Source organism: Bordetella tumulicola (assembly GCF_965138755.1).
Classification (GTDB): domain Bacteria; phylum Pseudomonadota; class Gammaproteobacteria; order Burkholderiales; family Burkholderiaceae_B; genus Bordetella_A; species Bordetella_A tumulicola.
Map to the genome: position 1 here is coordinate 139,947 of NZ_CBCSFP010000010.1, position 56,146 is coordinate 196,092.

Sequence of the window (56,146 nt, forward strand, 5' to 3'; positions counted from 1 at the left end):
ACNGCGCGCCGACACGACGCAACAACCATGCGATGATCAGGACAATCAACGCCAGCACGGCCGTCACCACGACCAGCAAGTTGTCGGTCAGCCAGTTGCCTGTCGTGGAAGCGTCATTGCCGGCAACGGCAGCGTTATCTTGGCGAGCGGCCTCTGTGCCAGCAGTGTTACTGAGGGGGCCGGAGGCATTGGACGCGGTATTAGGGCTGCCTGTGGCAGCCGAGGAACTCGCCCCGACAGATCCGCTGCTGTTGGCACCCGTCGCGCCTGCTGCGCCAGTCGTGCCTGCTGCACCGGCCGTGCCTGCTGCACCGGCCGTGCCTGCTGCACCGGCCGCGCCTGCTGCACCGGCCGCGCCTGCTGCACCGGCCGCGCCTGCTGCACCTGCTGCACCGGTCGTGCCTGCAGCACCTGTAGCGCCTGCTGCACCTGTTGCACCTGTTGCACCTGTGGCGCCTGCTGTACCTGTGGCGCATGCTGCACCTGTGGCGCCTGCTGCACCGGCCGCGCCTGTAGCGGCTCCACCCGCCGCGTCTCCGCTCCCTACTGCCGCGCCATTTTCCCCCTGCTTACCGGTCGCGTTTGCTGCCTGCTTGAGCGCATCGACGTTGCCTTCCAGGGTCTGCACGCGCTGTTGGGTGTCTTGCAAGGCGCGTGAGTCAGAGGTGCTCGCATCCGCCTTTGCATCGGCGGAATCCGATGCGCTGAGGCGCAAGCGATCTTGCGAGGAAGCGGTGCTCGCTCCACCCGTAGAGGGGGCCGCCGTGACTTGCCCAGCGTTCGCGCCGCCCTCGGCACCGACGGCCGCGGCACCCGCAGCGCCTTCTCCGACGCGACCGCGATAGCTGGCGAATGCCTTGTCGTGCTCTAGGAAAATACGACGCGCCTCGGCGGGGTCAATCGCACGCACGGTGGCGGTATCCGGGATTGTCAGCGTTTCACCGGCACGCACCAGATTCATGTTGTTTTGGATAAAGGCTTGGGGATTTGCCCGCCATATCGCCACCAACATTTGATAAACACTAGCGTCGGAGACCCGATTGCCGCGGGCAATACGCAACAGCGTATCTCCCGCGCGAACGTCAATCGATTTCGCCGATGCGGCGTTGTCGACGCGGCCAGATCCCACGCGCGCGGATTGGACCGTGCCGGCCTCCGCACGCTGGGGCACCAAAATGGTAACTTGAACTTGGCGCTGACCAGAGCTGGATTTCAAATTCAGCAGCAGATCAATCGCAGAAGTCGCCAAAGGCTGCGACGACTCGATGCGTATATCTTTGCGCGAGGCTTGCCCGCTGTCTTGCAGGCTGACGCGTGCACTGTCGAGCGGTACCGGTGGCTGCAACCCCGCGCGTTGCCAGGCGGCGCTATCGGCCAACGAGACTTGTAGCGAGGTGCGCTCTTCGGCGCTCAAGTTATCCAGGGGCACCACGACTTGCAGGGGCGCGCCGGGTGCGGACACCACACGTGAATGGCCCACTATCGCCGCGTGAGCGGTGGTCGCCATCGAAGCGCCCAGGGCTAACGCTATGGCCCAATTCAAGGCTTTGAGGTGTCGAGGTTGCGAGAAACGGCGTGAACGCAAATTCATAGTGGAAAATCCTGCTGGACAAATCGGGTTACCGGCCACTGCTGGGCGCAAGTGTAATAGATCGACCCTGATTCATAAATGCATCAGGGCTTCAGCAAGAGCAAAACGCGACAAAGGCACCCGCAGGTGCCTTTGTCATGCCCGACAGGAGCCGGACAAACCTGAAAATGAACCGGGCCAACCATGGACTCAGTTCGACAACGTGATTCAGGCCTCGGACAGTGCGATACGCAACATACGGCGCAACGGCTCGGCCGCGCCCCACAACAATTGATCACCCACGGTGAACGCACCCAGATACTGGGAACCCATGGACAGCTTACGCAGACGACCCACCGGAATATCCAGCGTGCCTGTCACAGCCACCGGCGTGAGCGCGCGTACGGAGTCTTCTTTGGTGTTGGGTACGACCTTGGCCCATTGCGTGCCTTGGGCAATGAGGGCTTCGATTTCGTCGAGCGGTACATCGCGCTTGAGCTTGATGGTCAGGGCCTGGCTATGGCAACGCATGGCGCCAATGCGCACACACAGGCCATCGATGGGTGTAGCGGGCGTGCCGAAGGCCTCTCCGCGGCCGAGAATCTTGTTGGTTTCGGCCTCGGCTTTCCATTCCTCGCGCGACATGCCATCACCCAGGTCCTTGTCGATCCAGGGGATCAGGTTGCCACCCAGCGGCACCCCAAAGTGCGATTGGGGCAAGGCCGGATCTTGCTGAGCAGCCAACACGCCACGATCGATGTCCAGGATGGCCGAAGCGGGATCGTCGAGCAACGGTCCGACGGCCTGGTTCAGCAGGCCGAACTGCGTCAGCAGCTCGCGCATGTGCTGGGCCCCACCACCCGATGCGGCCTGGTAGGTCATGGAGGTCATCCATTCCACCAGGTCGTTGTTAAACAAACCTGCCAGACCCATCAGCATGCAGCTGACGGTGCAATTGCCCCCCACGAAATTGCGCACGCCACGCTTGAGCGCAGCGTCGATCACCGGACGATTGACCGGATCCAGCACGATGATGGCGTCGTCTTTCATACGCAGGGTGCTGGCGGCGTCGATCCAGATGCCATCCCAACCTGCCGCGCGCAGCTTGGGGAAGACCTCGGTGGTGTAATCGCCACCCTGAGCGGTCACGATAATCGGCAGTTTTTTCAGAGCATCGATGTCGTAGGCATTCTGCAACGGGCCCGCACCGTCTGCCCACAAGGGCGCGGCGCCGCCAGCATTGCTGGTAGAAAAGAATACGGGATCGATCAGGGCGAAGTCGTTTTCGTCGCGCATGCGCTGCATGAGAACGGAACCGACCATGCCGCGCCAGCCGACCAGGCCTACTGCTTGCGTCATGTTTTATGCTCTTGGGTTGGAAAATAAAGAAAAAGCTGCTGATTCCGACAATTTATCAGAATAAGCGGGAGGATGTTGCACTGCGGCGATATTAGGGACAGACTGGACGCCAATGGGCTTGCCCGCGCGAAACGACACAGGCTCGCGATGGGGCTGGGGAAGTCAGACCATAAGTGGCCCGGCGATAAACACCGGGCCACGGATCAAGCGATAGACTCGAGATTAAGCCAGAGCTTTCAGGACAGCGTCACCCATTTGCGAGGTCGACACCTTGGTCGTGCCTTCTTCGTATATATCGGCGGTACGCAGGCCGTTAGCCAACACGGCGCGAACGGCGGTCTCGATGCGATCGGCCGGCTGTGCCAGACCCAGCGAATAACGCAGCAACATGGCAGCAGACAAGATAGTCGCCAACGGGTTGGCAATGCCTTGACCCGCGATATCGGGCGCCGACCCGTGGCTGGGCTCGTACAGGCCCTGCCCCGACGCATTCAACGAGGCCGACGGCAGCATGCCAATCGAGCCGGTCAACATGGCGGCTTCGTCCGAGAGGATGTCGCCAAACAGGTTACCGGTCACGATCACGTCGAACTGGCGCGGGTTGCGCACCAACTGCATGGCCGCGTTATCAACGTACATGTGCGACAGTTCGACATCAGGATAGTCGCGTGCGATTTCGATCACGATATCGCGCCAGAACTGCGAGGTCTCGAGCACATTGGCTTTGTCGACACTGCAGAGTTTCTTGCCTCGCTTGCGTGCGGACTCGAAACCTATGCGCGCGATACGACGCACTTCGGAATCGGCGTAGCGCATGGTGTCAAACCCTTCGCGTTCGCCGGCAAAAGTGCCATCCTCGGCGTTGCGCACGCCACGCGGTGTACCAAAATAGATGTCGCCGGTCAGTTCGCGAATAATCAGGAGGTCCAAACCCGACACGATCTCGGGCTTGAGCGACGAAGCGCTGGCCAGCTCGGGATACAGGATGGCAGGACGCAGGTTCGCAAACAGGCCCAAGGCCTTGCGCAGGCCCAGAATCGCCTGCTCGGGACGGAACTCGCGCGGCAGGCTGTCGTACTTCCAGTCGCCTACGGCGCCAAACAATACCGCGTCCGAATGTCGCGCCAAGTCCAGCGTCGCAGGCGGCAGCGGATGCTCGAATTGATCGTAGGCGGCGCCACCGACAGGCTGTTGCTGAATATCCAGCGGCAAATCGAGTGCGCCCAACACACGAACGGCCTGCTCGACAATCTCGGGACCGATGCCGTCGCCGGGCAACACTGCAATCTTATGCGTCATGAAAAAAACCTATCAATAGAATATTTAAGCGACGGGACGGCTTTCCAGCCACGGATGGCGAGCCAGGCGTTCCGCCTCAAACGCGCGAATCTTGTCGGACTGACGCAACGTCAAGCCGATGTCATCAAAACCGTTGATCAAACAATACTTGCGAAAGGGTTCGATATCGAACTGCAGTTCGCGACCGTCGGCGGCAATCACGACCTGACGCTCGAGATCAATGCGCAGTTTGTAGCCCGGAAAAGCCTTGACCTCGTCAAACAATCGCGCGACTTCGAACTCGGACAGGCTGATGGGCAACAGGCCGTTCTTGAAGCTATTGTTGAAGAAAATATCGGCGTATGACGGCGCGATGATCGCGCGAAAGCCATACTGCGTCAGCGCCCAGGGCGCGTGCTCGCGGCTGGAACCACAACCGAAGTTTTTGCGTGCCAACAACACCGATGCGCCTTGATAGCGAGGCTGGTTCAGCACAAAGTCCGGGTTCAACGGACGCTTGCTGTTGTCCATGCCGGGCTCGCCGTGATCCAGATAGCGCAGCTCATCGAACAAGTTCGGACCAAAGCCTGTGCGCTGGATGGACTTGAGGAATTGCTTGGGAATGATGAGGTCGGTGTCAACGTTCTCGCGATCGAGCGGTGCCACCAGGCCTTCGTGAGTCGTAAATGCTTGCATGATCTGGACCTTAGCGGAAGTTGCGGACGTCGACGAAATGGCCTGCTACGGCAGCCGCAGCGGCCATGGCGGGGCTGACCAGATGGGTGCGGCCACCCTGGCCTTGTCGACCTTCGAAGTTGCGGTTCGAGGTTGATGCGCAGCGCTCGCCGGGCTCCAGGCGATCGGCGTTCATTGCCAGACACATCGAGCAGCCTGGTTCGCGCCATTCAAAACCGGCTTCGATAAAGATCTTGTCCAGGCCTTCGCGCTCGGCTTGCTGCTTGACCAGGCCCGAGCCCGGCACGACCATGGCTTGTCGCACATTGGACGCGACGTGCTTGCCACGTGCCACGACGGCGGCTGCACGCAGGTCTTCGATGCGCGAGTTGGTACACGAACCGATAAAGACGCGATCCACACGGATGTCGGTCAACGGCGTGTTGGGCTTCAAGCCCATGTACTGCAACGCCCGCTCCATGCCGCTGCGACGTACATCGTCTTTTTCACGGTCAGGATCAGGAACGCGAGAGTCCACCGGCAAGACCATTTCGGGCGAGGTGCCCCAGGTCACCTGCGGCTTGATTTCTTGGGCATTGATCTCGACCACGCGATCGAACTTCGCGCCCTCGTCGCTGTGCAGCGTGCGCCAGTAAGCCACGGCTTGATCCCACAGGACGCCGTTAGGCGAGAACGGACGACCACGGAAATACTCGACGGTTTTGTCATCGACGGCCACCATGCCCGAACGCGCACCGGCCTCGATCGCCATATTGCACACCGTCATGCGGCCTTCCATCGACAAGTCGCGAATGGTGCTGCCGCCAAACTCGATCGCGTGGCCCGTGCCGCCCGCCGTACCGATGATGCCGATGATGTGCAACACGACATCTTTTGCCGTACAGCCAAAAGGCAGCTTGCCTTCGACCTTGATCAGCATGCTCTTGCTCTTTTTCATGAGCAGCGTCTGGGTGGCCAGCACGTGTTCGACCTCGGACGTACCAATACCGAACGCCAGCGCACCCATGGCACCGTGCGTGCTGGTATGTGAGTCGCCGCACACGACCGTCATGCCCGGCAGGGTTGCCCCCTGCTCCGGTCCGATGACGTGCACGATGCCCTGGCGCAGATCAGACATGCGAAATTCAGTAATGCCGAACTTGTCGCAGTTGGCATCCAGCGTGTCGATCTGCAGTTTGGAGATCGGGTCGTCAATACCCTGATCGCGATTCAGCGTCGGCACGTTGTGATCGGCTACCGCCAGGTTGGCGTTGATGCGCCACGGCTTGCGGTCGGCTATCGCCAGACCTTCGAATGCCTGCGGACTGGTCACCTCGTGCAACAGGTGACGGTCGATGTAGAGCAAACAGGTGCCATCGGATTCCTGGTTCACGACGTGCGCGTTCCAGAGTTTGTCGTAGAGGGTTTGGGCCATGAGTAGACTCGCGGAATATCCGGGCAGACCGGAGGGAAATCAGAATTGATGTCTCATTATGCCCATGCTCTCAACCTAGTACAACGGCAGCAGTTATCCTAGTATTAAAAGCACTACCTTGAGACTGGTCAGCCTCTATTTCGACTTGCCTATGGCTTGCTGGTACAGCGGCAACACCCGTTCCGAAGCCACCTGTAAGTCGGTAATACGGGTCGCCGCCGAGGGGTGAGTAGACAGAAACTCCGGTGGCGAGCTGCCACTGCTGGCCGCCCCCATTTTTTCCCACAGCGTCACGGCGGCCCGTGGGTCATAGCCCGCCCGTGCCGCCAGTTCCACGCCCATCAGGTCCGCCTCGCTCTCGTGGGTACGGCTATTGGGCAGCGTGAACATCACGTCGGTCAGTTTGCCGCTCAAGTCGGCCGACACGCCGGTCGCAATGGACAGTACGGACAGCCCGAGATTGGTGACCATTTGCTGCGACACACGTTCACGGGCATGTTCGCGTAGCGCGTGCGCAATTTCGTGCCCCATGACCGCGGCCAACTCGGCATCTGTCGGTTTGATCTGGGTCAACAACCCGGTATAGACGGCCATTTTTCCGCCGGGCATGCACCACGCATTGACATCGTCGGACGACAACACATGGACTTCCCATTGCCAATTCGTGGCATCAGGACGGAACGTCCCCACCTGCGCGATCAGGCGTTTAGAGATAGCCTGCACGCGCGAGACTTGTGAGGCGTTGCGATCCAGCGCGCCCTGCGCCTTTGCCTGCTGGATGAGGTCGGCATATTGTTGGCCGGCCTCTTGCTCGATCTCTTGGGCGGGCACCATACTGGACATGTATTGCGTACGCTCGACGCCTATGGCGCCCGATTGGGTCGTTTGTACGCCGGCGCAACCTGTCAGGGCCAAAACGCCGGCCACTGCTGCGACGCCCAGCAGTTTGTGCCATATCGTTCGAGTTCTCGCGTTCATGATGTTTCCTCTTGTACACGTTATCGAGCCGACGCGGCATGCCGCCCATCGGATCCTGTCAGCCGCACTGCCCTCGATGGCGCAGCGCATGATCGATCAGCACCAACGCCAGCATGGACTCGACGATGGGCGTCGCACGGATGCCCACGCACGGGTCATGACGCCCCAGAGTTTGCACCGTGACGGGCTCCCCCTCAGCGTTGATCGAACGGCGCTCCACGCGAATACTGGATGTTGGCTTGATGGCGAGCGATACCGTGACGGGCTGTCCGGTGGAAATACCACCCAGTACCCCGCCCGCATTGTTACCAACAAAACCGTCAGGCGTGATTTCATCGCCATGCTCGGAACCGCGCTGCGTCACGCAATCGAAGCCGGCGCCAATCGACACCCCTTTGACCGCGTTCAGCCCCAACATCACGTGGGCGATATCGGCATCCAGACGATCGTACACGGGCTCACCCCATCCCACCGGGACATTCTCGGCCACCACTTCGATACGCGCGCCTATCGAGTCCCCATCGCGACGGAGTTGGTCCATATAGGCTTCGAGTTCGGGCACGATGGCCGCGTTGGGAGCATAAAAGGCATTAGCCGGAACGTCGTCCCACGACACGAATGGAATCGGGATGGGCCCCAGCTGGCTCATATAGCCCCGCACGCGTATGCCGTGCTGCTCGGCCAGCCATTTCTTGGCGATGGCGCCTGCCGCCACGGTGGGCGCCGTCAGCCGCGCCGAGGAACGACCGCCCCCGCGTGGATCACGCAGGCCGTATTTGCGGGTATAGGTGAAATCCGCGTGACCGGGACGAAAGGTATCGGCGATATTGGAATAGTCTTTGCTGCGCGCATCGGTGTTGCGAATCAGCAGCGCAATCGGCGTACCGGTGGTCACCCCCTGATATACGCCCGACAGGATCTCGACCTGATCAGCCTCCTGGCGCTGTGTCACGTGGCGCGAGGTTCCCGGACGGCGGCGGTCGAGCTCCGCCTGGATATCGGCGGCGTCCAGCGCCAATCCGGGTGGGCAGCCATCCACCACACAACCGATGGCCGGGCCATGCGATTCACCAAAATTGGTGACGCAGAAAAGAGTACCGAGCGTATTGCCAGACATAGACGTTAACAGGTCAGGAAAGCATTAAAAGGCAGGCTTGATTATGACATTGCCCGGGCGCGTACAGGCTCAAACTCACGATGAGCAACTGACCTCGAGGCCGCCCGCCCAATCGGGAGGCAGTGCGGCGTAGCTGTCGTAACCGGCTTTTTCCGTATAAGGATCTCGCAACAGGCGCAACAGGGTATCAATCTCGCTGGCGTCGCCCGCCTTGGCAGCACGAATGGCCTGCTCGGCCAAGTGGTTGCGCAACACGTACAGCGGGTTCACGGCATCCATCGCGTCGGCGCGGGCAGCCGCACCCATGTCGTCCTCCGCGTGGCGGGCCGCCAGGCGTTCGTACCAGGCGCGCGCCGCCTCGCGATCGATGAACAGATCCGCAAACCCCTGCGTTTGCCCGCGAACGGCATCGGCCAGACGACGAAACGTCAAGGTGAAATCCGCGCGCTGCTCGTGCATCAGCTTGAGCAACGCGTCCAACAGCGGCTCGTCCTCGGCGCGCCACTGGCTCAGGCCGAGTTTGGCCGCCATGCGCTGATGAAAGGCCTGCACGAATATCGCTTCGTAACCGTCCAGGACGCCGCGTAGCGCATCGACATCGGACACCAGGGTATGCAGGCTGCCCGCCAGGCGATAGAGATTCCAGAGGGCCACCGAGGGTTGCCTGTTCCACGCGTAGCGCCCCTCGGTATCGGAGTGATTGCACACATGACCCAACTGGAACGTGTCCATGAACCCATACGGCCCATAGTCCAGCGTCAATCCCAGGATGGACATATTGTCGGTATTCATGACGCCATGACAAAAACCCACGGCTTGCCAGTCGGCCATGAGCAACGCCGTACGGCGCGTGACCTCGGTCAACAGGCGCAGCACGTCCCCGTCGGGTCCGGGCACGCCGTTGGCACCCGCGTCCCGGCATTGTGGATAAAATTTGTCGATGACGTAGTCGGTCAATTGCTGCAGTTGTTCAGGCTGACGGCGTGATGACCAATGCTCAAACGAGCCAAACCGCACAAAGCTCGGTGACATGCGCATAACGATGGCGGCGGTTTCGACCGTTTCGCGAACGACGGGGTCATCCGATACCACCACGGCCAGGGCGCGCGTCGTAGGAATGCCCAGCCCCTGCATGGCCTCGCTGGCCAGGTACTCGCGCACCGATGAGCGCAGAACGGCCCGCCCATCGCCCATACGGGAATACGGCGTCATGCCGGAGCCCTTGAGTTGCAATTCCCAATTGCCTTGCGGACCGACAACCTCGCCCAGCAAGTGCGCGCGACCATCGCCCAACTGGCCCGCCCAGACGCCAAACTGATGCCCGCTATAGACCGCAGCCAGGGTCTGCCCGCCCGGCAGAGGTTGCTGGCCCGCACACACCTGCAAAAAATCCTCGGACTGCAGGGCCTGCGGCGACAGACCGATCAACTCTGCGGCCTGCTCATTGGCATGGAGCAAACGCGGCGCGTTCAGCGGCCGGGGCTCGAGACGCGTATAAAAATCGGCGGGCAGCGCGGCAAAGGAATTATCCAACTGGAGTTGAGTTACGGAGTCGACCGTCATGATGAGGACCTCGGCGCGCGGCGCGCGCCATCAGATTGAGCCCGGATCCGTGCGCGTGCGGCCCGCTTGGCGGGCCGCACATACAAAATCGCGGCCAGGAAAAACACGAGCGACAACACGATCTCGATGCCTGCCAACCCGGCCGACAAAGGTGCCGGATCAGACATGGCGCGTACGACGCCCTCCATCAGGTACAGCAACACCAGCATCGACGCCCACTGATAGGTGTACAAATTTCCGCGCAACACACCGCGCAGCGCAAACGCTAATGGCAACGCCTTGAGAAATAGCCACGAGCCGCCCGGCCGGATGGGCGCCAGGACGGTTTCCCATACCACGCACAACAGGATCAGGGCCAACAACGCAACTGACGCCAGGCGCCGAAAATGGGGGTTGAGCTCAGGGTTCATACTGCTATTATCGCCTGATGAGCCACTCTGCCGAGCCGACCGACACACAGTCGAGGCCGCCACCCGCGGCCCGCCCGCGCGTACCCTGGATCACGCGCCTGGGGCAGGTGTTCCGTTTTGCCGCCCAGCGTGCGGCCGAAGAACGGTTACTACAGGTGGCCTCCAGCCTGACATTTACGACCGTGCTGGGCCTGGTGCCCATGCTGGCCGTCGTGTTGTCGTTGTTCACGGCCTTTCCCGTCTTTCAGGATTTTCGCCTCGCGCTCGAGAATTTCCTCACGACCAGCCTGATGCCGCCGGCCGTGTCCGACAACATCATGAATTACCTGAACCAGTTCGCGCGGCAAGCCACACGCCTGACCGCCATCGGTGGGGGATTTCTGGTGGTCACCTCGATCTTGCTGCTAATGACCATCGACAAGACGTTCAACGACATCTGGCATGTGACGCGCCAGCGCCCCCTGCCACAGCGCGCGCTGGTGTACTGGGCCGTAGTCACACTGGGACCTGTTGTCGCGGGTGCGAGCCTGTGGGCCACCTCGTTTCTGGCTCGGGAATCCATGGGGCTGGTACGCGATGTGCCGGAAATCATGAGTCTGGCCATCTCGTTTTTACCCCTGGTCCTCACTGGCCTGGGGTTTGCCGCCTTGTTTGTGGTGGTTCCCAATCGCCACGTGTACTGGCGCGACGCCATGGTGGGCGGTTTTGGCACGGCGATTGTGCTGGAACTCATGAAGGCCGCTTTTGCCTATTATTTGACGACATTTCCGACATATACGGTCATCTACGGCGCCTTTGCCACCCTACCGATTTTTTTGCTGTGGATTTATCTCTCCTGGCTGGCGGTGCTGTTCGGCGCCACCGTAGCAGCCAGTGTGCCGTTGATCCGCCTGGGGCGCTGGCAAATTAATCGCAGCCCCGGCGCGCCGTTCATTGATGCCCTGGCGGTGTTGCGTTCACTACATGCCGCACAAGGGCACCAACCCGCCGGTCGCAGCATGAGTGCGCTGGCCAAACGCCTGCGCCTGCATCATGACGAGCTCAATACTGTCCTGGAGCAGCTCGAACGACTGGGCCTGATTGCCCGCACGGCCGACCAACGCTGGATCCTGGCCTGCGACCCGCGCAAAATCTCGCTAGAACCGATCATCGATCATTTCCTGCTGGATCGACAACAACCCAGACTGCACGACGACCCGCAAATCGTACAAGTCGTGAGCGCCGCATTCGCGGCCAGCGGTGCGCCCACACTGGAAGAACTGGAGCAGCTGGAGCACAATACGTCTATCAAGGCGGCAGCGCCTACACCGCTGCACGCGGGCAAAAATATAAAGTCGGGGGCTTAGCTCCCAGGAGAAGCATCATGTTAAAAGTTAGCGAAATTCTTCGTGTAAAGGGCAATACGCTTTATACGGCCTCACCCGATATGCCAGTCGCTCTCGCCGTGCAAACCATGAGCGAACAAGATATTGGCTCATTGGTCATCATGGAATCGGGCATGCTGACAGGGATGCTGACCTTTCGCGAAATCATCCGTCACCTGCACGACCATACCGACGGCGAATGGGGCAAGACCACCATTCGCTCCATCATGGATGACGCTCCGGTAAGTGTGTCGCCCAATACCAGCGCAGACGAAGTCCAGCGTCTGATGCTGGAAAAACACGCACGCTACATCCCGGTCATGGATGGCCCGACGCTGTTGGGCGTGATTTCGTTCTATGACATGGCCCAAGCCATCGTGGCGGCACAGCAGTTTGAAAACAACATGCTCAAGGCCTATATCCGTGACTGGCCGATGGATGGCACCGCCTCGGCCGAGGCGCCTGATTCACCTGCGCCGGCTGAAAAACGTGAGTAATTGCGCGCGAACGAGCTACTGAGATAATTCAACCGGCTGTTCGCGCATCTGGCCCAGCAAGCTGCGCCACGCGTCGTAAATCAGTCCCGCCTCGTTGGTCGCCAGGCGTGCGGGATCCGACAGCATCCGCCGCCAGCGACGCGCGCCCGATTGACCGTTGACCAGACCCAGCAAAGGGCGCGTCATTACCCTCAGCGGCACACCTCGCGCTACCTGGGCGGCCGCGTACGTCACCATGGCATCCACGACTTGCGCGTCCGTCGGTAAACGGACCGACGGCCAGAGCTGCATCGACACCTCTGAAAGCACACGCGGCGTATGCCACGCCGCCCGCCCAAGCATCACGCCATCAAACTCCTCCGCCGCGGCGACGGACGCCGCCGCATCAGCCAGGCCGCCATTAAGGACGAAAATACTGTCGGGAAAATCCACCTTGAGTTGCCCGGCCAGGTCGTAACGCAGCGGAGGAATCTCGCGATTGTCTTTGGGCGACAGTCCCTTTAGCACGGCGTTGCGGGCATGGACGATGAATACCCGGCAACCGGTGTCGTGAATGGCGCCCACAAAATCGCGGACAAAACCATAAGACTCGTCATAGTCCAGACCCAGACGGTGCTTGACTGTCACCGGGATATCAACGGCGTCCTGCATCGCCTTGATGCAATCCGCCACCAGCGCTGGCTCGGCCATCAAGCAGGCACCAAAAGCGCCACGCTGCACCCGTTCTGACGGACATCCGCAGTTCAGATTGATCTCGTCATAGCCCCATTGCCGGCCCAGCCGCGCGGCCTGCACCAAGGCCTCGGGCTCGCTTCCCCCTAATTGCAACGCCACGGGATGCTCCGTCTCGTCGAAATCCAGATGACGCCCGACATCGCCATGCAACAGTGCACCGGTGGTGATCATCTCGGTGTACAGGCGAGCGCGCGGTGCCAGCAGCCGATGAAAATAGCGGCAGTGCCGGTCCGTCACGTCGATCATGGGAGCGACACACAGCCGCCAATCGGAGGGGTTCAACATTAGTCAATACACGAAAAAGATGTCGTATTTTACGGCGTTAGCCGATATCGGAAGCGTTCGACGCAGGCTCGAGCGGTACGTAGACTAAAATTGTCGCGCATCTCAAGGCGGCGCATCTCCATGGCGCCCACCCAACGCCCAACCCTACTCGCTGATCCATGGCTGTTTTCACCTCTGTTTCCGACAACGACGCTCGGGCCTTGCTGGCCAATTTTGACCTCGGTGACTTGGTGTCGCTACGCGGCATCACTGCCGGTATCGAGAATACCAATTACTTCCTGGTAACGACACGTGGCGAGTACGTGCTGACCCTGTTCGAAGTACTCACCCAGGCTCAATTGCCGTTTTACATCGAGCTAATGCATCATCTGGCATCGCGCGGCGTACCGGTGCCCCAGCCTCAGACGCTGCGCGATGGCAGTCGGCTGACCACGCTACATGGCAAACCCTGCGCCATTGTGACGCGCCTGCCGGGGGGCTATGAGCCTGCGCCTGGCGTGGCCCATTGCGCGCTGACCGGCGCCACGCTGGCGCGCGCCCATCTGGCCGCCCGCGACTTCCCCCTGCGGCAACCCAACTTGCGGGGCCTGGCGTGGTGGATCGAAACAGCCCCCAAAGTCCTGCCGTTTCTCGATCCCGCCCAGACGCGATTATTGACCCAGGAACTGGATGCGCAACAACAGGCGGCCCAAAGCCCTGAATGGCAAAGCCTGCCGGTCGGGCCGGCTCACTGCGACCTGTTCCGCGACAACGTCCTGTTTGCCGGTACATTTGAAAACCCGCTCATGGGCGGTTTTATCGATTTCTATTTTGCCGGGTGCGACACCTGGCTGTTCGATGTTGCAGTGAGTGTCAACGATTGGTGCGTTGAACGGGAGACCGGCGTGTTCATCCCTGAAAAGGTGCAGGCCTGGCTGCAGGCGTACGCCGCCGAGCGCCCCTTTACCGACGCGGAGCGGCAGGTCTGGCCGACCATGCTGCGCGCTGCGGCGCTGCGCTTCTGGGTGTCGCGCCTCTATGACTATTTCCTGCCCCGGCCGGCCCAGACGCTCAAGCCGCATGACCCACGCCATTTCGAACGAGTGTTGCTGGCGCGCCACCGTGAAGACTTGCCTGCCTTGCCCTGAAAGCAATGACACGCATAATGGACTGTAACCTTCTCTTTTGCCCCTGACCGAGACTTATGCAAGCAGCATTCTTACCCGCAACCTATGGCTGGCAATGGGTACGAGACGGCCTGAAGTTGTTCATCAAGCAACCCCTCGCCGTCTTTACCTGGGCCCTGGCCATCAGCCTGCTGGTGATGTTTGCCAGCTTCACGCCGCCCGTAGGCCCCTTGCTTTTCGTGGCACTGATGCCAGTGGTCACGCTGATGACGCTCTCGGCCTGCAAGCATATCGAGGCGGGGCGCATCATGCTGCCCTCTATGTGGCCGCAGCCCCTGACCCGACCTGGCGTCTTCAAGAAAATGATGATCATCGGGGCTCTGTATGCCGGGCTGAGCATCACCGCGGGTCTCTTGACGTTTTTACCGTTTTCAAGCGCGCTGACCGAAGGCATGCGCATCGCCTCGATCGAAAAAGACCTGACCCCCTTTCTGAGTGCCATGCAGGTCCCGCTGATACTGTTCGGCGTGATATATATGGTGATCGCCTCGCTGTTCTGGCACGCGCCCCCATTGGTCGCATGGCATGGCCTGCGCATTACCCAGGCCCTGTTTTTTTCAGGTATTGCCTGCTGGCGCAATAAATGGCCCTTTCTGGTCTATGGCGTGAGCTGGGTGCTGATATTTCTGTTTATTGATCTGTGCGCCGGCATACTGGTCAGCATCGGCCTGTCACCAGAACTCGCCGGCACCATCCAGATCCCGTTCAATATCGCGGCAAGCGGCGTGCTGTACTGTAGTTTCTATCCTGCCTATACCTCGGTATTCGGCATCGAGGATACACACGCCCACCCGGACATCAACGAGATCAATACATAGGCGCACCCGTAAAGTTCAGAAAGCGCGTGCTCGAGCCCTGGAAGGTCAAGCGTACACTGCCAATGGGCCCGTTACGCTGTTTACCGATGATGATTTCGGCCGTGCCCTTATCGGGCGAATCGGGGTTGTAAACCTCGTCACGATAAATAAACAGAATCAAGTCGGCATCTTGTTCGATGGCGCCTGATTCGCGCAGGTCGCTCATCACGGGACGCTTGTTGGGCCGTTGTTCCAGACTGCGGTTCAACTGCGACAGCGCGATCAACGGGCAATTCAACTCTTTCGCCAAGCCCTTGAGAGAACGGCTGATTTCCGAAATTTCGGTGGCGCGGTTTTCCCCGCCGCCATTGCCTGCCATCAACTGCATATAGTCGATGATGATCAGGCCCAACTGCCCACACTGGCGCGCCAGGCGACGCGAACGCGCGCGGACTTCCATGGCATTGAGCGCAGGGGTCTCGTCGATATAAACTTGTGCATCCTGCATCAACTGCACGGCGTGCGTCACACGCGGCCAATCATCGGCTACGAGCTTGCCGGTACGCATACGGTGCTGATCCAGCATCCCGACCGAACCCAGCATACGCATCGCCAACTGCACCGCACCCATTTCCATCGAGAATACCGCGACCGGCAACCCCTGCTCGATCGCCACGTGCTCGCCGATGTTCATCGAGAACGACGTTTTACCCATCGAGGGACGTCCGGCCACAATCACCAGATCGCCAGGCTGCAAACCCGACGTCATCTTGTCGAGATCGGTAAATCCGGTCGGCACCCCGGTCACATCGGAGTCCGAGTCACGATGGTAGAGCTCGTCAATGCGCTCGACCACTTGCGTCAACAACGGCTGGATTTCCTGAAAGCCGTCAGTCCCCTTCTCGCCCTCTTGGGCGATTTTAAAGACTTTGGACTCGGCCTCGTCCAGCAACTGGCGAGCCTCTTTGCCCTGGGGATTCAGTGCCGCCGCGGAGATCTCGTCGGCAATGGAGACGAGCTTGCGCAGCATCGCGCGCTCGCGCACGATCTCGGCATAGCGGCGAATATTGGCGGCCGACGGAGTGTTGTGCGCCAGCGCGTTCAGATAAGCCAAACCACCGGTATCTTCGGCTTTGCCCGCACTGACGAGAGACTCGTTGACGGTAATGACGTCGGCCGGCCGCGCCAAACTGATCAAGCGCGCAATATGGTGCCAAATCAGCCGATGGTCGTGACGATAGAAGTCTTCTTCGGACAGAACATCGGCGATGCGATCCCAGGTGGCATTATCCAGCATCAAACCTCCCAGGACCGATTGCTCGGCCTCCACAGAGTGCGGGGGGACGCGTAGATAATCTAATTGGGAATCAGCAGGAGTATTCATGACTGAGAACTATATACCTTGTGCGGCGCACATAGCGGCAAAAAACAAAAAAGCCGGCACCCTCGCCGGCTTTTTTACTAGGTGTAAAACGCGCTGGCGCTTTAGACCATTTCGCCTTCGACCAGCACGGTCACGTCAACTACCACGTCAGCATGCAACGCGAGCTGGATGGGATATTCACCCACGGCCTTCAGCGGGCCATTGGGCAGACGTACTTGTGCTTTTTCGATGTCATCGAAACCGGCCTTTTTCAGGCTGTCAGCGATGTCAGCGTTGGTCACGGAACCAAACAAACGGCCATCAACACCGGCCTTTTGCTGGATCTTGACTTGGTAATCGGCCAGACGGCCACTCAAGGCTTCGGCGATAGCCAGCTTTTCGGCCTGGATTTTTTCCAGTTCGGCGCGACGGACTTCGAATTCCTTCAGCGCAGCGGTGGTCGCACGGCGAGCAATTTTCTGAGGAATCAAAAAGTTGCGGGCGTAACCATCACGCACCCGGACGACTTCGCCCAGGTTGCCCAGGTTGACGACTTTTTCGAGCAGGATAACTTGCATTTCAGTGCCCCGGATTAGTTGTGGTTGTCGGTGTAAGGCAACAGGGCCAGGAAGCGCGCACGCTTGATGGCGCTGTCCAGCTGACGCTGGTAGTGAGCCTTGGTGCCGGTCAAACGAGCCGGGATGATCTTGCCGTTTTCTTGCACGAAGTCGCGCAGCGTATCCAGATCCTTGTAATCGATCTCTTCAACACCAGCAGCGGTAAAGCGGCAGAACTTACGACGCTTGAACAGCGGGTTCTGCTGCGTGAATTTACGTTTTTCTTTGCGTTTTCCGAAGAAAGCCATGATGTGCCTCTTAGTCTAGCTGGGCCGGGGGGTTACCCTTGCCCAAAATCTTGTGTCTGAATCCGAGTCGCCTGCTATGCCACCAACGGGTCGTGCCCTGCACTACCAGCAACCTTACGGGCCCGCTGCAAATGCAGCTTGACCTTTACCGAGTCTTTGCGGGCAGCGGCCAAAAAGCCCTGTACCTGCAACTCGGTCCCCAGAGGGGTGCCGGCCAACAGTTGCGCTAGATCGCCTATGGCCACGGCGGTTATCGTGAGTTCGACGCGGCGCGGATGGCCTGCTTCGACGACTTCCGATTCGTGAGCCAGCAGCATTTCCAGTGCTGGCACGCCGGCGGGGGTATGGCGCAGAGGTCCGCATTCGAGAACGCGAGCGCTGAGTTCCAGGTTATTCATCCGCCGATACGTGGTGAAAACAACAGTCTTGCCGGGTTATTGAGCCTGAGCCTGAGCAGGGGCCGCAGTTTCGGCGCTGGCCTTGCGGGCCTCTTCGCGCTCGACCGACTTCATCATGATCGAGGGCGTGGTCTGGGCCTTTTTGGTCTTGATGACCAGGTGGCGCAGAACAGCGTCGTTGTAGCGGAACGAGTGCTCGAGCTCATCCAGCGTGGCTTGGCCGCACTCGATGTTCAGGCAGACGTAATGAGCCTTGACGAGCTTTTGAATGGGGTAAGCCAGTTGGCGGCGACCCCAGTCTTCCAGGCGATGCACGGTACCGCCTTGGCCGCTGACAAGCGCCTGGTAGCGCTCGACCATGGCGGGCACTTGCTCGCTTTGGTCCGGATGGACAATGAACACTACTTCGTAGTGACGCATAGGTAAAACTCCTTGAGGATGTCTTGCCAGGCGCGGTGGCGGGCAAAAACCCCACACACCGCCCCGCAAGGGGCAGCCCGCTACCCACAAAAACCATGAGTAATCGAGCAAGAAAGCCTTTGATTATTGCCGATTTTTCCGTTCTGCGCAAGAACGCAGGCACACTGACCGGCACCGCGACCACCATAGGAGGTCAACGGTACGGTAAAACCCAACCCCTGCCACGCGACGGCTTAGCCCTCTACGACGGCGTAAGCAGAGTGGTTGTGAATCGATTCGAAGTTTTCGGCCTCGACGCGGTAGCGCGATACACCGGGATGGGCCGTCAAGCGAGCCGCCACATCGCGCACCAGGTCTTCGACGAACTTGGGATTGTCATAGGCGCGTTCGGTGACGAATTTTTCGTCCGGACGCTTGAGCAGACCCCACAATTCGCAGGAACCCTCGTCTTCAACCAGGCGAATGATGCGATCCATGGACACGTCTTCGTGGAACACGGCCGACACCGTCACGTGCGAGCGCTGGTTGTGCGCGCCGTATTCCGAAATCGCCTTGGAACACGGGCACAGGCTCGTCACCGGCACTTGCACTACCAACTCAAACTCGACCTGGTCGCCTGCGGCACGCGCGATCCACTGCACCTCGTAGTCGAGCAGGCTTTGCACACCCGACACCGGAGCCGATTTGTTGATGAAGTACGGAAACGCCGCGGTGATATCGCCACGCTCGGCATGCAACAACGGCAGCATTTCGCGCGCCATGGTCGAGAATAACGCCGGCGTCATTGGCACGCTGCGGTATTTTTCCAGCAGCGCCACAAAACGCGACATGTGCGTGCCTTTTTCTTCGGCGGGCAGCGCAACCGTCAATGTCCAGTTTGCCACGGTCGCCTGAGGCGTGCCGTCGGCGGCTTGCACCAACATGGGATGCCGCACACCACGGATGCCTACACGCTGAATCTGGATGTGCCGCGTATCAGCCGAGCTCTGGACATCGGGCATCACGAGGGCGGAATCGATCGGAGAATTCATAGAGTTACCTGTCAGGGCAAAAAAGTAGAAAACATCTACGCCCTGAAATATGTCAAGGCAGCCATTATTACCGAAAAGACGGCTGGAGGGCAGGGAAAACCCTCCTGGCAGTAGGCTGGACCGGATTACACCGCTTCAGGCCGACCGGGCCAAAGCCCCCAAAAAAGCCTCATTACCGCGGCTCAGGAAGCGGCCGCAGACACATCATGCCGCATAGGAAAACGCGCCCGGATGGAGCGCTCAATCCCCGTCGCATCCAGGCCAAGCCCGGCCAACAGCGTCGCCTGGTCACCATGATCGATGAACTGGTCCGGCAAGCCGAGTTGCAACACCGGCACGCTGATGCCCTCCTGGTGCAGCAACTCGGTGACCGCGCTGCCTGCTCCACCCATGATGGAGGCTTCTTCGATCGTCACAATGGCGTCGTGGCGAGCGGCCAAGTCCAGGATCAACTCACGGTCAATCGGCTTGACGAAACGCATATCGGCGATGCTGGCGCCCAGGGCCTCCCCGGCGCCCAGGGCTGCCTGCAGCAAGGTGCCGAAAGCCAGAATGGCAATGCCTTGGCCTTCGCGGCGTACGATCCCCTTGCCGACTGGCACCGTCTCCAGCCCCGAGGCAATCTCGGCCCCGCAGCCCGCGCCGCGCGGATAGCGCACCGAAGCGGGGCCCACGTGCGCGTAACAGGTCGACAGCAGTAGCCGAGCCTCGTTTTCGTCCGAGGGCGTCGCCACCACCATATTCGGGATGCAACGCAGATAGGCAATGTCGTAATTGCCGGCGTGCGTCGCGCCATCGGCCCCAACCAGGCCGGCGCGATCCAGCGCAAAGGTCACGTCCAGATTTTGCAGCGCCACATCATGAATCAGTTGATCGTAGGCTCGCTGCAAAAAGGTCGAATAAATGGCGACCACCGGTTTCTGTCCTTCACAGGCCAGCCCCGCCGCAAAGGTCACGGCATGTTGCTCGGCGATGCCCACATCGAAATAGCGACTCGGAAAACGCTGTTCGAACTCGACCAGCCCGCTGCCCTCGCGCATTGCGGGTGTAATCCCCACCAAACGCTCGTCCTGCGCGGCGGTATCGCACAGCCATTGGCCAAAAATCTGCGTAAAGGTCTTGCGCGACGAGGGCTTGCCCTGCTGAATGCCTACGGCGGGATCGAACTTGCCCGGCCCGTGATACAGCACCGGGTCGGCTTCGGCGAGCTTGTAGCCCTGCCCCTTGCGCGTCACGACATGCAGGAACTGCAAGCCCGGCAAGGCCTTCAGATTTTGCAAAGTGGGAACCAACGCGTCCAGATCGTGGCCATCGATGGGCCCCACGTAATTGAAACCCAACTCTTCGAACAGCGTCGCGGGCGTGACGATTCCCTTGGCATGCCCCTCGATGCGGCGAGCGAACTCCAGGACGGGCGGGACATGCTGCAGCACCGCACGCCCCATGTTTTTGGCCGTCGCATAGAACTGCCCCGACATCAGGCGGGCCAGATAGCGATTCATCGCCCCCACCGGCGGCGAAATCGACATGTCGTTGTCGTTGAGCACCACCAGCAGATTAATGTCCGGCGTAACGCCGGCATTGTTCATCGCCTCAAAGGCCATGCCTGCCGACATCGCCCCGTCGCCGATCACCGCGATATGTTGACGATGCACGCCGGCATTGCGCGATGCGACCGCCATGCCGAGCGCGGCGGAAATCGAGGTGGACGAATGAGCGGTACCGAAAGCGTCGTATTCCGACTCGCTGCGCTTGGGAAAACCCGAGATGCCGCCGGCCTGGCGCAACTGCGCCATGCCCGCGCGGCGGCCCGTCAGGATCTTGTGCGGATAGGACTGGTGCCCCACGTCCCACACGATGCGATCGTGCGGCGTGTCATAGACATGGTGCAGCGCCACGGTCAGCTCGATGGTACCCAGATTCGACGACAAATGGCCGCCCGTCTTGGATACCGATTCCAGCACAAAGCCGCGCAACTCTTGCGCCAGGCCTTTGAGCTCGCGGCGGTCTAATTGGCGTAAATCCGCCGGTGTTTGGATACGGTCCAGTATTTCTGTCGTCATGCTCGGTATCAGCGATCTCTGAGTACGATGTAGTCGGCCAAGCGAGCCAGCATCGAGGCGGAATCACCCAGCGGAATCAATGCCGCGTGAGCGGCAGTGCGCAGGGCTTCGGCCAGTTCGCGCGCCTCGTCCAGGCCCAGCAACGAGACGTACGTTGGCTTGTTGTCGGCAGCGTCTTTACCTGCAGTCTTGCCCAGACTGACGGTATCGGCGGTGACGTCGAGAATATCATCGACTACCTGAAAAGCCAGGCCGATCGCCTGGGCATAGTCGTCCAGTGCGCCGCGGGCGCTCGAACTGGCCCCCGACACAATGCCGCCCAACGCCACGCTACATGCCAGCATAGCGCCGGTTTTCATAGTGTGCATAGTCTGCAATTCATCGCGAGACAGCGAACGACCGACACTATGCAAGTCAATCGCCTGCCCACCCGCCATTCCCAGGCTGCCGGCTGCTTGCGCCAGGGCGCGCGTCGCCTGTACGACGAGCGCAGGTGCGATCGGCATTTCCGCCAGCAGTTCAAAGGCCAGAGGCTGCAGCGCATCGCCGGCCAACATGGCCGTGGCTTCGTCAAACTGGATATGTGTCGTGGGACGACCGCGCCGCAAGGTGTCGTCGTCCATGCACGGCAGATCGTCGTGCACCAGCGAATACGCGTGAATAAGCTCGACGGCCGCGGCCGCACGATCCATCGAGGCCTGCAAGGCCACCGTGCTGCCGTTGACCGGACACGCCTGGCCCGCTGCATAGACGAGTGCGGCCCGCACGCGCTTGCCGCCGCCCAACACCGCATAGCGCATGGCTTCGTGCAAACGTACAGGCTGGGTATCGACCGCCGGCAAGCAATCATCCAGTACGGTTTCGATATGTTGAGCACGCCCCTGCAGCCATTCCGCAAAGGCAATATGTTGTCGAGTCATTCCGTTACTCGTCGTCGAGCGCATGAGGATCCAGCGGTCGCAGCAAACCGTCTTCGAGGACTTTGACCTGCTGCTCGGCCTGCGCCAGACGCTCCTGGCAAATCCGGGTGAGGTCGACTCCGCGGCGATAGGCGGCCAGCGACTGCTCAAGCGGCAACGACCCTCCCTCCATGGCGGCAACCAGTGTTTCGAGCTCAGCCAACGCCGTTTCGAAGTCCTGGGGCAAAGGACGATCGTCTTGTTGGGGATCAGTATTCGAAGAAGTGGCCAAGCGGGGCTCCGAGCGCAGGAAAGCAAATCATTAATCAGTGAATTGTACGAGATCACGAACGCTACCTGCCGAGTTGTAGCGGTTGCAACAAAAAGCCGCGCCGTCCGCCCTATCGACTGGTCTGTTTGCGTTTGCACGCCAGGATTAACGGCTGGAAACATTCACTTCGGGCACCGCTGCTAAGGTAAATGCATGTCTGAACGTTTGAATCCCGTAACACTTCCCGCCGGGTCTGGTCTTGCCGGTCCCTCCCTTGGCGATCGCCTGGCCCGACTTGACGCCGCCCGATGGCTAGCCGCATTGGCGGTGGTACTGCTGCACTGCGCCGCACAAGCCGTCTCCGATGCAAACGCCTATGGCAGCCGCGACTGGCTCGCCGCCAACCTCTATGACTCGGCCGTCCGCTGGTGCGTGCCGGTCTTTGTCATGGTCAGCGGCGCCCTGCTCCTGGACCGTAAGCAACCCCAGGATGCTCGACATTTCTATCAGCGGCGCGCCGCGCGCATCTGCGCGCCATTGATTTTCTGGACCTTGTTTTATTTGGCATGGCGCAGCCTGCTGGACTGGTGGGACAATGGACAGATGGACTTATCGTTTTGGCCCCGCAAGGTCGCCGAAGGCGCCCCGTACTACCACCTGTGGTACCTGTACATGATTGTGGGGCTGTATTTGTTCACCCCGCTCGTGCGCGCGCTGTATCACCGCAGCCAACCCGCCGCGCGCCGACTATGGGTCGTTGGGATCTTGGGCGTCGCGATCCTGGATGCGCTGTATCGCCAGGCGCTGGGTACGGGTCAAGGATTTTTTCTGACCTGGTTCCTGCCCTATCTGGGCTATTTCGTCGCGGGCCGCATGATTTTCGACGGGGAACTACGCATCCCACGTCCCGGTCTGATCCTGGCGCTCAGTGTGCTGGCAACCGCATGGGGCGTCTTTACGTTCTCTGAGGCCGGCCGCCTGAATTTGTACTTCTACGACTACTTCAGCATTACCGTGCCGTTTATGTCCCTAGCGGCGCTTCAATGGATTATGAACACGCCGCGCGTCCCGTCTTTGTCCACCCTGGCGCCGCTGACGTTTGGTGTTTACTTGATTCACCCGCTGTTTCTGGATCTGGCCGATCGCTCAGGCACGATGGCCAACGGCGCGGGCGCCGTTTGGGGTGTCCCCCTGCAAACACTTGCCGTATTCGGGCTGTCGGCGGCTTGCTGCTGGTTGCTGAGGCAGCACCCGACCACGCGAAAACTGGTCTAGCCTGATTGGTGACTGACCGTGACCAGGACGAGGTCTGAGTAGGAACCCTGCGTATAAATCCGGGGTGCACGCGGCCCGGATACCTGTTTGGCATTTATGGCGTGTTTCTTACATAAACTGTCAGTAATTTGTCATTGTTTTTGCAGCTCGCCTCTTGTTTTCACCTGATTTAGGCCCCTCTTATCGCATGAATGGAGTAGACTGCAACGTTTGATCGGCCGGACCGATTTTTCTTCGCGCCAGCACGGAAACCCTGCCCGTACTGGCTTTTTTATCCTGGCGGAGGGAATCATGACCGACATTGGTCGGATGGCGCACGTTGTGCCAGCTCGTACCCAGCTTCCCGTCAATGCATACTTTGACGAAGCCCGCTTTAAGCGCGAGCAAGAACTCATTTTCAACCAATCTTCGCTATACGTCGGACACCAAAAACTGGTGCCGGAGATCGGCGATTGGCGTACGTTGCCTCAAGAAAACGGAGGCCGCGTGCTGGTTCGCAACCCGCACGGCGTTGAACTCATCTCAAATGTCTGCCGGCACCGTCAGGCATTGATGCTCGGCGGCGAAACGGGGAATGTGACAGGCCACGGCAACACGCAAGGCAACCTGAAAGCCACGGGCGGCAATATTGTCTGCCCGTTGCACCGCTGGACGTACAACAACCAAGGCGAGTTGTTGGGCGCGCCTCAGTTCGAGCAAACGCCTTGCATGAATTTGCAGAAGTACCGTTTGCGCGATTGTCATGGGTTGCTCTTCGAAGGCCCGCGCGATCCTGCATCGGACATGGCGCCGCTGTTTTCGCGCCCGGAATTCGACTTTGGCGATTACGTCCTGGATCACGTCGAAATTCACCAGTGCAACTACAACTGGAAGACCTTTATCGAGGTCTATCTAGAGGATTACCACGTGGGTCCGTTCCACCCCGGGCTGGGTCGTTTCGTCACCTGCGACGACCTGACCTGGGAGTTCAACGACTGGTATAGCCTGCAAAAAGTCGGCGTGCACAACGCGCTGGCCCAGCCTGGTTCGGACGTATACAAGCAATGGCATGATCGCTTGCTGACGTTCCGCGACGGCGATGCTCCCGATTTCGGTGCGGTATGGGTAACCTATTTCCCGACGCACATGATCGAGCTGTATCCACACGTCCTCGTGCTCTCGACGCTGTACCCCAAGAGCCCGCAGGAAACCGTGAACGTGGTCGAGTTCTACTACCCCGAGGAAATCGCGGCTTTTGAACGCGAATTTGTCGAAGCGCAGCGCGCAGCGTACATGGAAACAGCCATCGAGGACGACGAAATCGCCGAGCGCATGGATGCCGGTCGCAAGGCATTGACGCTACGCGGGGTCAACGAATCGGGGCCATACCAGTCTCCCATGGAAGACGGCATGCAGCACTTTCATGAGTGGTATCGGCGCGTCATGCAGGAAACCTGATCCTCGTAGGCTGTCTGCTCGACCAACAAGGGGCCCTCGAGGGGCCCCTTGTTGTCTCAGACGTCCCGCGCCACGGGCCGGGTTGGATCGCTGCACCACTCGCTCCATGAGCCGGGATACAAGCGCGATCCGTGCAACCCGGCGATCTCCATGGCCAGCAGGTTGTGGCACGCGCTGATGCCGGAGCCACATTGATGCACGATCGTCTCGGGGTCACGCTCACCGAGTAATGCAGAAAACTCCACGCGCAGTTGCGCGGGATCCTTGAAGCGCCCATTGCCCTGCAGGTTTTCACCATTGGGGCGATTCAACGCACCCGGGACATGACCCGCCACCGGATCCATCGGCTCGACCTCGCCGCGGTAGCGATTCGCTGCGCGGGCGTCCAGCACGGTAAAGCCAGGGGTGGCCAGATTGGCCAACACCGCCTCGGCATCGACGGCGCCCACCAGCGGCTGGCCGATAAATACCGCCGGATCCCCGGCATTGCCCGCATCTTGAGCCGGGACGGCAGTGCTTACCGGCAAGTTTGCCTCGTTCCAGCCCTGCCAACCACCATCCAGGACCACCACACGCTCGTGGCCCAACCAGCGCAGCATCCACCACAGATGCGCCGCATACATCCCGCCGCTGGCATCGTAGGCCACGACCAGGGTATCGGGTCCCACGCCGTGTGAACGCATCAGTGCCGCCAGCGCCTCGCGCGTAGGCAGGGGGTGACGGCCATTGGACCCGGTGCGCGGCGCCGCCAGCTCGGTTTCGTGATCCAGATAGCGGGCGCCCGGGATATGTCCCTGCTGGTAGGCGTGCCGTCCTGCGGCGTGATCCATCAAGTCATGCCGCACATCAAAAATACGCAGGTCGGGTGAAGAGAGCTGCTCGGCCAGCTCAGTCGCGGAAATCAACGTCATAGTCATGGGTCGTTCTGCTCCGGATAAATCATGTTAAGTGCCCGAGGGCAAGCGCATGGTGCGCCATACAGACAATAACCCGGCAGCGATGATCAGTCCCATGCCTGCCCAGGCCAGCGTATCGGGACGGTCGCCCCAGATTCCCATGCCCAGCAACGCCGCGAAAATGATCGTGGTGTACTGCAAGGCTGCTGTCAGCAGGGCCGAGCCGACCCCAAAGGCGCGCGTCATGGCCAACTGGCCAAACAGGCCCGCCACGCCCACGCCCACCAGCGACGCATAGGCCTGCCAGCCCACCTGCGCCCATCCCTCGAGAATCAGGCCGACGGTGCTGGACAGGCACACCCCGACCGAGAAAAACAGTACCGTACGCCATTCGGCTTCGCCGATGCGTCCCAGTTGGCGGATTTGCAGCATTGCCACGGCGGACGACGCGCCCGCGATCAGCCCGAACGCCGCAGCCATCCATTGATCAGGATTAATACTGGGGCGCAATATCGAGATCACGCCCACAAACCCCAGGACAACCGCCAGGATACGTACGGGGTCGCGCTGGGCGCCACCCCATCCCAACATCCAGCAGGCGATGAATAACGGCGCGGTGTAGTTCAGGCTGGTGGCCGTGGCCAGCGGCAAATGCGCAATGGCGTAAAACCCCAGCCACATGGACGAGACCCCCGCGACGTTGCGCCATATATGCGGCCGCCAACTCTTGGGCACGATGGATTGCCGGCCCGTACGGGCCCACAGCAGCAACAGAACGACAGAGGGGAAACCACGGAAAAGGACAATTTGGGACAGCGAAGCGCTGTACTCCGTGGCCATTTTCACAAACGACCCCATCAGAGCAAACATGGCCGACGCGACCAACATCCAAAGTGCCTGCATGGGGGCTACACGCTGAAATGAAAAGAAATTAGGGAAAGCGCTACTATACTCCGGGTCCGGAAGACATATGTCGGCCCGACTGCGGAACTGTCGCGCTTTTCCCCAGTCCAAAAAGGCCCTCATCGCTCGCAGAGGAATACAACAAGCATGAAACGCATTTTCCTGTTCGTCATCACAAACCTGGCCGTCATGGTCGTGCTGTCGGCCACACTACGTATTTTGGGCGTGGATCGCATGATCACCGCCCAAGGCCTGAACGTCCAGGCGCTGTTGATTTTTTCCGTTGTGGTGGGTTTTACCGGCTCGATCATCTCGCTGCTGATGAGCAAAACCATGGCCAAATGGAGCACGGGCGCCCAGATCATCGACCCCAACGCCCCGAACGGCCACCGCGAAACCTGGCTGATTGAAACCGTCCACCAGCTCGCGGACCGCGCCGGCATAGGCCACCCCGAAGTCGCCATCTACGAAGGCCCTCCTAACGCCTTTGCCACCGGCGCATTCAAAAACAAGTCGCTGGTCGCCGTCTCCACCGGCCTGCTCGAGAGCATGACCGAAGAAGAAGTCGCCGCCGTCCTTGGCCACGAAGTCGCTCACATCGCCAATGGCGACATGATCACGCTGACGCTGATCCAGGGCGTGGTCAACACTTTCGTTGTTTTCTTTGCACGTCTGGTCGGCTACTTCATCGACCGCGTCATTTTCAAGAACGAACGCGGCGTGGGCATTGGCTATTACGCCGTCGTCATCGTCTGTGAAATCGTCTTTGGCATTTTGGCCTCGGTCATCGTGGCCTGGTTCTCGCGCCAACGCGAATACCGCGCCGACGCGGGTTCGGCCCAACTGATGGGATCTCGCGAACCGATGATGCGCGCCCTGGCGCGCCTGGGCGGGCTGGAGCCGGGTGAACTACCCAAGAGCTTCGAAGCCTCCGGCATCACAGGCAAGGGCGGCCTGGCGGCCATTTTCGCGACGCACCCACCGATCCAAGCCCGCCTCGCGGCCTTGCAACAGATGCGCGTCGCCTGAGGCACCGCAAAAAAACAGGCATAACGACATGTGTCGTTATGCCTGTTTTTATTGGGCATGCCGGTTTGCGGCGGATCAGTCCAGCGTCAAGATGGTCGCGCCGGTCGTCTTGCGCGCCGCCAAAGCCGTCTGCGCCTGACCTGCATCCTCCAGGCGATAACGTTGGTCAATACGAACCTTGATCTTTTTCTTCAGAACCAGATCGAACATTTCCTTGGCCGCGGCGCTCAATTTTTCGAGCGTATTCACGTGCAGGCCCAGCGACGGGCGCGTGACATACAGGCTGCCCTTTTGATTCAGCGTCGCCAGATTCACCCCGGCGACCGGTCCTGACGCATTTCCGAAGCTGACCATCAGGCCGCGCGGCTCAATGCAGTCCAGTGACGTTTCCCAGGTGTCCTTGCCCACGCCGTCGTACACCACTGGGACCTTCTTGCCACCCGTCAATTCCAACACCCGCTCCGCGACATTTTCACGCGAGTAATCGATGGTGGCCCAGGCGCCATTCGCGCGTGCCAGCTCGGCTTTTTCGGGGCTGGAGACCGTGCCGATCAGCTTGACGCCCAACGCCTTGGCCCACTGGCAAGCAATCAATCCCACCCCGCCCGCCGCCGCGTGGAACAAAATGGTTTCATTGCCTTGCAAGCGATAGGTCTGACGGAACAGGTACTGCACCGTCAACCCTTTGAGCATCAGGGCCGCCGCATCCTCAAGATCAATGCCCTTGGGCACCTTGACAACCTGCGCAGCGGGCACATTGCGCGCCTGCGCATAAGCCCCGATCGGGCTTTGTCCATAGGCGACATGATCGCCCTTTTTCAGATGCTTGACGTCCGCGCCAACCGCCTCGACCACGCCTGCGGCCTCAAAGCCCAGACCATGGGGCAGCGGGTGGGGATACAACCCCGTGCGGAAATAAATATCGATGAAGTTCAGACCCACCGCATGCTGGCGAATCGTGATCTCGTTGGCCGCGGGCGGCGGCACTTCAACCTCGACTAATTGCAGGACTTCGGGTCCGCCATGCTGTTCGATACGGATTGCTTTGACGACATTGCTGGTCATACCAGCCTCCTTTGTTGTGATGAACATCTTAACTGGCATGTGGCGTCACTGCTTCGGCTGTGGCCGATTGCCGCCACCTCCCATCAACACCACCACACCACATAACACCAGGGCCGTCCCGCCCAACTGCCATGCGGTAATGGGCTCGTCCAACAGCCACGCCGCCATGAACAAAACCGATACCGGCCCTATCATGCCCAGCAACGACGCCGTCGGCGCGCCGATCAGGGCCACCGCCCACATCAGCATAAACACCGGCAACACCGTACTGAACGTGGCATGCACAAACGAATAACCATAGACACCCGCCGGCTGGATCAACATGGACGGCGGATGCACCACAAAAAACTGCACCAGGCACGCCACACAAGAAACCAGCATGGCATACGCAACCAACCGGGTTGCGCCAACGCGCTTGATCAGCTCGCCCGAGCGAATCAAGTAGACAGCATAGCTGAGCGCCGACCCGAAAATATACAAAGCCCCTAATGCCACGTCGGAACCCACCCCCTGTTTCAGGTCTTGGGCAAACACCAGGATCACGCCCAAATACGAGACCGCCATAGCGACCCACTGACGCGGCGACACGGGACGCTTGAGCCACCAAGCCGACAGCAACACCACCAGCGTGGGCGACAAAAACAGAATCAGGCGCTCAAGGCTGGCCGTCACATAGCGCAGACCTTGAAAATCCAGAAAGCTGGACAAGTAATAGCCCATCAATCCCAGTACACATAACTGAATCCGCTCACTCGCCGTCAAAACGGGCAATTCGCCTCGTGCCGCGCGACGGGCCTCGCGCCACGCCACTACGGCAAAAAACGGCATGGAAAACAACATGCGAAAAGCAATCAACGTGATCGCATCAATGCCATAGCGATAGGTGAGTTTCACCAAAATGGCCTTGCCGGCAAAGAGCACCGCACCCACCGTCGCCAGGAAGAAACCGAATACACGGGCAGAGATGAAGCTGGGGAGCCAAGACTGGACGGGAGAATTCATGCGATGATTTTATCTTTGCGGCGCACGAACTGCCGGGTTGCCCACCTTTTTTTGTTGGCGATTTTCCACCGGTTTGTTGATTTGCATCATCCATCCATCGCTCGTCCCCTTTTATCACTGACGCATGACCCGCCAACGCGCTCTCGTTTCTATCCACCTTGCTGCCGTACTGTTCGGCCTGACCGGCGTTTTTGGCGAGCTGATCCAGGCCAGTGCCGCCGTCATTACCTTGGGACGGGCTTTGTTTGCCGTTTTCGCGCTGTTCGGTTTTTCACGTCTGCAGCGCAAGCCGTTGTTCCAAGCCCTGACGCCCGCCCAACTGTTCACGCTGGTCGTGTCGGGCGGCCTGCTGGCGGCCCACTGGGTCACGTTCTTCATCTCGGTCAAGACAGGGGGAATTGCCATTGCCACGCTGGGTTTTGCCAGTTTCCCGGCCTTTATCACCTTATTCGAAGGCCTGGTGTTTCGTGAAAAGGTACGTCTGGCGGAATGGCTGGTGCTGGCCTTGGTCACGGCGGGTCTCGTGCTGGTCACCCCCTCGTTCAGCCTGGCCGACCAAGGGACTATCGGTCTGGCCTGGGGGATATTTTCCGGTCTGTCATTCGCCCTGCTGGCCCTTAGCAACCGACGTTCGGCCGTTGGCCTGGACGCCATGCAGATCGCCTGCGGCCAGAATATCGTTGTCGTCCTCGCGCTGCTGCCATTCGCCGTCGGCCAGTTGCCGGGGATGGCCGCTATCGACTGGTTCTGGATAGCGCTGCTCGGTATTTTTTGTACGGGCCTGTCGCACTATTTGTTTGTGTCCAGCCTGACCAAACTCAACGCACGCAGCGCCGGCCTGGTCATTGCGCTGGAACCGGTCTATGCGATCGGCTTCGCCTGGATCTTGTTCGCGCAACAACCCACCCTGCGCATGATGTTCGGCGCCATCTTGATCGTGGCGGCCATTGTCTGGTCCGGGCTACGCAAAACGGCGCACTAGGCGTATACCAACAGCACAACGCGCGAATACGCATCGACGTCTTTGTATTGACAATATCTGCCTAGGCAATAAAATAAGCACATGAACCCGCCTCGCTCCCCGGACATGACTGATAGTCCGACGTATTCCTTCCCGACGTCGCGCTGCGTGTCGGACGATAATCTCGGTTTCCTGATCAAGCAGGTCTACCACTCGTTGACTCGCGTTCTCGATCGCGAAACGGCACCGCTCGGGCTGACCGCGAGACAGTGGCGCCCCATCATCATGCTCGCCAGCGGCAAGGCCAACACCCCGGCCGAGTTGGCGCGCCTGAACGACATCGATACCGGCGCAATGACCCGCACGCTTGATCGACTCGAAGCCAAAGGCCTGATACGCCGTACGCGCAGCCAGGAAGACCGCCGCGTCGTCAACATCGAACTGACCGAATTGGGACACGAAAAAGCCGCGGGTATTCCGCCGTGCATTGCGCGATCATTGAATCACCATCTGCGCGGCTTTTCTAAAGACGAAGCGACCCAACTGCAACACATGCTGCTCCGTATGCTGGCCAACGGGTCGGACGGCAAGCCACTCGGTCTTTAATTCGATCTCGGGAAAACCCTATATCGCAACGAGGCTATTCCAATAGGCCTCGTTTTTTTACCGCATAATGCTTGCCTAGTCAGATACAGCTTAAACAAACATATTCAGCAAAACGTCAGGATGAAACTTTTATCGCTCCCCCTAGTTCTGCTAATGGCCCTGGCGGGCTGCGCATCCATGGATCCAACCACCGAGCCGGTGACGCCGCTGGCTGGGTCACAACTGGGATTGCAGAGCCCCTCCGTTTCCTGGCCTGATACTCAGTGGTGGCAGCGGTACGGCGACGCGCAACTCAACACCTTGGTCGACGAAGCCCTGGCCAACAACCCGTCGATGACCTCGGCCCAGGCCCGACTGGCTCAGGCCAATGCCGCCATCCGCGGCGCGCGCGCACCGTTGATGCCTCGCGTGGATGCCAATTACTCCCTCGACCGCGAGCATCTGTCTGAAAACTATATTTATCAGCCGCCCCTGGCCGGCTCCGTCACCTCGGACAATCGCCTTGCGCTGGATTTCAGTTATGAACTGGATTTCTGGGGCAAAAATCGGGCCCGGCTCAATGCCGCTATTTCTCAGCAGGCGGCGGCCGAGGCCGATACCCAGGCGGCTCGTAATCTCTTGGCCCGTGCGATGGTGCGCAGCTATCTCAACCTGCAAAATGCCTTTGCGCAACGCCAGGTGCTGCAAAACATCGTCAAGCAGCGTACCGACGTCTGGCAACTTACCCGCGATCGCCAGCGTGCCGGCCTCGACACACAAGTCGAAGTCAAACAAGCCGAGTCGTCGCTCGCCTCTGCCCAAGTTGAGCTGACCCAAACCGAGACCCGACTGGCGCAACTGCGTAATCAAGTCGCCGCGCTTGCCGGAACAGGCCCGGTCCGCGGCCAATCATTACGAGCCATCACGCTGAAGGCGCCCGCTGGCGTTGTGCCTGACAGCGTACCGCTGGATCTGCTCGGCCATCGCGCCGATATCACGGCGGCTCGATGGCGTGCCGAGGCGGCACAGCGCTATATCGAGGCCGCCCGCGCCGAGTTCTATCCGAATATCAATCTGGTGGGCTTCGCCGGTTTTCAGGCGATCGGCACGGGCAATCTGCTGGAAGCAGGCAGCCGCATCGCAGGCATCGGCCCCGCCATTACCTTGCCCATTTTTCATGGCGGCGAGCTCAACGCCAATCTGGCCAATCGCCATGCCGAGGCAGACCTCGCGGTATCTGACTACAACCAAGTCGTGCTGGACGCGGTACACCAGACCGCCGACGCCATTGACGCCTTGAGACTACTCAACCGCGAAACCACCCAGCAACGCCAGGCGCGCGATGCCATCGATGCGGCCTATCACTTGGCCGTGCAACGCTATCGAGCGGGCATGGGGAACTACCTGACGGTACTCATCGCACAGAATGGCGTGCTCTTGCAAAGCCGGCTGGACACCGACCTGCACTTTCGCGCCTACCAGCTCGATGCCGACCTGGCCTACGCCCTCGGCGGCGGTTATGCGCCTCCCGCCGACACGCCATCCACCGCTTCTTCTCATTGACCTCCCCGGGACTCTGACGTCATGACTGCAACACCCGTTACTCACCCTGCCCGCAAACGCCTGCTGCTTATCGCCACGGGTGTTTTTATCGTACTGGCTATCCTCTATGCTATTTGGTGGGCCCTGTTTGGCTCTCACGTGGAAAGCACCGACGATGCCTATGTGCACGGCAATCTGGTGCAAATCACCCCTCAAGTCCCGGGCACCGTGATCGCTATCGAGGCCGGCGATACCGAGCACGTCAAGGCAGGCCAAGCGTTGATTCGCCTGGACCCGTCCGATGCCAACGTGGCCCTGCAGCAAGCCGAGGCCCAATTGGCACAGACCGTACGCCAAGTGCGCACCCTCTATGTACAAAACGACTCGCTGGCTGCCGACGTCAACGTACAACATGCCAATATCGAGCGTGCCCAGGCTGACCTGAAACGCGCGCAGAGTGATCTGCAACGTCGCCAAGTATTGGCCAAATCCGGCGGCGTCAGTGGAGAAGAGTTACTACACGCCCAAACGGAACTGAAGTCTGCGCAAGCCGGCCTCGCCCAAGCCCGGGCCACGCTCGCCGCCGCACAAGCCCGGTTGGCCACAAATCAGGCCCTGACCCGCGGCACGACCGTCGCAAATCATCCTGATGTGCAACAAGCCGCGGCAAAGCTACGTGATGCCTGGCTGGCGCATTCACGCACGGTCCTGCCCGCCCCGGTCGATGGATTGATCGCTCGCCGCAGCGTGCAAGTCGGACAGCGTGTCGCCCCCGGTTCTACGTTGATGAATGTGGTCCCACTGGATCAGGTCTGGGTCGAGGCCAACTTCAAAGAAGGCCAATTGCGCCGCATGCATCCCGGTCAAGCCGTCACCCTGATCTCCGATCTTTATGGCAGCGACGTCACCTATCACGGCAAAATCGTGGGCCTGGATGCGGGCACCGGTAGCGCGTTCTCGTTGTTGCCCGCACAGAACGCCACGGGCAACTGGATCAAGATTGTCCAGCGTGTACCGGTACGCGTTGAACTGGACCCCAAAGAACTCCAGGCTCATCCGTTACGCGTCGGATTATCGATGGAAGTCGAGGTCGATGTCAGCCAGTCGGGCGCACCACTGGCTGAGGTGCCGGCACGTCAAGAACCGGCTTGGTCCACCCAGGCGTTTTCCGGCACGCAAGCCGACGCCGATGCACTGATCGCCAAAATCATCAAGGCCAATCTCCAGTCATGAACGCCCCTCGCTCCCCTGGAAAAGACAGCGCGCCGCCGCCTCTGGAGGGTGCGACTCGCATCATCGGCTCGATCGCGTTGTCGACCGCGGTATTCATGAACGTACTGGATACCTCGATCGCCAACGTCTCGATTCCCACAATATCCGGGGACCTGGGTGTCAGCACCAGCCAAGGTACCTGGGTCATCACCTCGTTCGCGGTCGCCAACGCCATCACGGTGCCCCTCACCGGGTGGCTCACGCAGCGTTTCGGTCAGGTGCGGTTGTTTCTGATCTCTACTTTGCTGTTCGTACTGACGTCGTGGTTGTGCGGGTTTTCACCGTCGCTCGAGGCATTGATTGTTTTTCGCGTGCTGCAAGGCGCCGTAGCCGGGCCCATGATCCCGCTATCGCAAGCGCTCATGCTGTCCAGCTTTCCAAAATCCAAGGCCGGTATGGCGTTGGCGATCTGGTCCATGACCACGCTGGTCGCGCCTGTCGCGGGGCCGCTGCTGGGCGGCTGGATTTCGGACAACTACACATGGCCCTGGATTTTTTACATCAACGTCCCGGTGGGCTTGCTCGCGGCCTGGATCAGTTGGCGAGTCTACCGGGATCGTGAATCCGCCACACGCAAACTCCCCATCGACAAACTTGGTCTGGTATTGCTGGTGGTCTGGGTGGGGGCATTACAAGTCATGCTGGATAAAGGCAAGGAACTCGATTGGTTTGCCAGCCAGACCATCCAGTTGCTGGCCCTGGTAGCGTTCGTTGCGTTTGTCTTCTTTTTGATTTGGGAACTGACCGACGCCCATCCCGTCGTGGACTTGCGCCTATTCAAGGAGCGCAATTTTACGGTCGGCACAGTAACCCTGGCCGTCGCCTACGGGGTGTTCTTTGGCAACGTCGTGCTATTGCCGCTCTGGCTACAAAGCAATATGGGGTATACCGCCACGTATGCCGGCCTGGTGACCGCGCCCGTCGGTATTCTAGCGATTGTATTGACGCCGCTGGTAGGCAAACTGCTCGCCACGCGCGACTCGCGACAAATCGTCACGGTCGCGTTTGTCGTATTCGCATTGGTGTGCTTCATGCGATCGGGCTTCAATACGCAAGTCGATATCGGCACCCTGATACTTCCCACCATCATCCAGGGTGCTGCCATGGCCGCGTTCTTTGTGCCGCTCATCTCCATCACGCTGATGGGCCTGGAGCCCTCGCGGATTCCCGCGGCATCAGGTCTGTCCAACTTTGCACGGCTGACTGCGGGTGCGTTCGGGACATCGATTACGACCACCGTCTGGGATGATCGCGCCACGCAGCACCACGCACGCCTGACCGAAATCGCCCGCCCTGGTTACCCGCCTTTCGACCAGGCAGTCGATACCTTGCAAAATACCCTGGGCATCTCGCACCAATCGGCGCTTACCCGTCTTGACGGGATAATCAATGCCCAGGCCTTTACGATGTCAGCCGTGGACGTTTTTTACGCCTCGGGATTGATTTTTATCCTGTTGATCGGATTAGTGTGGTTTGCGCATGGACGCGACAAAATCGCAACCAGTGGCCCGGGCGCCAGCGAAGCCGCCGCCGGCGCACACTAAACGCCAGACAGCGATAAACTGCACCCTATGTGTATAGAAAACACGATTCAAAGCATCTGATCGCCCGACCGGGCTCACCCGGGCCCCGGATCAGTCGAACAACATTTGGAGAACACTGGTGGCAGGAATCAAGCACAAAATCGCGGTCATTCCCGGCGACGGCATTGGTAAAGAAGTCGTCCCCGAAGGCTTGCGTGTACTGGATGCCGCGGCGGCGCGCTTTGGCATAGATTTTCAGTGGGACAACTTCGACTGGAGTTGCGACTATTACGCCAAGCACGGAAAAATGATGCCCGACGACTGGGCCACCCAGATCGGCAGCCACGAAGCCATCTTTTTTGGCTCCATCGGCTGGCCCGCCACCGTCCCCGATCACGAGGCACTGTGGGGCTCGCTGTTCCGTTTTCGCCGTGACTTCGACCAGTACATCAACCTGCGTCCCGTGCGCCTGATGCCTGGTGTTCCCTCGCCGTTGGTCGACCGCAAACCCGGCGATATCGATTTTTTCATCGTCCGCGAAAACACCGAAGGCGAATATTCCAATAGTGGTGGTCGACTGTTTGCAGGCACCGAACGCGAAGTCGTTATCCAGGAAAGCGTCTTCACCCGCGTGGGTGCGGACCGTGTGTTGAAGTTTGCCTTTGACCTGGCGCAAAAGCGCGGCAAGCATCTGACCGCCGCTACCAAGTCCAACGGCATCTCGATTTCCATGCCCTGGTGGGACGAGCGTGTCGCCGACATCGCGACCCAATATCCCGACGTCAAGTGGGACAAATATCACATCGATATCCTGTGCGCGCATTTCGTACAGCACCCGGATTGGTTCGACGTCGTGGTTGCCTCCAACCTCTTTGGCGATATCCTGTCGGATCTCGGCCCCGCCTGCACGGGCACCATTGGCATTGCTCCCTCGGCCAACCTGAACCCGGAACGCAAATTCCCGTCACTGTTCGAACCTGTGCACGGCTCGGCGCCCGACATCTACGGCAAAGGCATCGCCAACCCGATCGGCCAAATCTGGAGCGGTGCGCTGATGCTGGATTTCCTGGGTTATCCCGATGCATCCCAAGCCGTCGTCAGTGCCATTGAAACCGTACTCGCCGAAGGTCCGCGTACGCGCGACATGAAGGGCACGGCGTCGACGGCGGACGTCGGCAAGGCCATTGCCGAGATTGTCGCTGCCGGCAAGTAAAATGCATCAAGCCAGCGGTCGTCTGGCTCTACACAAACATGGGGCACCGAAACAGGTGCCCCATATTCATGGTTCCTTGAGTTTATTGCTGCCTGGCGCCGCTCTAGCGTCGTCTTGAGCCCAACAGCGACCCCAGCACACCACGCACCAACTGTCGTGCCATCGAGCGCGCCGTACTCTTGACGACAGACTGCACCACGCCGTCACGTTTGCCGCCGCGCGGCCCCGTCGAGCCAAACAGCAAATCGTTCAGGCCATCCATCACGCCGCCCGACTCATCCTGCTTGCCCTGTTTACTCGTCTCCGAGGCCGTCCCTTTGTGTGCGCCAGCCGTATCGCCTGCCGGGGTGGATGCGTCAGCCCCCTCGGCAATGTCGGCACTAGCCCGTGCCGTCAATTTCTCGTATGCGGACTCGCGGTCGATCGCCGTCCCATACTTGCCCGCCATGGTCGTATCTTGGCGCAGCACCTGGCGCTCGGCATCCGTCGCCGGGCCGATGCGGCTGCCCGGAGGCATAATCCACACGCGCTGTGTTGGCGCGGGTCGGCCCTTGACATCCAGCAACGAGACCAGCGCCTCGCCCACGCCAAGCTCCGTAATCGCCGCCTCGACATCCAGGCCGGGATTGGGACGCATCGTCTCGGCGGCCGTTTTCACGGCCTTCTGGTCGCGCGGCGTAAACGCCCGCAGCGCGTGCTGCACGCGATTGCCCAATTGGCCCAACACCGAATCGGGAATATCCAGGGGGTTTTGCGTGACGAAGTACACGCCGACCCCCTTGGAACGCACCAGGCGCACGACCTGCTCGATCTTGTCCAGCAAGGCCTTGGGCGCGTCGTCAAACAGCAGATGCGCCTCGTCAAAGAAAAACACCAGCTTGGGTTGCTCGGGATCACCGATCTCGGGTAGTTTTTCGTAGATATCGGCCAACATCCATAACAGAAAAACCCCATACAAACGGGGGGACTGCATCAGTTTGTCTGCCGCCAGAATATTGACGATCCCGCGGCCCTGCGCATCGGTACGCATCAGATCGGCCACATCCAGCATCGGCTCGCCAAAGAAATGTTCGGCGCCTTGAGACTCCAGGGTCAGCAAGCTGCGTTGAATCGCCCCCACCGATGCCGACGATACATTGCCATAGCGCGTCTTTAGCTCCGAGGCACGATCGGCCACATGTTGCAGCATGGCGCGCAGGTCCTTCAAGTCCAGCAGCAACTGCCCTTCGTCGTCTGCGACACGAAACACCAGCGTCAGCACCCCCTCTTGGGTGTCATTCAGTTCGAGCATACGTGACAGCAGCAACGGACCCATGTCAGAGACCGTCGCACGCACAGGCAGGCCCTGCTCGCCAAAGACGTCCCAGGCCACGGCTGGGCTCGCACCCCATACCGGCTCGGGTAGCCCGTAGGTCTTGAGGCGCTCCTGGAGCTTGGGCGACGACATGCCCGCCTGCGAAATTCCCGTCAGATCGCCCTTGACGTCCGCCAAGAACACGGGGGTGCCAATGCGGGAAAACGACTCGGCCAACACTTGCAGGGTCACGGTCTTGCCAGTGCCCGTCGCCCCGGTAATACAACCGTGGCGATTCGCCAACGCGGGCAACAAGGCGAGTTCGACCTGGTCGTTTTTAGCAATGACAATGGGATCTGGCATGGATGCTCTCCGGGCGGCTCGAAAAAGTGACCCAAGTGTAGAACGTACCTCGCGCCTTGTGCGGACTTCCGTACGCGCAAAAACGGCAGGAAATGTCAATAAACCGCCGAATACGCGCCGAAACGTGCACATCCGGTACACGCTCAGGCTCCCAACCACGGTAAAATGCCCCCTTTGTCGACATTTTCATCTGGAACACCATGGCCGGACATAGTAAATGGGCCAATATTCAGCACCGCAAAGGCCGCCAAGACGCCAAGCGGGGGAAGCTCTGGACCAAAATCATTCGTGAAATCACCGTCGCCGCACGCGCTGGCGGAGCCGACCCTGACACCAACCCGCGCTTGCGGATGGCCTGGGACAAGGCCACCGACGCCAATATGCCCAAAGACAACATCCAGCGCGCCATCCAGCGCGGCGCAGGTGGGACCGATGGCGCCAATTACGAAGAAGTCCGCTACGAGGGCTACGGCGTCGGCGGCGCAGCGGTCGTCGTCGACTGCATGACCGACAACCGTACCCGCACCGTCGCCGAAGTCCGTCACGCCTTCGCCAAAAATGGCGGCAACCTCGGCCAAGAGGGCTCCGTGGCCTTTATGTTCAAGCATTGCGGCCAATTCGTTTTCGCGCCAGGCACGCCCGAAGACACCGTCATGGAAATCGCGCTCGAGGCCGGCGCCGAAGACATCACCACCGATGACGAGGGCGTCATTGAGGTCATCTGCGCTCCAACAGACTACGCCGCCGTGCGCCAGGCCTTCGAATCCGCCGGCCTGAAGGCCGAGGTCGACGGCATCATCATGAAACCGCAAAACGAGACCGAACTCACCGGCGACGATGCGGCCAAGATGCAAAAACTGCTCGATGTCCTGGAGGGCCTGGATGACGTACAAGACGTCTATACCACCGTCGTCTTTGACGAAGCGCAGTAACCCGAAACTACCGATCGGCGGGCGGAACGCTCCCCTCGCCTTTTGTGCCAGCCTTGCGGCGACGCCGCAGCTACTTTAAGAAGTCATCGAAACATGAAACTCCTGGTAATCGGCTCCGGCGGCCGCGAACATGCCTTGGCTTGGCGCCTGGCTCATTCGCCCCGAGTCCACAAGGTCTACGTGGCGCCCGGCAACGGCGGCACCGAACATGGCGACCTGCTGCAAAACGTGCCGCTCACCAGCCCCGAAGAACTCGCCGACTTCGTCGAACGCGAGGGCGTCACCCTCACCGTGGTCGGCCCCGAAGCCCCCTTGGCCGCTGGCGTGGTCGACGTTTTTCGCGCACGCAAGCTGAAAATCTTCGGTCCCACCAAGGCCGCGGCGCAATTAGAGAGCTCCAAGGACTACGCCAAGGCCTTCATGGTGCGCCACGGGATTCCCACGGCCCGCTACGAGACGTTTACCGACCCGGTCGCGGCGCACGCCTATATCGACCAATACGGCGCCCCCATTGTCATCAAGGCTGACGGCCTGGCCGCGGGCAAAGGTGTGGTCGTCGCGGCCGACCTGGCCGAGGCTCATGCCGCGGTTGACGCCATGCTCGGCGACGGCAGCCTGGGGCAGGCTGGCGCCCGCGTCGTCATCGAAGAATGCCTCGTCGGCGAAGAAGCCAGCTTCATCGTCATGTGTGATGGCCGCAACGTCCTGGCGCTGGCCACCAGCCAGGATCACAAGCGCCTGAAAGACGGCGACGCCGGCCCCAATACGGGTGGCATGGGCGCCTACTCCCCTGCCCCGATTGTCACGCCGGAGTTGCACCATCGCATCATGCGCGAGATCATTTTGCCCACCGTACAAGGCATGGCGCGCGACGGCATTCCCTACACGGGCTTCCTGTATGCGGGCCTGATGATCGCCCCCGGCGACGACCCCGATCGCGCCATCAAGACACTGGAATTCAATTGCCGCATGGGCGATCCCGAAACCCAGCCCATCATGATGCGCGTCAAGAGCGACCTGCTCGAGGCATTCGAACATGCCGTCGAAGGCACGCTGGACCAAGCCGATATCACCTGGGATCGACGCACCGCGCTGGGCGTCGTGCTGGCCGCGCACAACTACCCCGGCACGCCGCGCAATGGCGACACGATCGCGCCGTTGCCCGCCAACACCGAAGACTGTGCGATATTCCACGCTGGTACGCGCCTCGAAGACGGGCAACTCAAAACCTCTGGCGGCCGTGTACTGTGCGTCACCGCCCTGGGTGACTCCGTGCGTATGGCTCGCGAGCGTGCCTACGCCGCGGTCGACGGCGTCCAGTTTGATGGTCGCCAATACCGTACGGATATCGGTTGGCGCGCCCTCAAACCGTCCCAACAGAAAGCCAAGGCCTGAACCCCGATACGCGCTGCTTTGGGTCGCTCGACTGAAGCAGCGCTATCGACATCACCACGGGCAGCGAGCTTGAACCCATTCAGAATACCGTCATGAGCAATATCCCCGTTTCCGATGTACGAGATTATCTGACCGGCCTGCAAACACGTATCGTGCAGGCGCTGGAACAAGCCGGTGGCGAAGACTTCCGCACCGACTCGTGGCAGCGTGCCGAAGGCGGCGGCGGGGTCTCCCGATTCATCGAAGGGGGTCAGTTGCTCGAACGCGGTGGCGTGCTGTTCAGTCATGTCGAAGGTGCGCAATTGCCCCCGTCGGCCAGCGCGCATCGACCCGAGCTCGCCGGCCGGCCCTGGCAGGCCATGGGGGTATCGATGGTGCTGCACCCGCGCAACCCCTACATACCCACGACGCACATGAACGTACGCATGTTCATGGCGGCCGCGCGCCCGGGTCACGATGAGAACGACGTGTTCTGGTTTGGCGGCGGGCTCGACCTCACGCCTTACTATGCCTTTGAAGACGATGCCCGGCATTTTCATCAGGCCTGTCGCGACGCCCTGGATCCCCATGGCCAGACGTATTATCCTGCCTACAAACGTTGGTGCGACGAATACTTTTTCCTGAAACACCGCCAGGAGACCCGTGGCATAGGTGGCGTGTTCTTCGACGATCTCAGCGAACCCGGCTTTGACGCCTCGTTTGCCTTGCTGCGCTCCGTGGGAGACGCCTTTCTGCCGGCCTATATGCCCATCGTCGAACGGCGCCGCGACACCCCCTACGAGCAAGCTCAACGTGATTTCCAGGCCTATCGCCGCGGACGCTACGTCGAGTTCAACCTGGTCTTTGACCGCGGCACGCTGTTTGGCCTGCAATCCGGCGGTCGCACGGAATCCATTTTGCTGTCCATGCCGCCCATAGCGCAATGGCGCTACGATTGGCAACCTGAGCCCGGCACCCCCGAGGCCGAGCTCGCGGCCTTTCTAAAACCACGGGATTGGGTTTGAGCCAAGACATCTTGCCTACACAGCCTGCGCGCGGGGAAAACGAACCCCGCATTGGTTTGCTGGGCGGCAGTTTCGACCCCATCCATCTCGCCCACCTGGCGCTCGCCCAGGCGGCCCTGACCGCGCTGCCATTGTCTCAGGTGCAATTTCTCCCTGCCGCCAATCCCTGGCAGCGGGCTCCCCTGAATGCCGCGCCAGCGCACCGGCTGAACATGATCAAGCTGGCCATCGACGGCCAGCCCAATCTGGAGGTCAACCCTATCGAGCTCGAACGCGGCGGCGCCACCTACACCATCGACACCCTGCGCGCCTTGCCGGCAGGCGCTCGCTACGTGTGGATTCTGGGCGCCGACCAATTGGTCAATTTCTGCACCTGGCACAAATGGCAAGACATCTCGACCCTGGTCGAGCTGGCCGTCGCCACGCGTCCGGGCACCCCGCTGGCGCCGCCCGCCGAATTAACCGGCTGGCTGGCGGCCCAAACCCCCGAGCGGGCACTCATTACCCTACCCTTTACCCCCATGGCGGTTTCGGCCTCCGATATACGCGACCGGCTCAAGCAGGGCGACACCACCGAGGGCCTGCTGCCCCCCCAGGTAGCCCGCTACATTGCCACGCATGGCCTCTATCGCTAGTTTCAGCCCACCGACTCGGCAGCCCGGGCATCACTACTTTCGCCCTCGCGGGTTATATTTACAAACATGGATATTAAAAAATTACAACGTGCCGTCATTGACGCCCTCGAAGACGTCAAAGCACAAGACATCAAAGTCTTTAACACGACGCACCTCACCAGCCTGTTCGACCGCGTCGTCATCGCCAGCGGGACGTCCAACCGGCAGACACGCGCGCTCGCCTCGAGCGTCGCGGATTGCGGTCGTGCCCTCAAGCTGAGCGGCATCACCGTCGAAGGCGAAAACACGGGCGAATGGGTCGTTGTCGACTTGGGCGATATTGTCATCCACGTCATGCAGCCCGCCATCCGCCAGTATTACAACCTCGAAGAAATCTGGGGCGACAAGCCCGTTCGCGTCAAACTGCTGTCGGGCTCTGGCGCAGCGGCCCGTGGTGACGACAGCGACGACGACCCGGAAACCTAAAAAAAGCGTTCGTGTGAAACTGATCGTCATCGCCGTCGGTAACCGAATGCCCGCCTGGGTGGAAACCGCCTGGGACGATTACGCCAAACGCCTACCTCCCGATTGCGCACTCGAGCTGCGGGAAGTCAAACCCGAGCCGCGCACGACCGGCAAAACACCTGCTCAAATGATGGCTGCCGAGGCGCGTCGCATCGAGGCTGCCATTCCTGCCGGCGCGCTGCGACTCACCTTGGACGAACGCGGACGCGACCTGACCACCATGGCCTTGTCACAGCGGCTCGAACAATGGCGCGGAGAGGGTCGCGATGTCGTGTTTCTGGTGGGTGGCCCAGATGGATTGGATAGCTCGCTCAAGGCAGCGAGCGACGGTCAGATCCGTCTTTCATCGCTGACCCTGCCGCACCCCATGGTGCGCGTGGTCCTGGCCGAACAGCTTTACCGTGCCTGGGCCATCATGACCAACCATCCCTATCACCGCGCCTGACGCGGCCTTCGATCATGGCAACATCCTCTTGCGCTGGCGGCGATACACCGCGTCTCTATCTGGCCTCGGCCAGCCCGCGCCGCCGCGAACTCCTCATGCAGATCGGACTCGCCCACACGGTATTGCAGGTTCCTGCGCCGCCCGGAGAAGACGAGCCCCAGCATGCCGACGAAACCGCCGCTGACTACGTACAGCGCACCGCGCGTGAAAAAGCGGAACGCGGCCAGCAATGGATGACGTCACAAGCACTCGCACCGTTGCCGCTCCTGGCCGCCGACACGACCGTCATATTGCAAGGCGACGTGCTGGGCAAACCCATTGATCGTGAGCACGCCATCGACATGCTGAGCCGCTTGTCCGGCACCACCCACCAAGTACACACCGCCGTCGCCCTCTGGCACGACGGTCAGCTGCATCAGGACGTCTCCGTCTCCCAGGTCCGCATGCGCCATCTGGACGCCGACGACATCACCCGCTACTGCGACAGCGGCGAGCCCTTTGGCAAAGCGGGGGCATACGGCATTCAGGGCCTGGCAGGCACTTTCATTGCCCATCTGTCGGGCAGCTATACCGGCGTCATGGGCTTGCCCGTATTTGAAACCGCGCAATTACTGCGTCGCGTGGGGATCTTGCTGCCCTGAGCGATGGCGCGGCGCGATATCGCTATACCGACGATATCGCGCCATTGCATTACTTCTCTGCCTTGGCGCCGGAAATTCGCACCAACTCGGCCGCCTCGACCATGCCGTTCTGTACCATATCCCAATAGGCATCAATCGACATGGGCTCAGCCGGCACCGATCCCAGATCCACGAACTTCTGGCGTAACTCCGGATTTTGCAGTGCTTTCGTCAACGCCTCGTTCAGCTTCAGCAAAATGGGTTCCGGCGTACCCGCAGGCGCCACCAGGCCATACCAGGATTTCATGTAAAACCCCTTGACGCCGGCCTCGTCAAAAGTCGGCACATCGGGCAGCGCCGCAATCCGGGATTCCGACGTAATCGCCAACGGACGCACCTTGCCCGATGCAATAGGCGCCATGGCCCCCGTCGTAATGATCATGTCAATACGGCCCGCCATCACATCCGTCAGCGCAGGTGCCGTGCTCTTGTACGGGACATGCAGAATATCAATCCCCGTGCGCGTCTTGAAACTCGCGCCCGCTAAATGCTGTGATGATCCGACGCCGCCCGAGCCATAGGTCAGCTTGCCCGGATTTGCTTTCGCCTGATCGACATAATCCTGTACCGTTTTAAACGGTGAATTCAGTGGCACGAGCATCGTCGAGGGTGACGCACTGACCAAGCCGATAGGGGCAAAATCTTTGATGGGATCGTAGCCAATATCGTCATACAGCGCGGCATTCAAACCGTGCGACGCTACCGTCGCCAGCATAATGGTGTAGCCATTCGGTTTCGCACGCGCGGCCGCCACCGAGCCGATATTTCCACCGGCACCTGCCTTGTTGTCAACAACAACGGCTTGCCCCAGATGCTTACCCATTTCTGCGGCGACCATACGCCCCACGCCATCCGCGGGACCTCCGGCCGTCCATCCCACAATCATAGTGACGGACTCGGAGGGGTAGCTATCAACCGATTCAGCCTGCGCGGACAAGGTCGACACACCCAAGGCAAGTGCTATCCCGAGACGTTTATAGCGATGCAATATTGTGATCATGATGCTTGTATGACTCGTTAAGAAAAAAACTCAATTTTCTTCGGCAGCCTGGCGTAGCGCCTGCTCGAACGCTTCCGGGGGTTGCCCGCCGGATAGCAAATATTTATCGTTAATGATGACCGACGGCACCGACGAAATACCCAGCTGTCGCCATTTGGACTGATCAGCCCGCACCTCTTCAGCGTAGCGGTCTGAGTCCACGACCTCCCGTGCCAACGCCTCGTCCAGTCCAGCCTCGCGAGCCGCCTGCACCAGCACATCCGTTTCACTGGTGTCCAGGTTGTCGAAATGATAGGTCTTCAGCAAGCTGCGCTTCAGAGCCACCTGCTCTTTCTGGCCTATCGTGCCAGCCCAGTGCAACAACCGGTGCGCGCCAAACGTGTTGTACGAGCGGCTATCTTTGGTTTGATTCATAGGCATGTCGACGGCGGACGCGCGCTCGGCAATAACCTTGCGATTTTCCAGCAGGCGGGCTTCGTCGTAGCCGTACTTTTTCATCAACCGTTCGCCCGTATTCTGACCCCCTTGGGGCATATCGGGGTTTAACTCGAACGGCTGCATGTGGATTTGAACGTCGAGCTCGGGCCCGATCCTGTCAACGGCCGCCAACAGCCCGCCCAAACCCACCGCACACCACGGGCAAGCGACATCGGAGACGAAATCGATTTTGACCTTTTTCATAAATGCTCCCCTCAAACACACAATGGCATTCATCGTGATGCCATTATCAGTGAAACACAAGTCGCCCCGCTCACTGACGAGGCCGGCTCGGCTAACGGGCTTCAATCTACCATGACGGCGTATCACCCCTATACCGGACAACTGTCTTATGATTAAACGGTCTATCATTGCTGGAAAGAGGCCATGTTTCGACTGATGCGCGCCCCTGATGTCATGTTAGGCCAGCATTGGGCCAACCTGTTAACGCAGGCGGGAATCCCTTGCCACCTGACAAATCGGTACATGCAAGGCGGTGCGGGAGAAATCCCTGTAGATCAATGCGGCCCGGACCTTTGGTTGGAAAATGCGCACGACAAGATCGCTGCCATGCGACTGATCGAAGGGCCCGCCGATACCACCGCCGGCACTGGATTCAAGTGGCACTGCGACCAATGCGGAGAATGGTTAGAACCGCAGTTCACGTCGTGTTGGCAATGTGGCGCAGCTCAACCGCACCCCTAAAGCCACCGAGGCTCATTGTGTGCCGAGCTAAAGACACGCATCAGATGCCACGGCCAGCGGCTTGAGCGCTGTCAGAAACTCGGCCGGGATCGCCGCGGGACGACGATTTTCCCTGTCCACGTAGACGTGTACAAAATGCCCTGCCGCACGCGTCTCGGTGTCTCCTACTTTGAAAATACCGACTTCGTATCGGACGCTGGAACGTCCGATATGCGTCACTCTCAGACCTGCCTCGACCGAATCTGGAAACGCGATCGGCGCAAAATATTGGCAGCTCGTCTCAACCACCAAACCGATCGTGCTACCCGACTCGAAATCCAGAACACCCTGCTGGATCAGGTAGTGATTGACCGCCGTATCAAAGTACGAATAGTAGGTCACATTGTTGACGTGACCATACACGTCGTTATCCATCCAGCGGGTCTGGATGGGAATAAAGACTTTGTAGTCGCTATGACTAATGGGTTGGGGTCGACTCATATCAATGGGTCCGTCGTGACGAAGGATAGGCCACATCGTGCCTTATTAGTGGTATACATTGACTAAAATTCAAAATACCACAAGTCAAGAGGTGAGCATGGAGGAGCAACAAGCCAGCACCCCCGTTCTGAGCATCGAGGGGGCGGTCGCGACGATTCGGCTTAATCGACCCGCGCAGGCCAACCGCATTGAACCTGATGACCAGGACGCGCTCATCCAGCATTGCCAACGCATCGCAACAGACCCGCATATTCGTGCAGTGATCCTGACCGGCACAGGCAAGCATTTCAGTGCCGGCGCGGATCTCACCACCCTATTGGAGTCCGGTGACGCCACCCCCGATGCGACCGTGACCATCAACCCCTTTGCAGTGATGGTCGATGCCGTGGAGCACCTGCCCCAACCCGTGATTTGCGCGCTCAACGGAGGGATCTACGGTGGCGCTACTGATCTAGCGTTGGCTTGCGACCTGCGGTTGGGGACACCCGCCGTAAAAATGTTTATGCCGGCGGCCAGATTGGGTCTGCATTACTACATAGGCGGCATGCGCCGCTATGTGTCACGCCTTGGCTTTAACACGGCCAAGCGCCTGTTCCTGTTCGCCGAGACGCTGGACGCGGAACAGATGTTGGCCACAGGCTTCATCGACCGAATTGTGCCCGCGGATCAGCTTCAGGATGCCGCTCGGGAAGCAGCATTCACCGTAGCGGGCATGGCCCCGCTGGCTGTACAAGGCATGAAGGCCGCGCTGAACGATCTGGCCCAGGAACGTTTGGATCCAGACGCCTTCGCGCTGCGCGAAACACAATGCTTGCGCTCAAGCGATATCCGCGAGGGCGTCGCGGCTTGGAAGGAAAAGCGTCCCCCACGCTTTGAGGGTCGCTGACCCGATCAGCATTTGTCAGGCTGTCGCCGCAACGAACAAAGCAGACAAGCGGACGAGATCAGCCATCACCATCTGATGAGGAGACGTAGATGAAGTTCGCTCGCCGATGCTTTCCGCGTTTTGCTAGTGTCCTGACGATTATGTTCGCTTGCGTGGCGCCCACCCTCGCCTCCGACTACCCTAAACAACCCATTAGACTCCTGCTTGGCTATACACCCGGTGGCGCCGCAGACGCAACGGCCCGGTCTATCACGCCAAAACTCAGTGAAGTACTGGGGCAACCCGTCGTCATTGAATACAAGCCGGGTGCTGGCGGCGGCATCGCGGCCGAAGCAGCGGCACGTGCGACACCCGATGGATACACGCTGCACCTGATCGACTCCGGTGCGATGACCATTCTGCCGAATATCCGGAAAGTAAACTTCGATCCGCTCTCGTCGTTCACGCCCATCGGCATGGCAGCCGACAGCGGCCTGGTACTCGTGACGCACCCCTCCCTGCCCGTCAAAACCTTCCCTGAACTTGTCAAGCTGCTAAAAGACAATCCGGGCCAATATAGCTACGCTACATCCGGCGTGGGTGGCGGAGGCCACGTTGCCGCTGAACAATTGAAAATCGCCACAGGCACCTCGATGCAGCACGTCGCCTATCGTGGAGGCGGGCCCGCCATGGCAGACCTGATAGGGGGCCAAATTCCACTCGCGATGTCTACGCTGGCGCCTGCCATTCCCCAGATCCGTGCAGGAACCATTCGCGCGTTGGGCGTGACGTCCTCCAAGCGATCTGCGGCAATACCCGATACCCCTACCATCGCGGAACAAGGCGTCGACAACTTCGAAGCGCTCAATTGGTTTGCATTCGTCGGCCCCAAAGGCCTGCCTGACGACGTGGTGCAAAAGGTCAATGCCGCATTGAAAGAAACCCTGGCGAATAAAGACGTTCAGCACGCCTTGCAAGAGCAAGGACTCGACGCCATCGGAGGCACGCCAGAAGCGCTCATGCAGCAAGTCCGAGCGGACCTGAGCAAATGGAAAACTGTGGTGCAAACCGCAAACATCACGACAGACTGAAGGGCCCCGAGAAGGCACAGGGAGATTGCGCGCCGGGATGATGAAATCACCGGCCGGTGGCAGCAACGTGTCGTGAGCCAGCCCATATCGTCGACCGCCGCGTAGTCCTTAGCCCGACGGAAATGACGAGCTGGTCAGATGCCGCACGAACGTACGGGACAACTCAGTCTGGGGTCGAAGCGTGCTCCACAGCACGTGACTGTGCACCTGAATCTCAGGCGTCAGTGGCCGGCTTGTCAGCCCGTGTACAGGCAGGGCATTCAGCAAGCTGGACTCGACCAACGCGACGCCCGCGCCATGAAACGCCAGGACGATGCCCGTCATCGATGTTGCCACCTCGACCTGTATATTCAAAGGGCAATCCAGAAATCCAGTCAGACAGCGTCGCAACAAAGCTTGCGGGACGTAAGTAATCACCGGATACGGCAATAGATCTTCAGCAGCGATTGACGGGAACGCCGCCAATGGATGGGGCTCGGGAAAAATACAACTGAGTTCGGCATGTCCCATTGGCAAAGAATGAATAGCGTCGTGATCGCCCGGCGAGAACGCCACGCCAAGATCCACTTGTTCGTTGATAAGCCGCTCCGTTATCAGGTTTGAATCCATCGACTGCAGCGATATACGAATCTTCGGGCGAGTTTTGACAAACTCGGCTACAGCCTGCGCCAGCCAGGCATTGGCGATGGGGGAACTGGCTGCGATGGCAAGCGATCCCTGGAGCCCTTCTGCAAGGTCCTGGCTAAATCGTTCCAGGCCCGCCACCCGACCAAAAATATCCTGTACTTCAGGCAGCAACGTACGGGCCTCAGGTGTGGGAACAAGACGCCCACCCTGACGCCGAAATAGCGTAAATCCCAGACGTTGCTCAAAGTGCTTGATGGTCGCGCTGACGGCTGGCTGCGTCACGTGCAGCAGCGCAGCCGCCCCCGTGATCGAACCAGACATCATGACAGCATGGAATGCCTCCAAATGGCGCAGTTGGATGCGGGCAAGCATAACGAACGCTACGTCTCCATAAGCCAGATTTATGACTGGCACTGTTTATATGATTGGCCCCCATGTTAGACCACTGCCTAGAATCCCGGCATTGTCAGTCCGTAGCCCGAACAATGATGCGTGTCGCACATTGCAGCGGGTCTGCCATGAATTTGCCAGGAGTCGTCATGTCGTCAACGCCGGAAACCGTCTACCGTCCCAAACAGGAAAACCTGTATTTCCCCAAATACCCCATCTTTGACTCTATCGACGCAGAGCGCTGGCATCGGCGCCAACGGCTGGCCGCAGTTTGTCGGGTATTTGCCAAATTCCGCTACGAATACGGATTTGCGGGCCACGTCACGGTGAGAGATCCCGAACATCCCAACCTGTATTGGACGAATCCTTTTGCCATGGATTTCGGACGTGTGCGTGCCAGCGATATGTTGCTGGTTGAACGCGACGGCACCGTACTGGAGGGAACATGGGCGGTGAACCGGGCGGGTTTCGTATTGCACTCCGCCATTCATGAGGCCAACCCCGATGTCATGGCATCGTGCCACGCACATACCACGAACGGCATGGCATGGGCCGCGCTGGGACGCCCGCTCGACCCGATCACACAAACGGCGTGCGGTTTCTATGAAGACCAAGCGTTAATCACCGAAGAGGCGGGCGCGGTCGTCGTGGAAAACGACAAAGGCCATGCCGTTGCACAGGCGTTCGGTAATGCAAAGATCGCCATTCACCAAAACCACGGTCTGTTCTCGGCGGGTCGAGAGACCATCGAAGAAGCCGCCTGGTGGTTCATCGCAGCTGAGCGTGCTTGTGAAATCCAGCTCAAGGCCGAAGCCACTGGCAAGCCCCTGAAAATGATCAATCGGGAAGCAGCACTGCATTCCAAAAAGCATCTGGCGACGCCGTTCATGGCATGGCTGCATTTTCAACCGATCTTTGACGCCATCGTCCGCGAACAGCCCGATTGCTTGCTGTAACCCACCGGGCTCATTCGAGCCCGAAAAACAATAAATGAAAATCAGGAAGGAGAATAACGATGAAATTCCCCATACGCGCAGCGATATACTCAACCGCCCTGCTCGGCACGACCGCCTGTACCTCCGTCTGGGCTGCCTGGCCCAATGACAAACCCATCGAACTGGTTGTCGGTTTCTCCGCCGGCGGCGAAACGGACGTACTGGCACGCACGCTGGCGCCGTTCATGCAAAAACACCTGTCCGACACGGCCAACATCGTCGTCGTCAACAAGCCGGGCGCATCAGGAGCGATTGCCAACGCTTACGTGCAACGAGCATCCAAGGATGGCTACACCGTCGCAATGGTCAACACGCCACCCATGAACTTCATGCCATTGGTGCAGTCGACCCCTTACGACCCAGACCAGTTTGCCCTGATCGGTCGCGTCGTTAGCGATCCGACCCTGCTGGTAGTGCGCGATGACAGTCCCTATAAGACCCTAAAAGAACTGGTCGCTGCGGTAAAAGCCAAGCCCGAGAGCGTCTCCATTGGCCAGAACGGTTTGGGCAGCAACGGCGGCGTCGCACTGAATATTCTGATGCTAGAAAGCGGCGCATCCTTTACTGAGGTGCCCTTTGCGGGAACAGGACAGTCGAAGGTCGCCCTGATGGGTGGCCACGTCGATATGATTTTTGCCAGCCACACCGCTGTGCCAAATCCCGCCGGCGAGCAGAAGAAGCTGCGCATCTTGGGCCAGTTTGTCGAGGAACGTGCGCCCATGCTGCCGAACGTGCCGACAGCGAAAGAAGAGGGATTCGACGTGGTCGTGCCTTCCGATCGCGGACTGGCCGTGGACAAAGGGGTGCCCACCGATGTTCGCGACAAACTGCAAGCTGCGCTGGAAGCAGCCTTGAAAGACCCCGGCTTCCTCGAAGCGGCGAAGTCCTTCTCCGCCATCCTCGCCTACAAGCCTGGACCAGCGTGGCAAAAGGATATCGATGACGCCAAAGCGCCCTTGACCAAACTGGCGGCCGAGCTCAAGCAAAATGGCCGCGCTCCCGCGCAGTGACAATCGCCACGTCGCAATCGAATAGGATCTGATCTGGATCCTATATCGGGAAAAAAGCCCTCGCTCGACTATTCGGGACGAGGGTTTTAATTTTGGCTAAAGCCATAATTCGTTCGGAATCGAAAAATCGATTGACGACAAAATCAGCTTCTTCATCACATGCGTCATGGGGCGAATATCATCACGGAGCCAGATGAAGTTGTAATCCAGCATGGGAAGCGCTGGCTCACTATGCAGGGTCACCAGCTTGGCGCGCTCGACAAGCGGCTGCACATAGTCGCTGGGCAGAAAGCTCAACCCCATATTCGATACCGTCAGACCGGTAATTGTCGTCAGGCTGTTGCAAACAATCGCTCGCCGGACTTTTAAATTATGCACCGTCAGCCAACTGTTGAACACGGTCGCTAATCCCGACTCGGGAGGATGCGTCAGGATGTCCAGACTGCCAAAATCTTTCGCCACCAGAGTCTGTCCCGCACGCGCAAAACGGGGAGACGCAACCCATGAAAACGAAACTCGCGCGACGGTCTGACTGTCGATGGATGAGCTGGCCGGCGTACCCGCAATCACGGCGAAATCCAGTTCACCTCTTTGGACGAGGCGCTCCAACTGACGTGTCAACACAACCTGAGGCTCAAGCATCAGCTTGGGATATGACGCGCGCACCCGATCGACAAAACGAGGCAACCACGTCGATGCCGAGAGCTCACTGATGCCGAACTTGCAAGTACCGGTCAACGCACGTTCATCCGACGCATCGTCGTGATGGCTGATCGCCTCAATCAAATCCAACGCAGCTCGGCAACGCGGCAAAAGCCGCTCTCCCACCTCGGTGAGTACGGACTTTTTCGCACTGCGATCAAATAACGCCCGACCCAACTCGCTTTCCAGTTCGGCAATACGTTTGGACAACGAGGACTGAGTAATGTGCAGGCGGGCTGCGGCAATGCCAAAACTGCCCAGCGTGGCAGCCCAATAGAAGGCTTCAATCTGCTTCAGAGTCATGCGTGCCCTCAGCACAAAAGGAATATGACGTACCTACCATGATGTAGGTCATCAACAATGCAACCAACACGTGTGCGATAACACTCGATAACGGAACACTGAAATCGGAAGCAAACGACATAGTGGGCAAATGACATCAGATTTTCTGATGCACATCAATACAGTCGTTTTTTGAATATATCAGTTTTAAAAAAAATCGCTTTTCGTACGGCGCGCAAGTGCCTACTCTTTCCAGGCCGGAATACGGCAAATACAACAACAAATGGAGAGACGAAATGAGAAAGCACCCGTGGCTCTGCCTGGCGGCAGTCTTGTGCCTGACCGTTGCTCAGGAATCTGCTCACGCTGCCTGGCCGGACGACCGTCCTATCGAGATCGTGGTGGGATTCGCCGCGGGTGGCACCACCGACGTCATGACGCGCACGCTGGCGCCCTATATTCAAAAACATCTCGGCGGCAAATCACAGCTCGTGATCGTGAATCGTCCAGGCGCCTCGGGCGAATTGGCCGTATCCCATATGCAGCGGTCCGATCCAAACGGCTATACGACGGCCATCGTCAATCTACCGGGCTACTTCTTCCTGCCCATGTACAGGAAAGCGGCCTACGATCCTGCCAAGATTCAATTAGTCGCCCGCGTCATGTCCGACCCTACGGTATTGGTCGCTCGCAAAGACAAGGGACCCCACGACTTCAAGCAGATGATCCAGCAACTGTCCGCTCAACCCGGGACGTTGTCGGCAGGCCATAACGGTATCGGAACCAATGGCCACCTTGCCATGCTCAGTATGCAAGACGCCGCCAATGTGCAATTCAACGCGATTCCCTTCAAGGGCACCGCAGAACAGAAAGTGAATCTCGGCGGTGGCCATATCGATCTGGCATTTGTCTCTGCCTCGGAAGTACAAAACGCCGATTCCGAAGCAGTTCCACTGCAATTGCTGGCCCAGTTTGTCCCTCAACGTCTACCGTCGCTGCCGCAGGTACCGACCACATTCGAAAATGGGTTGAGCGTGGAAATGACGGCCGAACGCGGATTCGCCATGCCTGAGGGCGTACCTGCGGAAATTGTCGCGCGCCTGCAAAAGAGCATCAAGGACGCCATGGCGGATCCCGAGTACTTGAAAGCCGCCAAAGTAGATGCCCCCTTCCTTGCATTCTTGGCAGGCGATGAATGGGAAAAACGCATTGCCGAAGAGCAAAAGCGCTATCGCAAACAAGCCAGCGAGGTACAGCAATGACCGTACTCATTCCCTTTCTCTTCTACCTGGCAGGAGTCGCTTGATGTCCGGAGCGCTTTCTCATTTGCGAGTCATCGATCTTTCGCGAATTCTGGCAGGCCCGTGGGCCGCGCAAACGCTGGCCGATCTGGGGGCCGAAGTCATCAAAGTGGAGCGCCCTCAGCATGGCGACGACACCCGAGGCTGGGGCCCTCCCTTTCTGAAAGACGACAACGGCCACGATACCTCCGAGACTGCCTACTTTCTGTGTGCCAATCGCGGTAAGCGATCAGTCACAATCGATATCGCGACGCCTGACGGTCAGGAACTGGTTCGCCGCCTGGTCGCCACCGCGGACGTCGTGATTGAAAACTTCAAGGTCGGCGACCTGACACGTTACGGATTGGACTACGCATCGCTCTGCGCTATCAAGCCGGACCTTGTGTACTGCTCGATTACGGGGTTTGGCCAGACAGGCGCGATGCGCGGCCACGCTGGATACGATTTCATGATCCAGGGTATGGGTGGACTAATGAGCCTGACAGGAGAGGCAGACAATGTGCCTGGCGGCGGCCCCAAAAAAGTGGGCGTCCCCGTAGCAGATCTCATGACCGGCATGTACGCCTGCGTCGCCATTCTTGCCTCGCTGGCGCGACGCGATCGACACGGTGTTGGCGAGCACATTGACATGGCGCTGCTCGACTGCCAGGTCGCCATGCTGTCGAACCAGGCCCAAAACTACCTGATTTCCGGTGCCATCCCCAAACGCTACGGCAACGCCCATCCCAACGTGGTTCCATACCAATCATTTCCGACCGAGGACGGCCACGTCATTCTGGCAATCGGCAACGACGGGCAGTTCCAGCGCTTCTGCCGTCTGGCAGGATTAGATCACCTGAGCACGGACGCGCGCTTTCGCACGAATGCGGACCGAGTGACCCATCGCGACGAATTGGCGCCCCTCATTGCCGCGGCGATGCAAACTCGCACCACCGCATCGTGGTGCGAAGAGCTGGGACGCAATGCCGTGCCCTGTGGGCCGATCAATCGACTCGATCAAACATTCGAAGACGAACAAGTCCTGCATCGCGGCATGCGCATGGATTTGCGCCATCCCGTGGGTGCGACCGTTCCACTCGTGGCCAACCCCATACGCTTTACCACGCATCCGATTGAATATGGTGATCCACCACCATTGCTGGGTCAACATACAGATCTCGTATTGAGTGACGTGCTTGGCATGTCGAACGCCGAGATCGATCAGCTTCGTACTCAGGGGGTGCTATAGCATGTGGTCCAACAGGTTCATGCCCATCGGCCTACCACCGGCGACCGACGATCTGCGTCGTGAAATTCGCGAATTTCTGCATGAAACATTAGGTCCTGATTTCTCCCCTACCAGCCGCATGATGTCCTGGATGGGATTCGATGCCGAATTCACCCGCGCGCTTGGCCGCAAGGGTTGGATCGGCATGACCTGGCCACGCGAGTACGGCGGACAAGCACGCAGCGCACTCGAGCGCTATGTCTTGGCCGAAGAACTCATGGCTGCAGGAGCACCCGTGCTCGCTCACTGGACGGCCGACCGCCAAAGCGGGCCTCTGATTCTGCGCTATGGCACCGAGGCACAAAAGCAACGCTTCCTGCCGCCCATCACGCGAGGCGAATCCTATTTCTGCATCGGCATGTCCGAACCCGACTCGGGATCCGACCTCGCCGCGACACGCACGCGCGCCGAAGCAGTGGAAGGGGGATGGTGTGTCAATGGAACCAAGCTCTGGACCACC

At 59.8% G+C, this 56,146-nt stretch carries 57 protein-coding genes (1 of these 57 running past the window's edge); 28 read left to right on the forward strand and 29 right to left on the reverse strand.

Going from position 1 to position 56,146, the window contains the following annotated elements; genetic code table 11:
* Positions 1–3 precede the first annotated feature (3 nt).
* The 9 genes from ACNAZS_RS20865 to ACNAZS_RS20905 form a co-directional block, all read right to left on the reverse strand.
* A partial coding sequence (locus tag ACNAZS_RS20865) for a type IV pilus assembly protein FimV (protein WP_415792425.1) occupies positions 4–1,591 on the reverse strand: 1,588 nt, incomplete at its 3' end.
* Positions 1,592–1,798: 207 nt separating this feature from the next.
* Entirely contained in the window at positions 1,799–2,929 is a 1,131-nt protein-coding gene (gene asd, locus ACNAZS_RS20870) for an aspartate-semialdehyde dehydrogenase (RefSeq protein WP_415792426.1), read from the reverse strand.
* A gap of 222 nt (positions 2,930–3,151) precedes the next feature.
* Entirely contained in the window at positions 3,152–4,228 is a 1,077-nt protein-coding gene (leuB, locus tag ACNAZS_RS20875; protein ID WP_415792427.1) for a 3-isopropylmalate dehydrogenase, read from the reverse strand.
* A gap of 24 nt (positions 4,229–4,252) precedes the next feature.
* On the reverse strand, positions 4,253–4,903 hold the full coding sequence (leuD, locus tag ACNAZS_RS20880; protein WP_415792428.1) for a 3-isopropylmalate dehydratase small subunit: 651 nt from the start codon (positions 4,901–4,903) through the stop codon (positions 4,253–4,255).
* A 10-nt stretch (positions 4,904–4,913) separates the two neighbouring features.
* Complete coding sequence (leuC, locus tag ACNAZS_RS20885; protein WP_415792429.1) at positions 4,914–6,317, reverse strand: 3-isopropylmalate dehydratase large subunit; 1,404 nt, start codon at positions 6,315–6,317, stop codon at positions 4,914–4,916.
* Between the two features lie 135 nt (positions 6,318–6,452).
* The gene (locus ACNAZS_RS20890) at positions 6,453–7,295 is read right to left on the reverse strand and encodes a M48 family metallopeptidase (protein WP_415792430.1); all 843 of its coding nucleotides are present in this window, start codon (positions 7,293–7,295) and stop codon (positions 6,453–6,455) included.
* A gap of 58 nt (positions 7,296–7,353) precedes the next feature.
* Positions 7,354–8,412 carry a chorismate synthase gene (gene aroC, locus ACNAZS_RS20895; protein ID WP_415792431.1) on the reverse strand — a complete coding sequence of 353 codons (1,059 nt, stop codon included), beginning with the start codon at positions 8,410–8,412 and terminating at the stop codon, positions 7,354–7,356.
* A gap of 75 nt (positions 8,413–8,487) precedes the next feature.
* Positions 8,488–9,975, reverse strand: coding sequence for a protein adenylyltransferase SelO (locus ACNAZS_RS20900; protein ID WP_415792432.1), 1,488 nt, complete (start codon positions 9,973–9,975; stop codon positions 8,488–8,490).
* Complete coding sequence (locus tag ACNAZS_RS20905) at positions 9,972–10,385, reverse strand: DUF2069 domain-containing protein (RefSeq protein WP_415792433.1); 414 nt, start codon at positions 10,383–10,385, stop codon at positions 9,972–9,974. The genes ACNAZS_RS20900 and ACNAZS_RS20905 overlap by 4 nt, the downstream gene beginning before the upstream one ends.
* A gap of 17 nt (positions 10,386–10,402) precedes the next feature.
* Here ACNAZS_RS20905 and ACNAZS_RS20910 point away from each other — a divergent pair, with 17 nt between their 5' ends.
* Both ACNAZS_RS20910 and ACNAZS_RS20915 read left to right on the forward strand, forming a co-directional pair.
* A complete protein-coding gene (locus tag ACNAZS_RS20910; protein ID WP_415792434.1) occupies positions 10,403–11,731 on the forward strand; it encodes a YihY family inner membrane protein in 1,329 nt (442 codons plus the stop codon).
* Positions 11,732–11,748: 17 nt separating this feature from the next.
* A complete protein-coding gene (locus ACNAZS_RS20915; RefSeq protein WP_415792435.1) occupies positions 11,749–12,246 on the forward strand; it encodes a CBS domain-containing protein in 498 nt (165 codons plus the stop codon).
* A 15-nt stretch (positions 12,247–12,261) separates the two neighbouring features.
* Here ACNAZS_RS20915 and dusA read toward each other — a convergent pair whose 3' ends face one another.
* Positions 12,262–13,263, reverse strand: a complete 1,002-nt coding sequence (gene dusA / locus ACNAZS_RS20920) for a tRNA dihydrouridine(20/20a) synthase DusA (RefSeq protein ID WP_415792511.1) — start codon at positions 13,261–13,263, stop codon at positions 12,262–12,264.
* A 161-nt stretch (positions 13,264–13,424) separates the two neighbouring features.
* On the opposite strand from dusA, the gene ACNAZS_RS20925 reads away from it, so the two are divergent.
* Positions 13,425–14,393 (forward strand): homoserine kinase, encoded by a 969-nt coding sequence (locus ACNAZS_RS20925; RefSeq protein ID WP_415792436.1) that lies wholly within the window; start codon positions 13,425–13,427, stop codon positions 14,391–14,393.
* A gap of 56 nt (positions 14,394–14,449) precedes the next feature.
* Positions 14,450–15,250, forward strand: a complete 801-nt coding sequence (locus ACNAZS_RS20930) for a BPSS1780 family membrane protein (RefSeq protein WP_415792437.1) — start codon at positions 14,450–14,452, stop codon at positions 15,248–15,250.
* Here ACNAZS_RS20930 and ACNAZS_RS20935 read toward each other — a convergent pair.
* The 9 genes from ACNAZS_RS20935 to ACNAZS_RS20975 all read right to left on the reverse strand — a co-directional run bounded on the left by ACNAZS_RS20935 (position 15,240) and on the right by ACNAZS_RS20975 (position 22,560).
* A complete protein-coding gene (locus ACNAZS_RS20935) occupies positions 15,240–16,613 on the reverse strand; it encodes a replicative DNA helicase (protein ID WP_415792438.1) in 1,374 nt (457 codons plus the stop codon). The genes ACNAZS_RS20930 and ACNAZS_RS20935 overlap by 11 nt on opposite strands.
* A 101-nt stretch (positions 16,614–16,714) precedes the next feature.
* Positions 16,715–17,170 (reverse strand): 50S ribosomal protein L9, encoded by a 456-nt coding sequence (gene rplI, locus ACNAZS_RS20940; RefSeq protein WP_415792439.1) that lies wholly within the window; start codon positions 17,168–17,170, stop codon positions 16,715–16,717.
* A gap of 14 nt (positions 17,171–17,184) precedes the next feature.
* Positions 17,185–17,457 (reverse strand): 30S ribosomal protein S18, encoded by a 273-nt coding sequence (rpsR, locus tag ACNAZS_RS20945; RefSeq protein ID WP_094822013.1) that lies wholly within the window; start codon positions 17,455–17,457, stop codon positions 17,185–17,187.
* 74 nt (positions 17,458–17,531) lie between these two features.
* Entirely contained in the window at positions 17,532–17,855 is a 324-nt protein-coding gene (gene priB / locus ACNAZS_RS20950) for a primosomal replication protein N (protein WP_415792440.1), read from the reverse strand.
* Between the two features lie 36 nt (positions 17,856–17,891).
* Positions 17,892–18,275: a 30S ribosomal protein S6 gene (gene rpsF / locus ACNAZS_RS20955; protein ID WP_415792441.1), complete on the reverse strand. Its 384-nt coding sequence runs from the start codon at positions 18,273–18,275 to the stop codon at positions 17,892–17,894.
* 233 nt (positions 18,276–18,508) lie between these two features.
* Positions 18,509–19,306 (reverse strand): GTP cyclohydrolase FolE2, encoded by a 798-nt coding sequence (gene folE2, locus ACNAZS_RS20960; protein ID WP_415792442.1) that lies wholly within the window; start codon positions 19,304–19,306, stop codon positions 18,509–18,511.
* A 182-nt stretch (positions 19,307–19,488) separates the two neighbouring features.
* Positions 19,489–21,369 (reverse strand): 1-deoxy-D-xylulose-5-phosphate synthase, encoded by a 1,881-nt coding sequence (dxs, locus tag ACNAZS_RS20965; protein WP_415792443.1) that lies wholly within the window; start codon positions 21,367–21,369, stop codon positions 19,489–19,491.
* Positions 21,370–21,377: 8 nt separating this feature from the next.
* Positions 21,378–22,289: a polyprenyl synthetase family protein gene (locus ACNAZS_RS20970; protein ID WP_415792444.1), complete on the reverse strand. Its 912-nt coding sequence runs from the start codon at positions 22,287–22,289 to the stop codon at positions 21,378–21,380.
* A 4-nt stretch (positions 22,290–22,293) separates the two neighbouring features.
* Positions 22,294–22,560 carry an exodeoxyribonuclease VII small subunit gene (locus ACNAZS_RS20975; RefSeq protein ID WP_415792445.1) on the reverse strand — a complete coding sequence of 89 codons (267 nt, stop codon included), beginning with the start codon at positions 22,558–22,560 and terminating at the stop codon, positions 22,294–22,296.
* A 192-nt stretch (positions 22,561–22,752) separates the two neighbouring features.
* Between ACNAZS_RS20975 and ACNAZS_RS20980 the strand changes: the two genes are divergently transcribed.
* Together ACNAZS_RS20980 and ACNAZS_RS20985 are read left to right on the forward strand one after the other, a co-directional pair.
* Positions 22,753–23,814 (forward strand): acyltransferase, encoded by a 1,062-nt coding sequence (locus ACNAZS_RS20980; RefSeq protein WP_415792446.1) that lies wholly within the window; start codon positions 22,753–22,755, stop codon positions 23,812–23,814.
* Between the two features lie 291 nt (positions 23,815–24,105).
* Positions 24,106–25,251, forward strand: a complete 1,146-nt coding sequence (locus ACNAZS_RS20985; protein ID WP_415792447.1) for an aromatic ring-hydroxylating oxygenase subunit alpha — start codon at positions 24,106–24,108, stop codon at positions 25,249–25,251.
* A gap of 56 nt (positions 25,252–25,307) precedes the next feature.
* On the opposite strand, the gene ACNAZS_RS20990 is transcribed toward ACNAZS_RS20985, so the two are convergent.
* Positions 25,308–26,168 (reverse strand): sulfurtransferase, encoded by an 861-nt coding sequence (locus ACNAZS_RS20990; protein WP_415792448.1) that lies wholly within the window; start codon positions 26,166–26,168, stop codon positions 25,308–25,310.
* Between the two features lie 27 nt (positions 26,169–26,195).
* Complete coding sequence (locus ACNAZS_RS20995) at positions 26,196–27,050, reverse strand: DMT family transporter (RefSeq protein WP_415792449.1); 855 nt, start codon at positions 27,048–27,050, stop codon at positions 26,196–26,198.
* Between the two features lie 147 nt (positions 27,051–27,197).
* On the opposite strand from ACNAZS_RS20995, the gene htpX reads away from it, so the two are divergent.
* Positions 27,198–28,079: a protease HtpX gene (htpX, locus tag ACNAZS_RS21000; RefSeq protein ID WP_415792450.1), complete on the forward strand. Its 882-nt coding sequence runs from the start codon at positions 27,198–27,200 to the stop codon at positions 28,077–28,079.
* A 75-nt stretch (positions 28,080–28,154) separates the two neighbouring features.
* Here htpX and ACNAZS_RS21005 read toward each other — a convergent pair whose 3' ends face one another.
* Both ACNAZS_RS21005 and ACNAZS_RS21010 read right to left on the reverse strand, forming a co-directional pair.
* Positions 28,155–29,144: a quinone oxidoreductase family protein gene (locus ACNAZS_RS21005; RefSeq protein WP_415792451.1), complete on the reverse strand. Its 990-nt coding sequence runs from the start codon at positions 29,142–29,144 to the stop codon at positions 28,155–28,157.
* 45 nt (positions 29,145–29,189) lie between these two features.
* Positions 29,190–30,146: a DMT family transporter gene (locus tag ACNAZS_RS21010; protein WP_415792452.1), complete on the reverse strand. Its 957-nt coding sequence runs from the start codon at positions 30,144–30,146 to the stop codon at positions 29,190–29,192.
* 124 nt (positions 30,147–30,270) lie between these two features.
* On the opposite strand from ACNAZS_RS21010, the gene ACNAZS_RS21015 reads away from it, so the two are divergent.
* The 6 genes from ACNAZS_RS21015 to ACNAZS_RS21040 all read left to right on the forward strand — a co-directional run bounded on the left by ACNAZS_RS21015 (position 30,271) and on the right by ACNAZS_RS21040 (position 37,242).
* The gene (locus tag ACNAZS_RS21015) at positions 30,271–31,128 is read left to right on the forward strand and encodes a DMT family transporter (RefSeq protein WP_415792453.1); all 858 of its coding nucleotides are present in this window, start codon (positions 30,271–30,273) and stop codon (positions 31,126–31,128) included.
* Between the two features lie 81 nt (positions 31,129–31,209).
* Positions 31,210–31,713 (forward strand): MarR family winged helix-turn-helix transcriptional regulator, encoded by a 504-nt coding sequence (locus ACNAZS_RS21020; protein WP_415792454.1) that lies wholly within the window; start codon positions 31,210–31,212, stop codon positions 31,711–31,713.
* Positions 31,714–31,833: 120 nt separating this feature from the next.
* On the forward strand, positions 31,834–33,255 hold the full coding sequence (locus ACNAZS_RS21025) for an efflux transporter outer membrane subunit (RefSeq protein ID WP_415792455.1): 1,422 nt from the start codon (positions 31,834–31,836) through the stop codon (positions 33,253–33,255).
* Between the two features lie 21 nt (positions 33,256–33,276).
* On the forward strand, positions 33,277–34,467 hold the full coding sequence (locus ACNAZS_RS21030) for an EmrA/EmrK family multidrug efflux transporter periplasmic adaptor subunit (protein ID WP_415792456.1): 1,191 nt from the start codon (positions 33,277–33,279) through the stop codon (positions 34,465–34,467).
* Positions 34,464–36,050: a DHA2 family efflux MFS transporter permease subunit gene (locus ACNAZS_RS21035; protein WP_415792457.1), complete on the forward strand. Its 1,587-nt coding sequence runs from the start codon at positions 34,464–34,466 to the stop codon at positions 36,048–36,050. Before ACNAZS_RS21030 ends, ACNAZS_RS21035 begins: the two co-directional genes overlap by 4 nt.
* Positions 36,051–36,168: 118 nt before the next feature.
* Positions 36,169–37,242, forward strand: coding sequence for a tartrate dehydrogenase (locus ACNAZS_RS21040; protein WP_415792458.1), 1,074 nt, complete (start codon positions 36,169–36,171; stop codon positions 37,240–37,242).
* Between the two features lie 103 nt (positions 37,243–37,345).
* Here the strand turns inward: ACNAZS_RS21040 and ACNAZS_RS21045 are convergent, their stop codons facing one another.
* A complete protein-coding gene (locus tag ACNAZS_RS21045; RefSeq protein WP_415792459.1) occupies positions 37,346–38,899 on the reverse strand; it encodes a helicase HerA-like C-terminal domain-containing protein in 1,554 nt (517 codons plus the stop codon).
* A 200-nt stretch (positions 38,900–39,099) separates the two neighbouring features.
* Here ACNAZS_RS21045 and ACNAZS_RS21050 point away from each other — a divergent pair, with 200 nt between their 5' ends.
* From ACNAZS_RS21050 to ACNAZS_RS21080, 7 genes are all read left to right on the forward strand, one after another.
* Complete coding sequence (locus tag ACNAZS_RS21050; protein ID WP_415792460.1) at positions 39,100–39,831, forward strand: YebC/PmpR family DNA-binding transcriptional regulator; 732 nt, start codon at positions 39,100–39,102, stop codon at positions 39,829–39,831.
* 93 nt (positions 39,832–39,924) lie between these two features.
* Positions 39,925–41,226, forward strand: a complete 1,302-nt coding sequence (purD, locus tag ACNAZS_RS21055; RefSeq protein WP_415792461.1) for a phosphoribosylamine--glycine ligase — start codon at positions 39,925–39,927, stop codon at positions 41,224–41,226.
* A 92-nt stretch (positions 41,227–41,318) separates the two neighbouring features.
* The gene (hemF, locus tag ACNAZS_RS21060; protein WP_415792462.1) at positions 41,319–42,230 is read left to right on the forward strand and encodes an oxygen-dependent coproporphyrinogen oxidase; all 912 of its coding nucleotides are present in this window, start codon (positions 41,319–41,321) and stop codon (positions 42,228–42,230) included.
* Complete coding sequence (nadD, locus tag ACNAZS_RS21065; protein WP_415792463.1) at positions 42,227–42,865, forward strand: nicotinate (nicotinamide) nucleotide adenylyltransferase; 639 nt, start codon at positions 42,227–42,229, stop codon at positions 42,863–42,865. Before hemF ends, nadD begins: the two co-directional genes overlap by 4 nt.
* Before the next feature lie 66 nt (positions 42,866–42,931).
* Positions 42,932–43,330, forward strand: a complete 399-nt coding sequence (gene rsfS, locus ACNAZS_RS21070) for a ribosome silencing factor (RefSeq protein WP_415792464.1) — start codon at positions 42,932–42,934, stop codon at positions 43,328–43,330.
* Between the two features lie 13 nt (positions 43,331–43,343).
* The gene (gene rlmH / locus ACNAZS_RS21075; RefSeq protein ID WP_415792465.1) at positions 43,344–43,814 is read left to right on the forward strand and encodes a 23S rRNA (pseudouridine(1915)-N(3))-methyltransferase RlmH; all 471 of its coding nucleotides are present in this window, start codon (positions 43,344–43,346) and stop codon (positions 43,812–43,814) included.
* A gap of 14 nt (positions 43,815–43,828) precedes the next feature.
* Positions 43,829–44,455 (forward strand): Maf family protein, encoded by a 627-nt coding sequence (locus tag ACNAZS_RS21080; RefSeq protein WP_415792466.1) that lies wholly within the window; start codon positions 43,829–43,831, stop codon positions 44,453–44,455.
* 49 nt (positions 44,456–44,504) lie between these two features.
* On the opposite strand, the gene ACNAZS_RS21085 is transcribed toward ACNAZS_RS21080, so the two are convergent.
* Both ACNAZS_RS21085 and ACNAZS_RS21090 read right to left on the reverse strand, forming a co-directional pair.
* Positions 44,505–45,494, reverse strand: coding sequence for a Bug family tripartite tricarboxylate transporter substrate binding protein (locus ACNAZS_RS21085; RefSeq protein ID WP_415792467.1), 990 nt, complete (start codon positions 45,492–45,494; stop codon positions 44,505–44,507).
* 30 nt (positions 45,495–45,524) lie between these two features.
* Positions 45,525–46,175, reverse strand: coding sequence for a DsbA family oxidoreductase (locus tag ACNAZS_RS21090; RefSeq protein ID WP_415792468.1), 651 nt, complete (start codon positions 46,173–46,175; stop codon positions 45,525–45,527).
* 183 nt (positions 46,176–46,358) lie between these two features.
* On the opposite strand from ACNAZS_RS21090, the gene ACNAZS_RS21095 reads away from it, so the two are divergent.
* A complete protein-coding gene (locus ACNAZS_RS21095) occupies positions 46,359–46,676 on the forward strand; it encodes a putative signal transducing protein (protein ID WP_415792469.1) in 318 nt (105 codons plus the stop codon).
* Between the two features lie 27 nt (positions 46,677–46,703).
* Here ACNAZS_RS21095 and ACNAZS_RS21100 read toward each other — a convergent pair whose 3' ends face one another.
* Complete coding sequence (locus ACNAZS_RS21100; RefSeq protein ID WP_415792470.1) at positions 46,704–47,156, reverse strand: acyl-CoA thioesterase; 453 nt, start codon at positions 47,154–47,156, stop codon at positions 46,704–46,706.
* 97 nt (positions 47,157–47,253) lie between these two features.
* Here ACNAZS_RS21100 and ACNAZS_RS21105 point away from each other — a divergent pair, with 97 nt between their 5' ends.
* Positions 47,254–48,042, forward strand: a complete 789-nt coding sequence (locus tag ACNAZS_RS21105) for an enoyl-CoA hydratase/isomerase family protein (RefSeq protein WP_415792471.1) — start codon at positions 47,254–47,256, stop codon at positions 48,040–48,042.
* An 89-nt stretch (positions 48,043–48,131) separates the two neighbouring features.
* Complete coding sequence (locus ACNAZS_RS21110) at positions 48,132–49,112, forward strand: Bug family tripartite tricarboxylate transporter substrate binding protein (protein WP_415792472.1); 981 nt, start codon at positions 48,132–48,134, stop codon at positions 49,110–49,112.
* Between the two features lie 108 nt (positions 49,113–49,220).
* On the opposite strand, the gene ACNAZS_RS21115 is transcribed toward ACNAZS_RS21110, so the two are convergent.
* Positions 49,221–50,111, reverse strand: coding sequence for a LysR family transcriptional regulator (locus ACNAZS_RS21115; RefSeq protein ID WP_415792473.1), 891 nt, complete (start codon positions 50,109–50,111; stop codon positions 49,221–49,223).
* A gap of 167 nt (positions 50,112–50,278) precedes the next feature.
* Between ACNAZS_RS21115 and ACNAZS_RS21120 the strand changes: the two genes are divergently transcribed.
* Both ACNAZS_RS21120 and ACNAZS_RS21125 read left to right on the forward strand, forming a co-directional pair.
* Positions 50,279–51,085 carry a class II aldolase/adducin family protein gene (locus ACNAZS_RS21120; RefSeq protein ID WP_415792474.1) on the forward strand — a complete coding sequence of 269 codons (807 nt, stop codon included), beginning with the start codon at positions 50,279–50,281 and terminating at the stop codon, positions 51,083–51,085.
* A gap of 59 nt (positions 51,086–51,144) precedes the next feature.
* On the forward strand, positions 51,145–52,134 hold the full coding sequence (locus ACNAZS_RS21125; protein ID WP_415792475.1) for a Bug family tripartite tricarboxylate transporter substrate binding protein: 990 nt from the start codon (positions 51,145–51,147) through the stop codon (positions 52,132–52,134).
* A 96-nt stretch (positions 52,135–52,230) separates the two neighbouring features.
* Here the strand turns inward: ACNAZS_RS21125 and ACNAZS_RS21130 are convergent, their stop codons facing one another.
* Positions 52,231–53,139: a LysR family transcriptional regulator gene (locus ACNAZS_RS21130; RefSeq protein ID WP_415792476.1), complete on the reverse strand. Its 909-nt coding sequence runs from the start codon at positions 53,137–53,139 to the stop codon at positions 52,231–52,233.
* Positions 53,140–53,414: 275 nt separating this feature from the next.
* Between ACNAZS_RS21130 and ACNAZS_RS21135 the strand changes: the two genes are divergently transcribed.
* The 3 genes in view from ACNAZS_RS21135 to ACNAZS_RS21145 are tightly spaced (at most 43 nt apart) and all read left to right on the forward strand, a layout consistent with a single transcriptional unit that may run on beyond the window.
* Positions 53,415–54,380 (forward strand): tripartite tricarboxylate transporter substrate binding protein, encoded by a 966-nt coding sequence (locus ACNAZS_RS21135; RefSeq protein ID WP_415792477.1) that lies wholly within the window; start codon positions 53,415–53,417, stop codon positions 54,378–54,380.
* Between the two features lie 43 nt (positions 54,381–54,423).
* A complete protein-coding gene (locus ACNAZS_RS21140) occupies positions 54,424–55,647 on the forward strand; it encodes a CaiB/BaiF CoA transferase family protein (protein WP_415792478.1) in 1,224 nt (407 codons plus the stop codon).
* A gap of 1 nt (position 55,648) precedes the next feature.
* Positions 55,649–56,146 carry the beginning of an acyl-CoA dehydrogenase family protein gene (locus ACNAZS_RS21145; protein WP_415792480.1) on the forward strand. It continues 651 nt past the right edge of the window, so the window shows 498 of its 1,149 coding nt (coding positions 1–498); it begins with the start codon at positions 55,649–55,651; the stop codon falls past the right edge of the window.

Excerpts from the sequence above, each read along its gene's own strand:
- ACNAZS_RS21025 (WP_415792455.1), top strand. The coding sequence starts at position 31,834 with ATGAAACTTTTATCGCTCCCCCTAGTTCTGCTAATGGCCCTGGCGGGC.
- htpX (WP_415792450.1), top strand. The coding sequence starts at position 27,198 with ATGAAACGCATTTTCCTGTTCGTCATCACAAACCTGGCCGTCATGGTC.
- ACNAZS_RS21100 (WP_415792470.1), bottom strand. The coding sequence starts at position 47,156 with ATGAGTCGACCCCAACCCATTAGTCATAGCGACTACAAAGTCTTTATT.
- rpsR (WP_094822013.1), bottom strand. The coding sequence starts at position 17,457 with ATGGCTTTCTTCGGAAAACGCAAAGAAAAACGTAAATTCACGCAGCAG.
- ACNAZS_RS20970 (WP_415792444.1), bottom strand. The coding sequence starts at position 22,289 with ATGACTCGACAACATATTGCCTTTGCGGAATGGCTGCAGGGGCGTGCT.
- ACNAZS_RS21045 (WP_415792459.1), bottom strand. The coding sequence starts at position 38,899 with ATGCCAGATCCCATTGTCATTGCTAAAAACGACCAGGTCGAACTCGCC.
- leuD (WP_415792428.1), bottom strand. The coding sequence starts at position 4,903 with ATGCAAGCATTTACGACTCACGAAGGCCTGGTGGCACCGCTCGATCGC.
- ACNAZS_RS20910 (WP_415792434.1), top strand. The coding sequence starts at position 10,403 with ATGAGCCACTCTGCCGAGCCGACCGACACACAGTCGAGGCCGCCACCC.
- ACNAZS_RS20925 (WP_415792436.1), top strand. The coding sequence starts at position 13,425 with ATGGCTGTTTTCACCTCTGTTTCCGACAACGACGCTCGGGCCTTGCTG.
- aroC (WP_415792431.1), bottom strand. The coding sequence starts at position 8,412 with ATGTCTGGCAATACGCTCGGTACTCTTTTCTGCGTCACCAATTTTGGT.
- priB (WP_415792440.1), bottom strand. The coding sequence starts at position 17,855 with ATGAATAACCTGGAACTCAGCGCTCGCGTTCTCGAATGCGGACCTCTG.
- ACNAZS_RS20930 (WP_415792437.1), top strand. The coding sequence starts at position 14,450 with ATGCAAGCAGCATTCTTACCCGCAACCTATGGCTGGCAATGGGTACGA.
- ACNAZS_RS20985 (WP_415792447.1), top strand. The coding sequence starts at position 24,106 with ATGACCGACATTGGTCGGATGGCGCACGTTGTGCCAGCTCGTACCCAG.
- ACNAZS_RS20905 (WP_415792433.1), bottom strand. The coding sequence starts at position 10,385 with ATGAACCCTGAGCTCAACCCCCATTTTCGGCGCCTGGCGTCAGTTGCG.
- ACNAZS_RS21085 (WP_415792467.1), bottom strand. The coding sequence starts at position 45,494 with ATGATCACAATATTGCATCGCTATAAACGTCTCGGGATAGCACTTGCC.
- ACNAZS_RS21135 (WP_415792477.1), top strand. The coding sequence starts at position 53,415 with ATGAGAAAGCACCCGTGGCTCTGCCTGGCGGCAGTCTTGTGCCTGACC.
- ACNAZS_RS21105 (WP_415792471.1), top strand. The coding sequence starts at position 47,254 with ATGGAGGAGCAACAAGCCAGCACCCCCGTTCTGAGCATCGAGGGGGCG.
- leuB (WP_415792427.1), bottom strand. The coding sequence starts at position 4,228 with ATGACGCATAAGATTGCAGTGTTGCCCGGCGACGGCATCGGTCCCGAG.
- ACNAZS_RS20980 (WP_415792446.1), top strand. The coding sequence starts at position 22,753 with ATGTCTGAACGTTTGAATCCCGTAACACTTCCCGCCGGGTCTGGTCTT.
- leuC (WP_415792429.1), bottom strand. The coding sequence starts at position 6,317 with ATGGCCCAAACCCTCTACGACAAACTCTGGAACGCGCACGTCGTGAAC.
- rpsF (WP_415792441.1), bottom strand. The coding sequence starts at position 18,275 with ATGCGTCACTACGAAGTAGTGTTCATTGTCCATCCGGACCAAAGCGAG.
- rplI (WP_415792439.1), bottom strand. The coding sequence starts at position 17,170 with ATGCAAGTTATCCTGCTCGAAAAAGTCGTCAACCTGGGCAACCTGGGC.
- ACNAZS_RS21125 (WP_415792475.1), top strand. The coding sequence starts at position 51,145 with ATGAAATTCCCCATACGCGCAGCGATATACTCAACCGCCCTGCTCGGC.
- ACNAZS_RS20990 (WP_415792448.1), bottom strand. The coding sequence starts at position 26,168 with ATGACTATGACGTTGATTTCCGCGACTGAGCTGGCCGAGCAGCTCTCT.
- ACNAZS_RS21005 (WP_415792451.1), bottom strand. The coding sequence starts at position 29,144 with ATGACCAGCAATGTCGTCAAAGCAATCCGTATCGAACAGCATGGCGGA.
- ACNAZS_RS20890 (WP_415792430.1), bottom strand. The coding sequence starts at position 7,295 with ATGAACGCGAGAACTCGAACGATATGGCACAAACTGCTGGGCGTCGCA.
- ACNAZS_RS21090 (WP_415792468.1), bottom strand. The coding sequence starts at position 46,175 with ATGAAAAAGGTCAAAATCGATTTCGTCTCCGATGTCGCTTGCCCGTGG.
- rsfS (WP_415792464.1), top strand. The coding sequence starts at position 42,932 with ATGGATATTAAAAAATTACAACGTGCCGTCATTGACGCCCTCGAAGAC.
- ACNAZS_RS20995 (WP_415792449.1), bottom strand. The coding sequence starts at position 27,050 with ATGCAGGCACTTTGGATGTTGGTCGCGTCGGCCATGTTTGCTCTGATG.
- dxs (WP_415792443.1), bottom strand. The coding sequence starts at position 21,369 with ATGACGACAGAAATACTGGACCGTATCCAAACACCGGCGGATTTACGC.
- ACNAZS_RS21120 (WP_415792474.1), top strand. The coding sequence starts at position 50,279 with ATGTCGTCAACGCCGGAAACCGTCTACCGTCCCAAACAGGAAAACCTG.
- ACNAZS_RS21050 (WP_415792460.1), top strand. The coding sequence starts at position 39,100 with ATGGCCGGACATAGTAAATGGGCCAATATTCAGCACCGCAAAGGCCGC.
- ACNAZS_RS21080 (WP_415792466.1), top strand. The coding sequence starts at position 43,829 with ATGGCAACATCCTCTTGCGCTGGCGGCGATACACCGCGTCTCTATCTG.
- ACNAZS_RS21010 (WP_415792452.1), bottom strand. The coding sequence starts at position 30,146 with ATGAATTCTCCCGTCCAGTCTTGGCTCCCCAGCTTCATCTCTGCCCGT.
- ACNAZS_RS21030 (WP_415792456.1), top strand. The coding sequence starts at position 33,277 with ATGACTGCAACACCCGTTACTCACCCTGCCCGCAAACGCCTGCTGCTT.
- ACNAZS_RS21110 (WP_415792472.1), top strand. The coding sequence starts at position 48,132 with ATGAAGTTCGCTCGCCGATGCTTTCCGCGTTTTGCTAGTGTCCTGACG.
- ACNAZS_RS21115 (WP_415792473.1), bottom strand. The coding sequence starts at position 50,111 with ATGCTTGCCCGCATCCAACTGCGCCATTTGGAGGCATTCCATGCTGTC.
- ACNAZS_RS21035 (WP_415792457.1), top strand. The coding sequence starts at position 34,464 with ATGAACGCCCCTCGCTCCCCTGGAAAAGACAGCGCGCCGCCGCCTCTG.
- ACNAZS_RS21140 (WP_415792478.1), top strand. The coding sequence starts at position 54,424 with ATGTCCGGAGCGCTTTCTCATTTGCGAGTCATCGATCTTTCGCGAATT.
- ACNAZS_RS20915 (WP_415792435.1), top strand. The coding sequence starts at position 11,749 with ATGTTAAAAGTTAGCGAAATTCTTCGTGTAAAGGGCAATACGCTTTAT.
- folE2 (WP_415792442.1), bottom strand. The coding sequence starts at position 19,306 with ATGAATTCTCCGATCGATTCCGCCCTCGTGATGCCCGATGTCCAGAGC.
- hemF (WP_415792462.1), top strand. The coding sequence starts at position 41,319 with ATGAGCAATATCCCCGTTTCCGATGTACGAGATTATCTGACCGGCCTG.
- purD (WP_415792461.1), top strand. The coding sequence starts at position 39,925 with ATGAAACTCCTGGTAATCGGCTCCGGCGGCCGCGAACATGCCTTGGCT.
- ACNAZS_RS20935 (WP_415792438.1), bottom strand. The coding sequence starts at position 16,613 with ATGAATACTCCTGCTGATTCCCAATTAGATTATCTACGCGTCCCCCCG.
- ACNAZS_RS21130 (WP_415792476.1), bottom strand. The coding sequence starts at position 53,139 with ATGACTCTGAAGCAGATTGAAGCCTTCTATTGGGCTGCCACGCTGGGC.
- asd (WP_415792426.1), bottom strand. The coding sequence starts at position 2,929 with ATGACGCAAGCAGTAGGCCTGGTCGGCTGGCGCGGCATGGTCGGTTCC.
- ACNAZS_RS21015 (WP_415792453.1), top strand. The coding sequence starts at position 30,271 with ATGACCCGCCAACGCGCTCTCGTTTCTATCCACCTTGCTGCCGTACTG.
- ACNAZS_RS20900 (WP_415792432.1), bottom strand. The coding sequence starts at position 9,975 with ATGACGGTCGACTCCGTAACTCAACTCCAGTTGGATAATTCCTTTGCC.
- ACNAZS_RS21095 (WP_415792469.1), top strand. The coding sequence starts at position 46,359 with ATGTTTCGACTGATGCGCGCCCCTGATGTCATGTTAGGCCAGCATTGG.
- ACNAZS_RS21020 (WP_415792454.1), top strand. The coding sequence starts at position 31,210 with ATGAACCCGCCTCGCTCCCCGGACATGACTGATAGTCCGACGTATTCC.